This window comes from Niastella sp. (genome assembly GCF_045805085.1).
Taxonomy (GTDB): domain Bacteria; phylum Bacteroidota; class Bacteroidia; order Chitinophagales; family Chitinophagaceae; genus Niastella.
Genome location: NZ_JBJMLX010000327.1, coordinates 1 through 57671, shown reverse-complemented (window position 1 = coordinate 57671; position 57671 = coordinate 1). Strand labels below are relative to the sequence as shown.

Genomic DNA, 57671 nt, shown 5'->3' with positions numbered 1-57671 from the left:
GTACGGGCGGGTATCTTGCACACCTTATTACTGCCATCCCGGGCGCCAGTAACATATATAAAGGCAGCATAATAAGTTATGATAACGAAGTAAAGATCAACCAGCTGCAGGTATCGCCCATTATCCTGCAAAAAATGGGTGCCGTGAGTGAAGAAGTGGTGACCGAAATGGCCGCCGGTGTGCTGGCAAAACTGAACACTGATTATGCAGTAGCTGTTTCAGGTATTATGGGGCCCGATGGTGGTTCGCCTGAAAAACCGGTGGGCACCGTTTGGGTGGCAGCCGGCGATAAACATAAGCTGGTGACCCAAAAATTTCAGTTCCGGTTCGACAGGGACCGGAATATTGAAATGACGGCCACACAGGCTTTGAATCTTTTGCGGAAATTTATAGTGGAGAACGCGTAAGCAAACACTTGTTAGTATAAATCATTATCTTCGCGCCGACAGGATGTTGCGATTTGCATATTAATTAATAAGTTCGCAGCTTCAGTTGTTAATATTGTTCGTTACCCTAAAATAGAAAAACCGCCTACGCCAAAGCTTCGGCGGTCAAAGTTGTAAACCATTCCCGGTAAACGGGATATAAAACCTGCAATTGCATATGGCTCTAGTTGACCTGGTGATGCCTAAAATGGGTGAAAGTATTACAGAAGCCACTATTTTAAAGTGGTTTAAACATCCCGGAGAAACGGTGAAGATGGATGAGGCGATACTTGAAATTGCCACTGACAAGGTGGACAGTGAAGTTCCTTCCGTGGCTGAGGGCGTACTAGAAGAAACCTTTTTCAACGTAAACGATGTGGTGCCTGTAGGTACAGTGCTGGCGCGCATCAGGTCAAATGCTGCAGAACCTGCCACAACCCATACACCGGTAATTACCAGTCCGGCGATTGAAATAGCAGAGAACCGCACGGTACCGGCCGATGTGTATCATCAACCGGTAACCAGTGAATCGTTCTCTCACCAACCTGCTACGCAAAACGGCGCCCGTTTTTATTCACCCCTGGTGCTGAACATTGCCACCAGCGAAGGCGTTCCCTTCAGCGAACTGGAAAACATTCCCGGTTCAGGAACTGATGGCCGTGTTACCAAAAAGGACATCCTGCAATATGTAGCCAATAAAAAGGCCGGTAAACCAGGCGTTTCTTCCGCCACAGCAAATAGTACTGCTACCCCGGTGTACAGACAGGAAGAAACAACGCCTACCATTCTGCCCCAGGTTAGACAGCCTGAACCGCCGCCTCAACAACATATTCAATCTTACAGCGGTAATGTAGAGATCATTGAGCTGGACCGCATGCGTAAAATGATCTCGGAGCATATGATCCGTAGTCAGGATACCAGCGCGCATGTAACCAGCTTTACCGAATGTGATGTTACCAATATGGTGCACTGGCGCGATAAGGTTAAAAAACAGTTTGAAAAACAGGAAGGCGAGAAACTCACCTTTACGCCTTTGTTCATAGAAGCCGTCATTCGTTGCATTAAAAAATATCCCTGGCTCAACAGCAGTGTGGATGGTGATAAACTGATCGTAAAGAAAGATATCAATATTGGCATGGCCGCCGCCCTGCCTACCGGCAACCTGATCGTACCGGTTATTCGCAATGCCGATCAACTGAACCTGGTTGGGTTAACCCGCCAGGTAAATTCGCTGGCCAATGCAGCCCGCAACAACAAATTAAAACCCGATGATACCCAGGGTGGCACCTTTACGTTAACCAACGTAGGTACTTTTGGTAGCCTGATGGGTACTCCCATCATCAACCAACCGCAGGTAGCCATTCTGGCAACAGGCGCCATCAAAAAAAGACCGGTGGTAATAGAAACCGAACAAGGCGACTTCATTGCCATCCGCAACATGATGTATTTGTCGCTGTCATACGATCACCGGGTGATCGATGGTGCACTGGGTTCTACATTTCTGAATGCAGTAGCCAAGGAACTGGAGAACTTTTCTGCAGACAGAACGATCTAATAATTGATTATAAGCTTTTAACAGCTATGCCTCCCAATTTATCGGGAGGCATAGCTGTTTTTTATACATACTAAGTCTCAAAAACCTGCGTTTAGAATATATCATGATGCAAGCGCCTGCACTTATTTATATACTGTTTAACGGAAAATAATTAAACCATCTCTTCGGGACATCGTCTTTTTTTTGTAAATTGATAGTAGTGACAAACCCGTTTGTTTGCCTGTGGAACTATCGATTTAGAATGGCTTTTTTTCTAACACCTAAACGTAATCATATGAAGATGCTTTCAGAGACCTGGTTTGCCGAAGGCTATATTGATTTCGAGTTAAAGAAATATACACTCCTGGCCTATCTGCAACAGGTAAACCAATACTTCACTGAATCGAAATTGTATCCACAATTATCTGATGTGATCTTTCACTACAATAACCTGCAGGCATTAAAGGAAAACAAAAAATTCTTACAGGAACAATTCCCCAAAAAGTTAACCGGGGTGCAAATAGAGAAATTACAATTGCTGTATGAGCAGATCATCGGCGATGATGAAATGATGCAGGAGTTGGAAGACATCATTACTTTTTCGGCCGATAAATTAAAAACAGCCATCAGCAGTGGTACCGAGATCTATGAATTTGTTGAGGACAAGCTGAACATCTTCCCTGTAGGACTGGTGCCGCTCGATACGCATGAAGGGTATTTCTTTTTAAGTGAAGGCACGTACCGCCATACGCTCGTGTATCAATACCGGCTGAGTTTTTTTGAAAAGCACGATGAAAAGTACCGGGCCATCAGAACAGAGTATGTGAGCGAATGGGAACGAAACATCGTGAATAGCTACGAGAACATTAAAGCGGAGTTATTACGTAATAAAAAAGACTTACCCAATCCTGCGGTGTATTCGATTGAAACGGAGTTGACGTTTCCTATATCGGAGACGTTATTGCCAGTAGCTAAGCGTAGCCTGGTGCGTTATATTTCTAAAGCAGCTTAGTTGATCAGTTAACCAGTTGACCAGTTAACCAGTTAACCAGTTATTATACGGGCGCGGCTCGCCATTAATGGCGAGCCGCGCTTTTTTAGTAGTCAACTAATAAAATGATCAACTATATCAACCTTTTCAATTTTCTTTCCTCTTAACCTTTTTCTTCCTCGTCAACTGGTCAACTGATTAACTGGTCAACTCAGAACCCCTTCTTTTCCTCCAACTCCATCCCCCAATCAACTCCTTTAGAAGTAGCCGGCACGCCCTCCGCCAGCCAGTGCGGCGCAGGTGCTCCTTTCAAAAAGTAATCGAAGTATTGTGAGAGGCGTATGCTCAGGTCTTTTCGGTTCCTTCTTTCCACCAGGTTATGGTCTTCCCCATTGTATTGTAACATCCATACTTTTTTTCCCAGGCGGCGCAAGGCGGTAAAGTATTCAATACCCTGGTACCAGGGCACTGCGCCATCGGCATCATTATGGGTAATCAACAAAGGCGTTGTTACTTTATCGGCCCTGAACAATGGCGAGTTCTTGATATACAGATCAGGGCGCTGCCACAAGGTATAGCCAATACGACTTTGGGTACGCTCATACTGAAACTGCCGGTTCACCCCGGTTCCCCAACGAATACCGCCATAGGCGCTTGTCATGTTCGATACGGGTGCGCCGGCCTCCGCTGCGGCAAACATATTGGTGCGGGTAACTAAATAGGCTACCTGGTAGCCACCCCAGCTTTGTCCCTGTATGGCCATTTTGGTTGAATCGACCCAGGGCTTTTTAGTAAAATATTTTGCGGCCGATACCACCGAGTTATAAGCGCTTTCACCGGGCTCGCCTTTTTTATAATGGATATCGGGCACAAACACCAGGTACCCATTGCTTACAAAAAGCGGAATGTTTATCGTAGAAGCGCTGGGCGCCGGCGGGCGATAGGTATACAGGTCATCAGAATTTTTTTCGTAGAAGTACAGGATCATGGGATACTTCTTCTTTGCATCAAAATTTTCGGGTTTGAATAACAGCCCTTCCGATTGCTTGCCATCGAACATGGTCCATTTTACCAACTCGCAGGTTAACCAGTTATAGTCTTTTTGCTGGGGATTACTGGCATATAAGGGGCTTACCAAAAGAGAATCCCTGTATAGCTTCCTGTTATCGTCAAACTGTATGTCAGTCACTTCAAACATAGTATCCAGTAAAGTTTCCAAAACAGGCGAAACATTATAGCTTTCCGAAGTAAACAAGTATCTTTTTGCCGCTTTTGCCTTTACTACCAGGAAGCCAATCTGGAATTTACCACTGAGGCTGTAACCGGGGATCAAGGGCCCCTTCATATAATGAAATGCCAGGCCATTCTGTTTGGTCACTTCATTCAGTGTTTTAAATACTACGGTTTGCGTATCGGTAATAAACTTCTCTTCTTTATCAGTTTGGGTATAACGATATATGATCTTATGCATCCGGCCATTTCCTTCAGTCAAATTACGAGACGCTTCTTTGGCTTCCGGATCGCATTGCCATACATCGTACTTATCATATATATACACATATTTATCATTTTGATGCCATGCCACAATACCATGTGGCAGTGGATCATCGGGATGGTCATCTTCTTCATCATACAAAGGCACCCTGATGTTTTTTGTGATATTGGTAATTACCCCGGTACTTACAGTATAGGTGATATAATTTTTTTGCGATGGATCATACCAGATCACATATTTTCCGCCGGGTGAGATGGTGAAGAAATTGCGTTGTTTTTCTTTTACCAGTTTACGGCTGCCATCGATGGTAGAAATAATATAAGCGGTTGTTTTTGCAAATCCCTGCCACTGGCTTTCTACCCGGTTACCTTTTGTTGTAGTGGCCAATACATAATCGGCATTTTTATCATCGGCCAGGATAATATTTTCTGCATCTTCCGCACCTAATTGAATTACTTTATCATCATTGCCATTCAGTACTGCTTTATAGCTTCTTTGCAATTCAGTATTCAACTGCACCAGCTGTTGTGGTTGCAGGTAGTCATCGTTGTAATGCCAGATGTCTAACCGGGCTGTTTCAAAATCAACCAGCGTGGTGTCTTTTGGCTTGCGGATGGGCATTAACCCAAAAAACAATTTTTGTCCGTTCTGGCTGAATTCAGGGACCAATGTTTCGCTTAGTGTTAATCCATTTCTTACACCGGTTGTATTTCTGTCAACCCGCATGCGCGCGCTGTCCATACCGGTTCGGTAGTAATATAGTTTGTAGAATTTCTGCAAGGCTTTGGTGCTGCTGTCGCGTTCGGCAATAAAAGCCAGTTGAGCGCCGGCCTCATCGAAAGCGAAACTTTTGGCGCTGTTATATCCCCGGAAGATGGTGTCTGCTTTTCCATTTAATGTGTTGTACCACACTATAGCCGCTTTTTTCAGCGTATCGGTATTACTGCGGCTCGTTTCTATAATAAAGGTATAACCAGGCTTACTGAAGTAATAATCGCTTACCAGGGGGAATTTCTTTTCTTCCCCGGTATATAAATTCCGCAGCACCAGTTCAGTGCCTTCTTCAACCGGCTCACCCGGTTTTGGGTTGGCATCTTTCTTTGGCGTTTTTAATGCGGCCAGCCCTTTTGTTTTTGCTTCATTGGCTTTGTTGCGAAGGCTATCGGCTACCCGGGCCAAACTATCGGCCATATGCAGCAAACTATTTAGCTGTGTAGCAGAGTCGGGTTGTGCTACCACAGGCGGTACCGGCAGGGCTTTTTCCTGTAAATAAGCCAGCCATTGCCCGGTGCCTTTTTCCGGCATTTTAAATGATTTGATCCGGGGAATGCGCAGCACGCTGTCTTTACCCAACTTTACAATAGCCAGACTGTCCTTAGGCATCTCGTCGGGCTTTTTCTTTTTGATCTTAGCTTCGCGTGTTGCAGCAAAAAGCGGTTTTATTTTACAGATCACAAAGCGGTCATCGTCGGTGATCTCAGCGGCATAACCACGGGGAATTTCTTTGCGGTATGATCTATCTATGGCCTGAATAACCAGAGTGGCATCCCCTTCCTGCGGGGTTATAGTATATACCACCCATTTGCCATTATTGCTGATATAACGTTCATTGATGCTTTGCCAGCCATCGTACACAGCATGCGTCAGGGGTTTCTTTTGCGCGGAAGCGTGTAGGCCTGCCAGCAACAAAAGCGGAATGCAGAGTAAATTTCTCATTAGTTGTCATGGTTAAAAAATAAAATTAATATAAACCCTGCTTTTCCGGTAAATATCATCCTGTCATTCAACCGTTCGTATATAAAGAAAAGGCTGCCTCTTATGACAGCCTTTTAACTACAATATTGTATAGAGCATTAATCTATAGGGATCGGATTGGCACGGCGGTAAACTGCCTTAACCCGTCCATCATTAACATTACAACCTGAGATCAGGTAAAGCTTGTTATCAGCTATATAATAGAATGTTTTGAAATATACGCGGGTAGAGTCATCGTATGTAAAATCAATGCGCCTGGTATAAGTATCCTTAAGATTTGTCTCACAAACGCTCTCTTCTACTGTGTTGTCGGGTGCAGTAGTATATTTTCCCTGCTCCAACACCTTGTCCTTATCATATTTTATAAACGTGTCATCATTAAATCTCAACAGGTTTCCATTGCCGGGTTCATATGTTTGATTTGGCATCCAGGAGGTGCCATACTCTGCCAGTTCCCAGGTACTTTTTAAATCATTCTTAGGATCATTATTGTTCTTATCCTTTTTACAGGCAACAAATGCAGTTACCATTATAGTAATCATTAGAATGCTGTAGGTCTTTTTCATGTGCTAACGCTTTTACCATCTGACATGCAATTAGCCAATAGCGTTGCACCCGTATTTTCAACTTATGCTTTTTTCCTGCTTTTATATACCAGCCAGGTTTGTAAAACAACTGATAGTAGAATTAAAAATAATCCAACATAAAAGAAACTGGATAAGTATTTATCCTCGCGGTAAATAAGAAAGGCCAGCGCTATACCATACAGCGGTTCCAGGTTGTAAGTAAGATTCACCGTAAAAGCTGAGATCTTTTTCAATGCGTTCATTGCTAAGGTAAATGCCCACACCGTACAAAACAAGGCTAACACCAATAACCAACCGGTATCTGCCAAAGTGGGTATTATATGGCCTGCGGGAACAAACTTTAAATAAAATGGTAAGAGCAGTGTAAGGAAAAAGAAGCCACCGCTTAATTGATACAATGTTACAGTTTCAGGTTTGTAACGCTGCACCAGTAACCGGTTAAACACCGTGAACAAACTGGCCAGTAATGCAGAGATCAATCCTATGATGATGCCGGTTTTATATTGCGGGTCAAATTGAAAAATAAGATAGATGCCTGCAATCACCAGCAGGCTCAGCAGCAATTCATTTCTGTTAAATGGTTTGCGGTTAATGAGTGGTTCCAGGATAGCAGTAAAAAAACCGATGGCCGAAAAACAAACCAGCGCTACCGATACATTCGAATACTTGATGCTTGCATAAAAACTTACCCAGTGTAAGGCCACAATAACGCCTACGCCGGTTATGCGGGCCATGCCGGCCAGCGAAATGGTGCGCCTGCTACGCCTGAGTAAATACATCACCCATAGCACTAACACTGTTATCAGCAACCGATACCAAACCAGCAGGGCTGCATTGAGGGTAATAAGCCGGCCCAGCACACCGGTAAAACCGGCCAGGAAAACCGCCATGTGCAGTTGTAAAAAGGCTTTACGCATAGGATATGTGAAGATACCCTTCGACTCCGCTCAGGGCAAATTTAAATAGCAAGGTCCCGGCATAGCCGGGACCCCACATATAAATAATTAATTATGCTATTTTGTTTTTGCCAGCACCTGTTCCTGACCTACTGCTGTATAGGGGGCAACACCGGTGTTTTTAACCCGGCTGCGATAATCTTTGAAAAGGCTTTGCCAGCGCAATTTAAGCACGCCCCAGATCCCTTCTTTTACAATGCCTTTATGCATTTTTGAAACACCGAACTTGCGGTCTTCAAAAATAATAGGCACTTCTTTTATTTTAAAGCCCAGTTTCCAGGCGGCAAATTTCATTTCAATCTGGAATGCATAGCCCAGGAATTGGATCTGATCGAGGTTGAGCGATTCCAGCACTTCCCGCGTGTAACATACAAACCCGGCAGTGGTATCCTTCACCGGCATCCAGGTAATGAGGCGGGTATACAACGATCCGCCTTTCGACAGCATGATGCGGTTGCGGGGCCAGTTAATGGTGCCGCCGCCTTTCACATACCGCGATCCTACGGCCACATCTGCGCCGCCTTTTGCACAGGCTTCGTATAAGCGTTGCAGGTCTTTGGGATTATGCGAAAAATCGGCATCCATTTCAAAGATATATTGATATCCTCTTTTCAGGGCCCATTTAAAGCCATGAATATATGCGGTTCCCAAACCCAGCTTGCCTTTACGTTCTTCAAGAAATAATTTGCCGGCGTATTTCACCTGGCGCTCTTTCACCAGCGCGGCTGTTTGATCGGGTGAGCCATCATCAATAACAAGGATGTGAAAATTATTGTATTGGGCAAGAATGATATCGATCAAATGGCCGATATTTTCCTTTTCGTTGTACGTCGGTATGATAACGATATTTTCCAAACAATTCGGATTGATGATATTGGAATGCGAAAATACAATAATTCAAAATGTGAATTATAAAATACACATTTGCAAGTAAATAAATAGAAAGCAAATCAGAGCCCCTTCTTTAACAACGTTCTGTTAAAAATTTCCGTCAGTTTTGCCTTGGTATGCATGGGAAAATCACCTTTCATCATCCAATCATAATATTGAGGCTCAGCTTTTAACACTTCCACCACTGAACGGCCTTTGTGTTTGCCGAAATTAAACACCTCTACCCCATTGTCCATAATCATGCGCCGGGCAAAATCTACAATATTATCATCGCCTATACAGGTAATGATTGTTTCCACGCTGGTTCCCAATTGCGGATATTTCTCAATCTGGGCCTGTAATACCTCCCAGGTGGCTACGGCGTCAACTTCGGCGCCATGGGCTCCATCCAGGTTCTTGTTACAGTAAAATTTATATGCCGCGCTCAGTGTGCGTTGTTCCATCATATGGAATATTTTCTGCACGTCGAGCAAACGGCGTTGGTTAAAGTCGAATTCCAGCCCTACCCGTAAAAACTCCTCTGCCAGCAGGGGAATGTCAAAGCGGTTTGAGTTGTACCCTGCCAGGTCACAATTATCCAGGAACTGTTTGATCTCATTAGCTACCTGTTTAAAGGTGGGGGCATCCTTCACCATTTCATTGCTTATACCATGTAAATCACGCGATACAGCGGAAATAGGTATTTCAGGATTGAGTAGTTTACGCTTAATCAGACGGGCGCCATCGGTTTGAATTTTCACAATGGCTATTTCAACGATACGATCTGAGCTCAGGTTCACCCCGGTGGTTTCAAGATCAATAATTGCCAGCGGCTTCTTTAACTGCAACATTCAACAATGATAATTGATAATGGTTATAAAATTAGGCGTATAAGTAAAAAATTATAAATTGGTCATTCTTTCCCATTCTGGAATGCAGATTTTCTAAAAAAGAGGTAACAATATAGGGCTAATTTATTATTAGCCGGTTATTTGCTTTGCAAAAGTAAGCATATCTGCTCCATCATAATTACCTGAGCTCATTAATAACAGGCAGGCATTTTTATAGTTCTGCTCCTGAAGCCATTGCATCAGTTTTTCTTTATCGTTCACCACCTGTAACCCTTTTTTCCCAAAACCGGCAATCACTTTTTCGGCAGGCAGCTCGGGCATGCGCTTCAGTTCCAGGGCATGGCGGCTGTAAAAAACAGCGGCTTTGTCGGCCGGGTCCATGGCGCCTTTGTATTCGGTCATAAACTGTTCGTTCAGGCTGCTATAGGTATGCAGCTCCAGCACGGCTATGAGTGTACGATCGGGAAACTGCTGTTTCACCGCATCCATGGTAGCTTTTACTTTTGAGGGGGCATGCGCAAAATCGCGGTACACCGTGGTGTGCTCATTGCGGGCCAGCAGCTCCAACCGTTTGGCTGCGCCGGTAAAGGAGGAAATGGCCTTTACAAAGGTGACTGCATTCATTCCCAGGTCGCGACATACATACCAGGCAGCATGCAGGTTCAACAGGTTGTGGTTACCAAATACCTGCAGTTCACTGGTTTGATCTTCAATGGTAAGGATGGTCTTTCCCTTTGCAATGGTATGGAAGGGAACCGAGTAAGGCTGATAACGAATGTCCTTTCGCTTATTTTGGGTCACCAGCTTTTTTAGCACATCGTCAGTCTCGTTATATATCAGCAGTCCGCCCGGTTCAATCTTATTAATAAAGATGGTGAACTGCTCCAGGTAAAAGTCAAATGTGGGAAACACATTTATATGGTCCCAGGCAATGCCGGTAAGGATGGCAATATGCGGAAACAGAAAATGGAACTTGGGCCGCTTTTCTATCACACTGGCGGGGTATTCGTCGCCTTCACATACTATTATGGGGGCATGTGTAACCTGTACCGACTGATCGAACCCTTCGAGGCGGGCGCCTACCAGGTAGTCGAAATCTTTTCCGGCTTTTCGCAGGGTGTGCATGATCATAGCGGTGGTGGTGGTTTTGCCATGACTGCCACCTACTACCACGCGCGTTTTATCCTGGCTTTCCTGGTATATGTATTCGGGAAAGGAATAGATCTTTAAACCCAGTTCCCGGGCCCGTATTAATTCCGGATTGTCCTGTTTGGCATGCATTCCCAGGATCACAGCATCCAGGTCGGCGGTTATTTTTTCGGGATGCCAGCCGATAGCTTTGGGTAGCAGTCCTTCCTTTTGCAGGTTCGAATGGGCAGGCTCAAATATTTCATCGTCACTACCGGTTACCTGGTAACCTTTTTTGTGCAAGGCAAGCGCCAACTGGTGCATCACGCTTCCACCAATAGCTATAAAATGTACTTTCATCTGAATATTTTTTATTTTTCCGGGCCAGCTGGAACTTACCATCCCGATGAAATCGGGAGGACGTTTCATTTTCAACAACTGATTTACGGCTAAATGTATTTAAGCTGAAACGATTACCAAAAACTTTTTGTATACATACAAATAAATTTTGCTCACAGGCTTGCAGATGCCGGATATTCTTTGTTATTTTGACCATCTTACAGTTATAATTATCCAATCCTCTCGAAATTTTCCTCTCCTTTAAGTCCGTTAACCTTTGAATGACCTGATGATCGTGTTACGCCCTTATTTATTCATCAGGCAATTGTAAACTTTAAATATCACAAAAATGAAACGGACTATCATTATCGTAGCACTGGTTATTTTCGCCTGCGCAACTATTACCTCATGCGCGGCTTCAAAGGGCTCAGGATGCAAAGGAACTCAAGGCTATGTGGGATACGGCGGCGGCAGATAAATTTATTTAACCCTGATATTATGTAATAGGTTGCCATTGTGGTAGCCTATTTTTTTTGCTGCTGTCTGAACTGGGATAAGTGGGATGTTTGGGATGGGGATTCAGACAGCGGCACAAAAAAACCCTTCCGCATTTAGCGAAAGGGTCAATTTCTTACGGCTTGCTGAAAAAGGGCCATCCTGAGATCAGGACGGCCTCTAACGATTGCTTGCCATATGAAAAAAAACTTATTTCTTCTTTTTTGTAGTAGAATCAGCTTTCTTAGTAGTATCAGCAGCTGGAGCTGGAGCCATTGAATCAGCAGGAGCAGTAGCTGCAGAATCACTTACAGTTGCAGGAGCAGTAGCAGTAGTGTCTGTTTTGTTCTCAGTGTCTGCGCTTCCGCCATCATTACATGCTACAGCGAATAAAGAACCAATAGCTAATACTAACAACAGTTTTTTCATTGTACCGTTTTTTGTTTGTTTACAAATGATTTATGTAGTTTAATACAGGAAATGAAAGAAGGTAACCCCGTAACCCATCTTTTTTTTAATATTTCTGAAAAAAAGTTCAATCTTTCCGACTTAGGGGATTTTTCGACCCATTTTTGGCCTGAATTTTACCAACTGGTTGGGTTACTTCTCCTTAAATTGAGTATTAATTAATGGTTCAAAAGCGTGAAAACAGATTCAACCGACGAAAAAGCACTGTTAAAAGGATTGGCAATAAACGACCGGAAGTCCGTTGAGACCATATATAAACTATATTATAATATGGTTCAAACGTTGATAATCAACAATAACGGGTCTGCTGACGACGCACGGGACATATTCCAGGAAACTGTAATTGTGCTGTATGAAAAAGCCAAAAGCGGCTCTTTCGAATTAACCGCCCAGCTAAAAACTTATGTGTATTCGGTTAGCCGGCGGTTATGGCTAAAAAAACTGCAACAACAGCAGAAATATCTTCCCAATGTTGCGGGGCTCGATGAAACAGTTCCGGTTGATGAAGAAATTGAAAGCCACGGACAACGCAATTCAGAATTCCAGATGATGGAAAAAGCTTTGTTGCATTTGGGCGAACCCTGCAAAAGTTTGATAGAAGCCTTTTACCTGCAGAAAAAAAGCATGACCGACATAGCTGGTCATTTTGGATATACGAACGCTGATAACGCCAAAAATCAGAAATATAAATGTCTGATGAGGCTTCGGAAATTATTCTTTGCCGAATTTAAAAACAACGACGTGTGATGCAAGATTTACAATTATTAGATGCTATTGAACGATTTCTCCGGGGTGAAATGTCGCCTGAAGAAATGGCTTCCTTTGAGCAGCTGCGAAAAAGTAATCCCGAAGTGGATGAAAAAGTAGTGGAGCACACTATGTTTTTACACCAGATCGATCAGTTTAGCGAGTGGAAGTCTTTTAAAGGAACCCTGCAGGACGTTCATAATCAACTGCTCGAATCGGGCGACATTACCGAAGAAGCACCAAGAGCCTCTGTAATACAACTGTGGCGCAAATACAAACGGGTGATGGCTGTGGCCGCCTCCATTGCCGGTATTACTACCCTTCTCATCGCCAGCATGGCCACTTATTACACCCAAAAGAAAACGGCCAGCGATCTGCAACGCTTAAGAGGCGAATACAAATCGGAAATAACAAAGAAAACCAACGAAGTAATTAATAAGGTACAGGAACGCATTACCAAAGCACCTGAAAACACACCTGTGCGTTTTGGTGGTACCGGTTTCCTGATCGATGGTAAAGGATACATTGCTACCGATGAGCACGTTGTGAACGGCGCTTCCAGTGTAGTAGTGCAAAACAGCAAAGGACAGGAATTCAGAACCCGTATTATCTATACCAATAAAGAAACCGACCTGGCCATCCTGAAAATTGAGGATGACGATTTCAGAAGCGTCGGTCCCCTGCCCTATGGCATCCGCAAAAGCGGAACCGACCTGGGCGAACCTTTATTCATCCTGGGTTTCCCCCGCGAAGAAATTGTGTACAACGAAGGATATATGAGTGCCAAAACCGGTTATAATGGCGATACCTTATCATTTCAGTTAGGCGTGTCGGCTAACCCGGGTAATTCTGGCGGCCCTGTATTCAACAAGAATGGTGAAGTGGTGGGTGTTATCACGGCCCGTCAAACCCAGGCGGTAGGCGTTGTATTTGCCGTTTCCTCAAAAAATATCTTCCGCAGCCTGGAAGATGTTAAAAAAGATACTTCCTTCCAAAACATCCGTTTAACGCTGTATTCTTCTATCAAGAACCTCGATCGTGTACAACAGATCAAGAAGATTGAAGAAGGGGTGTTTATGGTGAAATGTTATTAGAAGATACAAGGTTCAAGATATAAAGAAGAAGCCCTGGCGATATCGTCGGGGCTTTTTCTTTTTTGGTGGGACTTCTATTTAAGAAAGTTGACCAGTTAACCAGTTGATCAGTTGACGGGTTAACTGGTTAACATTCGTTATTTCCACAATTTTGTAGGATATTCCCCTGCTGCAACTAATTGTTCCAGATTTGCTTTCACTTCAGGCGCATCTTCTTTGTAAGTAACGCCGAACCATTGGGCCGACGTAGGGATCACTTTAATTGTACCCTTACGCTCATTGATGAATTTATCGCCCACGATGGGAATAAAGAACTCTGATTTTATGTTGGTGAGGTTTCCTTTGTCGCTCAGGAACTCATTGAACAGTTTTTCAGAATAGGAGAAAATAGAAGGTGAAAAACACCAGAAGTTCATTGACACCTGCGAATCCATAGGCAGCTCTTTTGGCTCCTGGTTATCGTCGACGAGAATTTTACCATCTTTCTTCGCAATGTTTATGCGCTCTGCAATGGCCACCAGGTCGCCATTGGCGTTGGCCCGGCATACCCCGCGGTTAACTGTACCATTGTCACTTAATGTTTTCAGCAATTCATAGCCGATAATAGAATAAGTATTGTCATTTACATCTTTGGTAAGAAAAGTATAGGCTTTTTCAAATGCATCGCGACCATAAAAATCATCGGCATTGATTACCGCAAATGGTTCATTGATGGCATTTTTAGCGCACAGTACCGCATGTGCAGTTCCCCAGGGTTTAGTGCGGTCGGCAGGTACCTCGAAACCATCAGTAAATGACTTCAGGTCCTGATATACGTAATCGATAGCTATTTTTCCTTTTAACGGGGGTTCTACTATGGCTTTAAAATCGTCAGCAAATTCCTTGCGGATAATAAACACCACTTTTTTAAATCCAGCGCGTATAGCATCATAAATAGAGTAATCCATGATCGTTTCTCCACCTGGTCCGAATGACTGGATCTGTTTCATACTACCATAGCGGGAAGCCATGCCTGCAGCTAAAATCAAAAGAGTTGGTTCCATTATTGTATTTTTAAAAATTGAGTCACGAAAATATAAAAATATGTGATGAAAACTATGTCGCTAAGCAAAGTAATAACACAACCGGTTGACATAACAAAAGCAGTAGTACAGCCTATTAGCGACGACATGCTATATAGAAAAAACGTTGCCATCGATGTATTGCGGCTCGATCTGATCCATCCGGTCATTTCGGGGAACAAATGGTTCAAACTGAAATACCATATTCAGGAAGCCCTTCAGCAAAACAAAAAAGGCATTCTCACCTTTGGCGGCGCGTGGTCGAACCATCTGGTAGCAACAGCGTTGGCCAGTGCACAGTCCAACCTGGCCAGCATAGGCATTATCCGGGGCGAACAGCCTGCCCTGCTTTCTGCTACTTTACAGGAAGTGCAGGATTATGCCATGCAATTACAGTTCATTTCCCGCTCCGTATATGCTAATGAAGCAGCCATTATTCCGATGCTGCAGGAAAATTATCCCGACTATTATATTGTTCCGCAGGGCGGGCAAAGCCACCTGGGGGTGCTGGGCGCTGCCGAAATAGGACGGCTCGCACAAATAGAAAGTTATTCACATATATGCTGCGCCACCGGCACCGGCACTATGCTTGCAGGTTTAGTGCATGCCGCTTTGCCGCACCAACAGGTAATTGGCATTTGCAGTCTTAAAATACCCGATGACGAAGACAACAGTTTGAACAGTTTTGTAAAACCCTATGCATCAAACCCCAAGCAATACAAAATATTTTATGATTTCCATTTTGGCGGTTATGCCCGCAAAACGGATGAGCTGACCCGTTTTATGAATAGCGTTTATCGGCAACATGAGTTGCCTACCGATTTTGTATATACTGGTAAATTGTTTTTCGGCGTTATGCAGCTGGTTCAAACCAATTATTTTCTACCGGGCAGTCGGTTGCTATTGGTGCACAGTGGCGGGTTACAGGGCAACCGGTCGTTACCGGCCGGAACATTAACATATCTGTAAGTTGTAATATAAAACCGCTGTCGCAAAACCAGTATATTTGCGACGCCAAATCCATTACCACCGATTAATTCAACATTGGCGCATGCGCAAACTGGCAGCACTACTACTCATACTAACTTGTACCTTATGTACCAATAGCTGGGCGCAGGATACATTACCTAAATTTTCTGTTGTAACCAAGGGAAATAAAAAAGCTATCATCAGCTGGGTGAACAACTATCCTGTTGTTACGCAAATAAGTATTCAACGTTCAAGAGACAGTTTAAAGGGTTTTGTTACCATCATGTCAATGGCCGATCCTACTGCGCCGCAGAACGGGTTTGTAGATGCCAAGGCGCCGGATATGACCCAGTTCTACCGCATATTCGTGGTGAAGAACAATGGCCAGTTCCTGTTCACCCAATCAAAACGCCCATTCTGGGATACCGTTAAGGTGGCGGTTGCCAAACAACAACCTGAAAATGGCCGGCGGGTAGTTATACAGGAGGGCGTGTCGGATAAACAGGCCGAAGAAATAAAAGAGAAACTACAGCCCAATACCACACCTGCTACTCCTGTGGTGAAAGCGCCTGAGCCGGAGCCGGAGAAATTCTACTTTGTAAAAAAACGGGATACGCTGGTCGCCACCATTAACGAAAAAGAATTGAAGAAGTTCCGCGACTCGGTGGTTACCAAAACAAAGGATACCATAGCTTTTGTAGGCCTCGACACCATTGTGTTAAAACCTTTTGTTCCTAAAGAAGTATACAAACCTTCCAAATTCGTATATACTGAAAGGGATGGGAATGTCGCTATTAACCTGCCTACGGCTGGTTTGCATAAATATTCCATCAAATTCTTTGACATGCAGGGCATTCCCCAGTTTGATATTGCGGATGTAAAAGAATCGCCCTTGCTGATAGATAAAGTGAACTTTCTTAAATCGGGATGGTATAAGTTTGAGTTGTATGAAGATGGGAAACTGAAGGAGAAGCATCGGTTTTTTATTCCGAAGGAGTAAAGGCAGTAATTTTATGTTTAAAGTTCAAAGTTTTAGTTTGTTAGTTTGTTAGTTCTTTAGTTTTGAGTTCTTAGGAGGTTATTGGGTTAACTAACAAACTAAATAACTAACGAACTTAATAACGAACTAAGAGCCTGTCAACTCCACATTAAACACTTTCTCAAAATTCTGCTTCACTTTTTCCTTCACCTCCTTCATATCCAACTTCCTACCCAATTCTTTTTCCAGTGAAGTAACCTGCTTGTTCTGAATACCGCAAGGAATGATATAATCGAAATAAGTAAGATCTGTATTTATATTGAAGGCAAAGCCATGCATGGTGATCCAGCGGCTGCAACGAATGCCCATGGCGCAGATCTTCCGTTCTTTGCCCGGAATGGACGCATCCAGCCAAACACCCGTTTCACCGGGCGAGCGCTCCCCTTTCAGGCCATAATCGGCCATGGTTAAAATAATCACTTCTTCCAGGCTGCGCAGGTACCTGCCAAGATCGGTATAGAATTTATCGAGATCGAGAATGGGATAGCCTACCAGCTGTTCCTTACCATGAAAGGTAATATCGCCTCCCCGGTTGGTATAATAGAAACTGATGCCTTTGGCCGCTCTTTCTTCTTCACTAATGAGCACATTAGCTATATCGCCGCTTTTTCCAAGGGTATACACCGGCGGATGCTCCACAAATAAGAGGTAATGATTGGTAGAAGGCATAATACCCTCATTTTCAACCCCTCCCTCACTTGTAACGGCTGCCATTGCCGCTTGCCGGTTGCGGATTGCCGTCTTAACGGCTACATTTTCTTTTAATAAGGTCTCCTGCAGGTCCCAGGCGTGCTGGTACTCCATATTTCCCAGATCCCGGAAAAGAACGGCCTGTTTATTACTGGTTTCCATATAGAAACAAATGTACTACTTTATACAACTCCCCCCAGTTTGTTACCTTTGCCGAAACAGTGATACCCCATGACTATAAAGGATGCCAATGTTTTCAATGACCAGGAAGAGAATGTTGATGGTGTTGAAGGCGCGGAAGAGCTATATGAGCGATTCAGTTTGACGGTAGATAAAGGCCAGGAACCCATGCGGCTCGACAAATTCCTTGTGGCCCGTATCGAGAACGCGTCCCGGAACAAAGTGCAGCAAAGCATTGAGAACGGCCGGGTTACGGTAAACGGTAAAACCGTTCAGGCCAATCATAAAATAAAACCAGGCGAAGAAATTATTGTATACTCCGATAAAGAGATGCACGGGGAAGAGATCATCCCTGAGCAAATGGCTTTGAATATTGTATTTGAAGATGATGATATCCTAATCATTAATAAACCTGTTGGACTGGTAGTTCATCCTGCCAGTGGTAACCCCCGCGGTACGCTCATCAATGGCGTCGCCTGGTACTTACAACAACAGAACAGTAATATTTCGGCGGATAACCTGCCCCGTTTTGGACTGGTTCACCGCATTGATAAAAACACCAGTGGCTTAATGGTGCTGGCCAAAACCGACAAAGCGGTTACCTGCCTGGCGAAAGAATTTTTCGATCATACCATTCACCGCCAGTATATAGCCATGGTGTGGGGCGATGTGGCCCAGGACGAAGGCACCATTCGTGCGCATATTGGCCGTCACCAGCGTTTCCGAAAAATATTCGATGCTTACCCCGATGGCGAAGTAGGTAAAGATGCGGTTACTCACTACAAAGTGCTGGAGCGACTGGGTTATGTGACCATTGTTCAATGTGAACTGGAAACCGGCCGCACCCACCAGATCAGGGTGCATATGAAAAGTATTGGCCATCCCCTGTTCAATGATGAATTATATGGCGGTGACAGAATTGTAAAAGGAACCGTTTTCACCAAGTATAAACAGTTTGTAGATAATTGTTTTGCCATCTGCCCACGGCACGCCTTACACGCTAAAACAATTGGTTTTATTCATCCGCGTACCCGCAAGGAAGTGGTGTTTAATAGTGAGATGCCGGAGGATATGACGAAGTTGTTTGAGAAGTGGAGGGGGTATGCAAAGACGAAGAATATTAGTTGATCAGTTGACGAGTTGACCAGTTGACGAGTTAACACGTTGACGAGTTGACAAGGGATTGAAGTGAGGCGTTTTTGGTTAAAAGGGTAAGGTTGATAGAGTTGACGAAGTTGATAGAGTTGATAAAGGAAGGGCAAGTGAGTGGTCAGTGGCGAGGGGGTGCCCGATTTTTCAGACATCTAAAAATTTCGCGAACCCATTGCCGATGCACGATTGCCGATTGCCGGCTTACTCCCTTTAGGGGGCGGGGGTAAAGTCAAATAAGGTAGCTGTAAACACAGACCTCTCTCTTTTTTTCATAATCACTTTCCAGTCTCCATTATAACGAAGGACTTTGGGAACGAGGTAGTTGCCGAATTTTGCCATTTCAACTTCCATGCGAACGTTGAAATCGTATACGCCGGCATCGTAGCTGAGGTCGTAGTTGCGGGCAACAATTTCCCAGGTATTTATATTGAACCAGGTGGTCATGTTGTTCACTACAATTTTCTCTTTTTCACCTGCTGATAAGTCGGCCCGCGGCGTACAGGTGAACACATAACACATTTCCCCTTTAAATTCATTCATATCGATGGTGAAATCATAACGCATGGCCACGTCATCATCGAATAATGCCACTTTACTACCAATAAAAGGAATACCGGGGATCTTTTTACCGGGATTAAAGAACAGCATCTTCAGTTGTTCTTTGTGTTTAGCCAGTCCGCTTTTGCCTTCGGTGCTGAAGGAGGCGCTTCCTACAATATTGGTTTCGCCGCAAATGGTATCTACGGCAAAAAACAAACCGGCATACATGCCGGCTGTATAATAGTTGAATTGATGGTGTTTATCGTAAATATCGCCCGTGGTTTGCTCTTCGAGCACCTGGGTATAGCGGCAGCCATGGTTCACCACCTGTTTGGTTCGGCTGCGCAGGGAGGCTGTTACCTGTTCCTTTTTATCGAACATCGAAATATCGTTCAAGGAGGTATAGCCCAGCACTTTTAGGTTACGGAATGCTTTGTAAAAAGTAGTATCGTTCTTTATGCGTTCAATAAAAGCAGCCACATTCAGGTTGTTGCGTACAACCACTTCTTTTAAAATAACCGGTTTGTTTTGAACTTTTACCAGGGTATCCTGGGCATAGAGCTCACCCGAAATAAACAAACAAATTATAACGCGCCAGCAAGCTGGTAGCATATGGGTACACTATTTAGGAAAGATCATTTTATAGTCGGCCCGTACTTTGCCTTTTGAAATATCATCCAGTTTTCCACGCAACAGTTTGCGTTTAAAAGGCTTCAGGTAATCGATAAATAATTTTCCTTCTATATGGTCGTATTCGTGCAGAATGATACGGGCGGTAATGCCGTTGAATGTTTTTTCGTGCGGCGTAAAATTCTCATCAACGTACGTGAGGGTTACGGTCTCATTGCGCATTACATCTTCCCTGATCTTGGGAATGCTTAAGCAGCCTTCATTATAGGCCCATTCTTCACCATCGAGCGATTTTATGCGGGCGTTGATGAATACCTGTTTGGTACCTGGTTCATCAGGATATTTCCCTTTTTCATCTTCCTCCTGGTTCTCAAAGATCTGCGCACTGTCCATTACAAATAAACGGATATCCTTATTGATCTGCGGCGCAGCCAACCCTACTCCATTGCTGGCATACATGGTTTCCCACATATCTTCAATCAGTTTTGCCAGGTTTGGGTAGTCGGGCGTAATTTCCTTGCCCTCTTTCCTTAAAATATCTGCGCCATATGCTACGATCGGTAATATCATTCTTTAACAGTTGTTTTTAAAAATCGGCATGCAAAGGTACTTGAAAAAGCGTCAATGGTGAATGGTGAATATGGCCGTTTCATGGCAAGTCCCCCATTTTTTGGCAACAGGCTGAGAATTTGACCATTGGCCTGCCTTTATTCATTGATAATCAACTAATACTACGTAGATACTCCTGCAATATAATGGTGGCGGCAATTTCATCCACCAACGCCTTATTTTGACGTTGTTTTTTCTTCAACCCCATTTCAATCATCGCCTGGGAAGCCATTTTGGAAGTATAGCGTTCATCCCACATTTTAACGGGGATGGCGGGAAATTCTCTTTTCAGCCGTTCCACCGCTTTTTTCACCAGGGGCGTGGCATGCGTATCGGTATCGTCCCAATTCTTGGGTTCACCCATGATGATCAGTTCCACCGGTTCTTTGGCAAAATATTCTCTCAGGAACCTGAAAAGCTTTGGTGTCTCCACCGTTGTTAATCCCGTGGCAATGATCTGCAGGGGATCGGTAACAGCCAGGCCGGTTCGTTTTGCGCCGTAGTCTATAGATAGTATGCGGGCCATTAATTAGTCATTGTTTTATAGGCAATCACCAGGTCAGTAATCACAAATACAGCAAACACCACACTGGCAATACCATTGGCGGTCATAAAGGCCAGGTTTACCCGCCGCAGATCGGTTGGTTTTACTATGGAATGCTGGTACAACAGCATTCCCACAAACACCACCACACCTACCCAGTACAACCAATGAAAGTGCCCATATACACCGGCAGTTATAACACAGGCGGCGCTTAATACGTGCAACAGCTCCGATACGCGCAAGCCTTTCTTTTTACCCAGCCAGGCAGGGATGGAATGTAATTGTTTCGATTTATCAAACTCCTCATCTTGTAATGCATAAATAATATCGAACCCGCTTACCCAAAAGATCACCGTAAAGGAGAACAGGATGGGCAGCAATGAAAATACACCGGTCACGGCGAGGTAAGCGCCAATAGGCGCCAGCGATAAACCCAGTCCCAACACGAGGTGACAAAGCGGGGTGAACCGTTTGGTATAGCTATAGAACAGCACCACAAACAAAGCCACCGGCGACAACAGGAAACAAATGCGGTTGATGAACCAGGTAGTGATCATAAATGCCACGGCACTAAAAAAAGTAAACCACAATACATTGTTTGCTTTTAAAATACCGGCAGGAATTTCGCGGATGGCGGTGCGGGGGTTCTGTGCATCAAATTCCCGGTCGAGATATCGGTTGAAAGCCATGGCGGCGCTGCGGGCAAAGATCATACACAATATAACCAGTCCTAATAATTTGGCTAGGCTGGAATAGTTGGGGGTGAACCTGACAATGGTGTTTATTGACTCGCCATGCGGCCCCATCATTTTATGGGCTTCACCCAGGCCATTGCTTACCATGGCATATACGCCCAGCATAAAACCGATCAGCGCAAAAGGCATGGCGAAAATGGTGTGTGCGAATTTTATCAGGCTGAGGTATTTCTTAACGGTGCTCATTATAATGTCGAATATTGAATGTTGAATATTGAATACGTGAATCGTGAATCGTGAATCGTGAATGGCTCGCGACTTTTGAGATTAATGAACAACCTTGCGGCGCCCGAAATTATTGCCGATTGCCGATTGCGATTGCTAATTGCTAATTGATATCCTGGTTCTTACCAATTCCCACAACACGATACCCGCCGCTACTGATATATTCAGGGAATGTTTCATACCTAATTGCGGAATTTCGATACAGCCATCGCACAATTTTATCACTTCCTGGTCAACCCCGCTCACTTCATTGCCAAATACAACAGCCACCTGCGGGTGTTGGTTCATATCGAATTGATGAAGGGGAATACTGTCCTGCACCTGTTCAATGGCATACACCTGGTAACCATCGGCTTTTAATCGTTGTACCGCCTCTACGGTTGTTCCGGCATATTTCCATTCCACGGTTTCCGTAGCGCCCAGGGCAGTTTTATGAATATCGCGGTGCGGCGGTTGGGGCGTGTAGCCGCACAAATAAATGCCGCGTAATAAAAAAGCGTCGGCCGTACGGAACACGCTGCCTACATTGTGCATGCTGCGGATATTATCCAGCACCATCACAACAGGCATTTTCTCGGCCTCTTTAAATTCATGAACCGATTTGCGGTTCAATTCGTCCATACTTAGCTTACGCATGGCGGCAAAGGTAAGTTGAAAAAGGCAAAGGGCAGAGGGCAAAAGGCAAAGGGAGAAAAGGCAGTCGGCAGTGGTGAAAACGGCAGAAGGCAGAGGGCAGAAGGCAGAAATGCCGCGACGCGGCCAAGAAGCATGCGCTATCGCGAGGCAGCGGACATTTTTAGATGTCTGAAAAATAGGAGCCCCACTCACTACTGACAACTCACAACTCGCCAGCCCTTTCTTTATCAACTATATCAACCCAGTCAACGCTATCAACTGTCTGCTTTATTACCTACAGCTCTTTCTTCCTGGTCAACTGGTTAACTGGTCAACTTGTTAACTTATCACCCCTCAACTTGCCCCCAATTTACCCACATCCCCTAAACGGCTTTTCAAAACGGTAACCAAACAATTTATATTTGCCCCCATGTCAAAAGCTGCTACTACAGAAACTCCTTTAATGCAACAACACCGGGCTATCAAACAACGCTACCCCGATGCTGTACTGCTGTTTAGAGTTGGTGATTTTTACGAAACTTTTGGCGAGGACGCTGTAGTGGCTTCGCAGGTGCTGGGTATTACCCTTACCAAACGGAACAATGGCGCCGCCTTCAGCAGTGAACTGGCGGGGTTCCCCCATCATGCCCTCGATACCTACCTGCACAAACTGGTGCGGGCCGGTTACCGCGTGGCCATCTGCGATCAACTGGAAGACCCCAAAGCTGCTAAAGGCATTGTGAAACGGGGTGTTACCGAACTGGTGACGCCCGGGGTTGCCACCAACGATAAAATGCTGGAGCATAACAGCAACAACTTCCTGGCCGGTATTCATTTTACCGAAGACCAGGCAGGTATTGCGTTCCTTGATATTTCAACCGGTGAATTCTTTGTTGCCGAAGGCAATTCTGAATACATCGATAAACTATTGCAAACGCTGAAGCCGGCTGAAGTAATTTTTCAGCGCAGCTTTCAAAAGCATTTCAAAGAGGTGTTTGGTTCCCGCTTCTATACCTACACCATGGAAAGCTGGATCTTCGACGGGCCTTATGCGAACGAAAGCCTGCTGAAACATTTCAATACACATTCACTGAAAGGGTTTGGGGTTGAAGAAATGCACCTGGGCATTGTGGCCGCCGGTGCGGTACTACATTACCTGAAAGATACCGAGCACCCCAACCTGCAACACATCACCAGCATTCAGCGCATCGACCGCGACGATTACCTGTGGATGGACCGCTTCACCATCCGCAACCTGGAGTTGATCAGCACTGGTCATGGTGATGGTAACAACCTGCACAAGGTGCTCGACAATACGGTATCGCCTATGGGCGCCCGTTTGCTGAAACGCTGGATCCTGTTACCCTTAAAAGACATCAACCGAATAAATGAACGCCTGGAGCTGGTTGAGTTCTTTATCAAAGAAGTTGACCTGCGCAATAAACTGATCCAACATATAAAACAATGCGGCGATATCGAGCGGCTGGTGAGCAAGATCCCACTGAAAAAGATAAACCCGCGCGAAGTGCTGCAAATAGCCCGGGGCTTACGGCATATTGAAGAAATTAAACAGATCTGCAGCAATACTGAAAGCGAATACCTGAAACGGCTGGCCGATTCGTTGAACGGCTGCCGCTATATTGAAGAAAAGATCACCAAAGAGATCATTGACAATCCGCCCGCTATGGTGTCCAAGGGCGGCGCCATTCAACCCGGCATTCACGCCGAACTGGATGAGCTGCGTAATATTGCTACCAATGGCAAGGAATACCTGGTGCAGTTGCAACAAAAGGAATCGGAGAAAACAGGGATCTCTTCTTTAAAGATCGGTTTCAACAACGTATTTGGTTATTACCTGGAAGTAACCAATTCGCACAAAAGCAAGGTTCCAACCGAATGGATGCGCAAGCAAACCCTGGCCAATGCGGAAAGGTACATTACCACCGAGCTGAAGGAATACGAGGAAAAGATAACCGGGGCTGAAGAAAAGATCCTGGCCATTGAGCTGGATATTTATGAAAAGCTGTTGCTGGAATTACAGGACTACATTGCCCCCATGCAGGTGAATGGGAATGTACTGGCCATACTCGATTGCCTGTTGTGTTTTGCGCACAATGCCCTGCATTTTAATTACAAAAAACCTGAGCTGCACGAGGATGGTGTGCTGGAGCTGAAAGAAAGCCGCCATCCGGTGATAGAACGCAATTTGCCCGCAGGCGAACCGTATATTTCCAATGATGTATTCCTGGAACCGGCTTCGCAACAGGTTATCATTCTTACCGGACCCAACATGAGCGGTAAAAGCGCCATCTTACGTCAAACCGCGCTGATTACGCTGATGGCGCATATGGGCAGCTTTGTACCGGCTACCGCTGCACGCATTCCACTTACTGATAAAATATTTACCCGGGTAGGCGCTTCCGATAATTTAAGCGGCGGCGAAAGTACCTTCATGGTGGAAATGAATGAAACGGCCAGCATCATCAATAACATTTCTTCCCGCAGTTTGATCCTGCTCGATGAAATTGGCCGTGGCACCAGTACCTACGATGGTATTTCCATTGCCTGGAGCATTGCTGAATACCTGCACCAAAGCCCGCATGCACCCAAAACTTTGTTTGCCACCCATTACCACGAACTGAATGAGCTGGAAAACAAACTGCCCCGTATAAAGAACTTTCACATCACCAATAAAGAGATTGGTAACAAGATCATCTTCCTGCGCAAGCTGGCTCCCGGTGGCAGCACCCACAGCTTTGGTATTCATGTGGCCAAAATGGCCGGCATGCCTCCTGTCCTCATCGACCGGGCCAACGAGATCTTAAAAGTGCTGGAGAAAAAGCACGAAGACCAACCTACTGCCAACGTTCAAAACAAACTGCAAGACCAGGTAAAGGAGATCGCCAGCCAGAAAGTACAGCTTTCGATCTTTGACGCCCACAGCGAAACCTTTGGGGACATTAGGAAAATGCTCCATGACATCGACATTAACCGCTTAACGCCCGTAGAAGCGCTTTTAAAGCTGAACGAAATAAAAAACCTGGTAAAATAGGTTCTTATAAATAACTCAGCCACCACTGACTATGCGTGCTTTTATATTTATTATACCAACGGCACAAGGGGTACAATGCCAATATAACAAAAGCCCAGATCAAATATACTACGCCCAAGCTATAGCCAAATTGTATGGGTCTGAACAGGAAGGGTGATGGGCTAACAATGTCTTTGGCGCCATATCCTGAAACATAAAAGGCAATTACCGTTAGTATATGGATCAGGTAAAGATGGAGCACGTAGTAAAAGAATGGCACCCGCCCAAACACCTTCACAAAGTCGGTAAAGCGGTTCTGCACATTCTCCAGCAAAGCCAGCATAATAAGAGAAGGCCCCAGTGTAATGCAGGCATACATTAAAGAAGGTGGATACTTGTGCACATTCATGAACGACAGAAAGGTGGCCATGCCGGTTTGTTGCGGTGTCCAGGGTAATGGATTGCCATACCCATTTAACAACCTCAATGCTACAAACATAACGATCAGCCCCAGCCCTATCGATACCAGTGCTTTTTGTCTTTTTATGGTATCAACAGTTGGCGCAAATAATTTACCGGCACAATACCCCATGAACATTATGCCCGTCCAGGGCGCAAAGGCATAAGCAATGACCAGGGAATGCCTGGGTGCAAAAGTATAGTTATCAAACCGCGCATCGTGCAACAGGTCCCAGATAAAAGGTACAGTATGGTTATGGGCTGCCTCGGGATAGTCGAGTGAATTATGACCCAGTACAATTAAAGCGCCAATGGCAAAAATAACTCCATAGGGCAACCGTACTGCCAGCCCCAGCAACACCATACTGATGCCAATGGCCCAAATAACCTGGAAGATGATCGTATTATAGAGTGGGTTAAAGGTCCAGGCCAATGATATTACAACCATCTCGATCAGGATCAGCCACAATCCCCGCTTTAATAAAAAACTGCTGAGCGCCGCCTTTGTTTTTTGTAATCCTATCAGGTAGGCCGAGGTGCCGGCCAGGAACACAAAAGTTGGCGCACAAAAATGCGTGATAAAACGGGTAAAAAATAACAACGGTGTGGTGGTGGCAGGATCGAGTGGATCATGTTGAAAAGCATCATTATGAAAATAGTCCCGCACGTGGTCAAGCGCCATAATGATCATCACAATGCCGCGTAATACGTCAATTGACTGTATCCGCTTTTTTACTGCAGGTAGTTGGTCCATACTGGCTTTATTAAGGGATTCGCTTCAATTTACACATAATCCTTATAAAAGCGGGGAATTTGGGTTTAACGGCAGCGAGCTTATATAAAAAGCGGCCTCCGACTTATCGGGGGCCGCTGACTCATCCGCCAGCGGCGAATGATTTGTTTTAACTTAACCACAGCGATTGAAGGCAGAGTTGTGCAACCTTCAGGCATAGTAGTTCAAAAAATAGTGCCAGTTGTGCCTGATAACTTAAATAAAATGTTAAAGGCCAGACAGGCGTATGCTATTCAGCGTTTGAAAATCATCTTTTAACTTATTATAAAGACCTGCATATACTTTATAATACAGTTGATAGCGTGCATGCAACGCCTCATTGGGGTTATATTGTTGCTGAATGTGGAAAATCCGGGTCGTTTCACTGGCATTCATAATACCCAATGCCTGAAAACCCAGGATAGCAGCGCCTACGGAGGAAGCATCATCACTATTAATGAGGTTGATCTCTCTTCCAAACAAATCGGTTAACCATTGTAACCATAAAGGCGAGTTGATAAAACCACCGCTGGCATAAATATGTTGTATGGCCCCTACTGTCTCCTGCACCGATGCAGCTACCTGGCATAATGCGTAATTAATTCCTTCTATAATGGCACGCATAAAATGCGCTTGCGTATGGCCGCTATGCACCCCTACAAAAACACCTTTGGCACTGGCATCCCAAACCGGCGCGCGTTCACCCAAAATATAAGGCAGAAAAAGCAATCCATCAGCACCGGCCGGCGCCTGCGCTGCCTGTTGTACAAACCAGCTCAGATCGCCCCCGCTTGAAAACGGCTTTTTCAAAAAATGTTCTGTATACCATTTTAACACCACCACGCCATTGTTGATGGCGCCGCCTGATACATACAACTCATCGGTAAGTATATAGTTGAAGATGCGTTCCTGTTTATCATAGGCCGGTTCGCTGGCAATCATGCGCACAGCCCCACTGGTGCCAATGGTTACCGACAGATCGCCGGGGTGGGTGGCATTACTGCCCAGGTTAGCCAGACAACCATCGCTGGCGCCAATGATAAAAGGGGTGTTGGCATCTATGCCCAACTGTTTGGCATATTTTGCCGCCAGTCCTTTTACGATATAAGTAGCAGAGACAGGTTGTGATAATTTATCACTGGTAATACCGGCGGCCTGCAGCGCCGGTGCATACCAGGTCTTTTTATAAATATCAAACAACCCGGTAGCAGATGCAACGGAATGATCAACCAGGTATTGATTGAAGAACCGGTAAAAAACAAACTCCTTGATGGAAATAAATTTATGCGTAACTGCAAAAATGTGCGACTGGTTATCACGCAACCACATGATCTTGCATAAAGGCGACATGGGATGAACCGGGGTGCCGGTTTGGCGATAGATATCCTTATCGGCAGGTGATTGTTTTAATGCTTCCGCATATCCGGCGCTGCGGGCATCAGCCCAGGTAATAACGTTGGTAAGCGGTTCGCCATTAACGTCTACTGCAATCAGGCTGTGCATAGCGGCGCTGAAGCTAACGCCCGCTATGGGTGCCGATACACCTTTTACTACCTGTTCAATACAGGTCATTACGGCATTGAACAGCACTTCGGGGTCCAGCTCATGATAGCCGGGCGCCCCTACCAGCGGGTTATACGACACATACGCATTACCGGTAACATTTCCCTCGCTGGTAAATGCAATCGCCTTGGTGCCTGATGTTCCTATATCAACGCCTATGATAACATCCATATGACAAACTGGATTTTACCGGTAAGTTAAAAGATTTTTCGCACGGAGGGTATATAAAACGGCTTGTATTAAAAAAAGCGGGCCGGTTGTAAGCGATCTAAAAGCCTAGATCATTTCTTTCAGTTTCGCTACAACAAAATCAATCTCTTCTTTGGTATTGTGTTTACTGAAGGAGAAACGTACAGTTACCCGGTTGGGATCGTTATTGACTGCGGCAATAACATGCGAGCCCTGTATGGCCCCGCTGGTGCAGGCGCTGCCGCCGCTTACGCAAATGTTATTTATATCCAGGTTAAATAAGATCATTTCCGATTTCTCTGTCATGGGAAATGAAACGCTCAGCACCGTATACAGGCTTCGGCCCAACGGATCGCCATTGAAAGCAGCTTCAGGCACCGCCGTTTTCACCTGTTCCATCATATATATCTTCAATCCCTGTATATAGTTGCTGTCGGCCTCATAGCGTTCGGTAGCCAGTTCCAGCGCCTTGGCAAACCCAACAATGCCGTACAGGTTTTCGGTTCCTGCCCGCATATTGCGCTCCTGCGCACCGCCATGGATGTATGGTTTTATTCTTACATTTTCATTTACATATAATATTCCCACGCCTTTAGGCCCATGGAACTTATGGCCTGCGCCGGTAATAAAATGCACCGGAGTATTACGCAGGTCGAAGGGAAAATGCCCTACCGTTTGCACTGTATCGGAATGAAAGATGGCGTCATACTTTTTGCACAGGTTGCCTACGGCATGCAGGTCGAGCATATTGCCAATTTCATTATTGGCGTGCATAAGCGTAACCAGGCATTTCTTCGTACTGTTGGCCAGCAGGCGCTCCAGGTCTTCCAGATCAACATGACCATCGGGCAACAGTTTTACTTCGCTCAAAGTAACCTCACCCTTGTGAACCAAATGTTCAACCGTGTGCAAAGTTGCGTGGTGCTCTATAGGCGAAGAAATAATATGCCGGCAACCCAGGTCGTTAATAGCTGCGTTGATGGCTGTGTTGGAACTTTCGGTTCCGCCCGAGGTAAAGAATATTTCTGCCGGATGAGCATGGAGGATCTTGGCCACCGATTTACGGGCATTTTCAATAGCCAGGCGGGTTTCCCGTCCGTAAGAATAAATAGAAGAAGGGTTGCCAAACTTTTCGGTAAAATAGGGCATCATGGCTTCCAGCACCACCGGATCGAGCGATGTGGTGGCAGCATTATCAAAATATATTCGTGCAGGCTGATTCGCCATGTAGTTGTATTTAAAAAAAATGCCCCGCCGGAGCGGAGCAAAATTGAATAAAATATTTGAATAGAGATCCTAAAAAGCTTGAATTACACGCACCCTATCAAAAACAGCTGCTGACCATCAATTGTTCAATAATTCACCTTGTTTGGCTGAAATTATTTAATAACTACATAAATTCCTTGATGTCGTGCATTAACCGGAGCGCTATATTATTAGCCGTAGTTTCAAAACTGCTTTCGGCATAAATACGAATAATAGGTTCTGTGTTCGACGTACGTAAGTGAACCCAGTCGCTATCGAATTCTATCTTTAAACCGTCTTCAGTATTTATTGGCTGGTTCTTATATTTTGTTTTGATCTTCTCGAAAACCTCTTTTACATCGATGCTGGTCTGTAGTTCAATTTTATTCTTCGAGATAAAATAATCGGGGTAACGCGTCCTGAATGAGCGGATACCATTTTTATGGGTAGCCAGTGAACTCAGGAACAAACCAATGCCAATGAGCGCATCGCGGCCATAATGCAGGTCAGGTACAATAATACCACCGTTGCCTTCACCGCCTATTACGGCTTCCGTCTCCTTCATTCTATTTACTACGTTCACTTCGCCAACAGCAGAAGGATAGTATTGTCCGCCATGTTTGATGGTGATCTCTTTCAATGCTTTGGTGCTGCTCATATTGCTCACCGTATTGCCCACTTTTTTGCTGAGCACATAGTCAGCAACAGCCACCAGCGTATATTCCTCGCCAAACATGCTGCCATCTTCACAAACAAAACACAGCCTGTCTACATCAGGGTCAACCGCAATACCAATGTCGGCTTTATTGTTACGCACCGCAGCGCTTAATGCCGTTAGGTTTTCCGGCAATGGTTCGGGATTGTGTGCAAATTTGCCGGTGATCTCTTCATTAAGCACAATTACATTTTCAACACCCAATGCTTTTAATAATGGCGGAATAGCCAATGCACCGGTTGAGTTCACCACATCTACCACCACTTTATAATTTTTCAGGCGAATGCCTTCCACATCAACCAGGGGATAGTTTACAATAGTATCTATGTGTTTTTGAATGTATGTGTTGTTTTCAGTATAAGAACCCAGCTTGTCAACAGATACGAAATTGAAATCTTCTTTTTCTGCTTTTTCCAGCACCAGCGCACCGTCGGCAGCACTGATGAATTCGCCGTTTTTATTCAACAGCTTTAATGCATTCCATTCTTTAGCATTATGACTGGCAGTAATAATAATACCACCGGCAGCTTTTTCCCATACCACTGCCAATTCAACCGTAGGCGTGGTAGAAAGTCCGATATCAACTACATCTATGCCCAGCCCCGTTAGTGTATTCACTACTAGTTGCTGCACCATAGCGCCGCTGATCCGGCCATCGCGGCCGATAACAATTTTATTGCCTGAACCTTTTTCAAGCAACCAACTACCAAAGGCGGCGGAAAATTTTACCACATCAAGGGGAGTGAGATTTTCTCCGGTTTTACCTCCGATCGTTCCACGAATGCCAGATATACTTTTAATCAATGCCACAATAAACAGGGTTTATCAGTAATAATTACAAAAATAAGTGTTTGGCTGTTAGCAGGGACTACCGGATTAGGGTATTTATAGGATGGGGATCAGAAAAGTGAAGATAAGCGAAAATTAAAGACATTTTAAATATGAGGGACAACATGTGGAAAAGAATGAATAAAAACCACCTTTTCAATTAATTATGGGTTAATTTTTACATTTAATAATAGTAGGATGTATGTATAATCCCTTGTACCTGCCTGATAATATCTTGATTTACTCCCCTACTTTTGCTTAAATTTTTGGCCTTCATGTTCAACAGCAGCACCTGGTTTAAGGAGTGGTTCAATTCTCCTTACTATCATAAATTATATTTTGAACACGACGAAAAAGAAGCATCTGCATTTATTACCAGGCTGCTGAATAAATTGAGCGTACCCGAACATGCCCGGTTACTCGACGTTGCCTGTGGTCGTGGCCGTCATTCGAAATTACTGGCTGCACACGGTTTTGATGTTACGGGTATTGACCTGGCCCCCTCCAGCATTGCCATTGCCAAAGCGCAGGAAAACAGTCACCTGCATTTTTATGAACATGACATGCGGCTGCCCTTCTGGATAAATTATTTCGACTACGCCTTTAACTTCTTTACCAGCTTCGGTTATTTCAGAACCGAACGCGAACACTACAATGCCATCAGAACCATTGCCAATGCTTTAAAACCCAAAGGCACTATTGTGATCGATTACCTGAATGTTCACTATGCCGAAGACCACCTGGTGCACAAACAGGAGAAAGTGATTGACGACGTCACTTATTACCTTACCAAATGGTACGATGAAACGCATTTTTATAAGAAGATAGAAATTGAAGATGAGTCCCTGGAAGCGCCGCTGGAGTTTACTGAAAAGGTTTCTAAATTCTCCCTGGGCGATTTCAACGACATGCTCGCCTATTACCATCTTCAATTAAAAGAGGTGTATGGCGATTATAACCTGAATGCGTATGATGTTAAGTATTCTCCCCAGATGATTATGATCGCTGAAAAGAAAAGCTGATAATTACTTACCAGCTTTTTTATTATTTAATAGCATATACTTCGCGGTTTCATAAAGCGCATCTGTCAAAACACCCATGTCGTGCATAATGGCGGCATGTGCGGCATCGTTAGGAACAGGATCGTTATTGATGATGGAAACCAGTTCTTCTTTTTTAGTCACCAATTGTTTGCGGTATAAATACTCACCTTTTACTACACCCGTCATACTGTTATCGGGGTCAAAAACAAATGCAAAACCAGTAGTGGCGGAGTCAAGCAGATCTTTGCCGAGGGTGCCGTTTTTGTAAGGGATATTACTCAGCCCGGCAATGGTAGGCATAACATCAACCTGTGAGCTGATGTTATGGATCCGTTGCGGCGCCAGTAAACCAGGGGCATAAAACAACAGGGGCACATGCATGGTATTTAACCGTTGGGCTGTCCAGGCATGAGGGAACAACCCATCTGCATTACCAACAATACCATGGTCACCCACAAAAACAAATACTGTGTTATTATAATACTTTTCTTTACGGGCGGCCTCTATGAATTTGCGGTAACCAAAATCAGTATAGCGGAAGGCGTTCATTTCATCGTTCGACTCAAATCCGAATTTGGTCAATGAATCGTACGGATACTGCGCCTTTTTAAATTCAGCCTGGTCTTCTTCCGGGATCGTATAAGGCCGGTGGTTATCGGCCGTTTGAATAATGGCGAAGAATGGCTTTTCCTGTTTGGCCAGTATCTTATTGGCCTCCAGGAACAGGTTCTTATCACTAATGCCCCACACATCGATCTTCTTTGCGGTATAATCATCCTGCTCGTACAAATGCAGGCTATCGATATTATTGGTCAGCACCCCCCGGATATTGGCCCAGCTGGTGCTACCGCCCAGAAAATAGAATTTATCGTAACCATTAAAATTATTGATGATGGTATGCTGATCTACCATGCTCGGGTTGCGGCTGGCTGTTTTTGGCATTTCCACATCGGGCGTACCGGTAATGGTTGCCCATACACCACGGGCGGTGCCATAGGTAGGCGTAAAACAGCGGTCAAAGAAAACACCCTGGCGGCATAAACTGTCAAAGAAAGGCGTGGTGTTCAGCGGATTGCCAAACATGGAACTTTTGTAGGCGCTGAAAGATTCGCAGATCACCAGCACAATATTGGGCCGTGAGGTAAGCGCACCTGGCCGCGGCGCCACCATGCGGGCAAAACTCAACGGATCGGTTGACGGCGTAAAATGTAAATTGTTGCCGATCACCGGGGCCAGTTCCTTTACTTTCTTTTCATCATAACTGCTATGTCTGAATTTCAGCGTGCTGAAAAAACTTTCAAAGGGGTTCAACGCCAGACCGGCTTTATAATCGCCTCCCAGTGCAAAAGCATCGCTCCAGCGTAACGGGTATTGAGCCAACCGGCCAAAAATGAAAAACCCGCACACTAAAAAGCTTCCGATAAAGAAAATGATGCGGCTGCGTTTTGTTCCGGTATAAGTTTGTTTACTCACCGATCTGTGCATGCGGTTGAATATCCATATCAACAGGGCTGCCATCAGTAATATGCCCAGCACCAGGCGTACAATGGGATACGATTGCCATACCATGCCCATGGAGATCTTTGCATCTTCCAGGTAATTCAGGGCGCTGGCATTCAGGCGTTGCTCCAGGTAGGCATAATGGGCAAAGTCTACCGCAAAGAAAAAAAGCGCGAATACGACGGCAATGCCGAGGATCGTCATCCAGAACTTTTTACCCCGTTTACTGGTAAAAGGGTGCAAGGCCGGAATGCTGCCCAAAATGAGCATAGGCACCAACAATATGGAGATCATTCTTAAATCGTACCTGAGACCCAGGAAAAAAGCGCCGCCCAATTGGCCAAGGCCATAACTTTGCTGGTTACTAAAAAAATATAACCCAAGCCTCATGAACGTGAATAAAGCAAGGAAAATCAATCCAGTCCAAAAGATCCAACGGGTCAGTTTAGGAATATTCGACATATGTAGTGAAATAAGAAAATAAGGCGTAAAATTATAGTTTTTTATTTTTGTAATTATGATTGTTGATCCACCCGCCTGCCTCTTAACATTCTGGCAACTAATTCAGCCCGTTGATACCTGGCTTATTACCCATATCAACCAGGACTGGGGCAACTCGTTTTTCGACACGGTTTTACCTTTTGTGAGGGAAACATTAACATGGGTTCCCCTGTATTTGTTCCTTTTATTGTTTGTAACAACCAATTTCGGCATAAAAGGTTGGTGGTGGGTTATGGGCGTTGTGCTATGCGCGGCCCTGAGCGACCTCATCAGCAGCCAGGTAATAAAACAAGTTATCTGGCGCACAAGACCATGCCGCGACGAAGCGCTTGGACCTCAATTGCGGTTTTTTATAAATTATTGTCCGGGCAGCTCCAGCTTTACCTCATCCCATGCTACCAATCATTTTGCCCAGGCCATGTTCTTTTTTGCCACCTTACGGCCTGTAATGGGCAAATGGGCCAATCTTTTCTTCGTTTGGGCGTTTATTATCGCTTATACCCAGGTTTATGTGGGGGTGCATTACCCTTTTGATGTATTTTGCGGAGCGCTCCTGGGTTGCGGAATAGGTCTTGTGTTAAGCAAACTATTTCATAAGCGAATAGGAATGCTTACAGTATCTTAGTTAAACCAAACCACCCGGCTAATGGAAATTTTTATATTATTGGCGTTGATCTTTTTGAATGGTTTATTTGTAATGTCGGAAATAGCCCTGGTATCGGTTCGAAAATCCCGGTTGGAAAACATGGCCAACAAAGGCGACGAAACCGCCCGCAAGGCCCTGGACCTGGCTAATAACCCGGAATTGTTTTTATCGGCGGCACAGATCGGGATTACCCTGATTGCCATCCTTACGGGTGTGTACTCAGGCGAACGTTTCGGCAAGTACCTGGAACCTTCTCTTCAAAAAATTGAGATCATCCAACCCTACGCCCAGCCTATTTCCACTACTATCATTGTCATTATCGTTACTTTTCTTTCAATAGTATTTGGTGAATTGATTCCTAAACGGATTGGCCTGATAAAAGCCGAAAAAATTGCCCGCATTGTGGCCCTGCCGGTGTTGTATTTTTCCAAAGCTACCCATCCCTTTGTGTGGCTGCTGAATAAAACCAGCAACCTGTTCCTGAAGATCCTGAACGTTAAATCAACGGCAGACAACAACGTTACGGAAGAGGAAATTAAAGCCATCATCAGCGAAGGCACCGAACAGGGCGCTATTGAGGAAGTAGAACAGGAGATCATTGAGCGGGTATTCCACCTCAGCGATCGCAACATCACTTCGTTAATGACCCACCGAAGTGATATCATCTGGTTCGACCTGAACGATACAGAAGATTCCATTCGCGGCAAGATCATCGATGAGCCGCACTCAGTTTATCCCATTTGTGATAAAGACCTCGATAATATCAAAGGCATTGTGAGCTTAAAAGACCTGTACGTTACCAACGATTTCCTGGCTTTTAAGTCAATTATGAAACCGGCCCTGTTTGTACCGGAGAACATTACGGCGTACCGCCTGCTGGAACGGTTTAAACAACAGCGGGTACCCTCCTGCTTTATTGTTGATGAATATGGCAGCCTGCAGGGAATGATCACCTTAAACGACATCTTAACGGCCCTGGTTGGTGAAATGCCGCAGCCAGACGATGATGATTACGAAATTGTAAAACGCAAAGACGGGTCGTACCTGGTTGATGCGCAAATACCTTTCTATAATTTTCTGAGCCACTTTTACAAAGCGGAATGGATGAGTGAGGTGGAACAGGAGTTTGATACCCTGGCGGGGTTCATCCTGCACCAGCTCGAACGCATTCCGCACATCGGCGATACCATGGAGTGGAAGGGTTTTCAGTTCGAGATCATTGATATGGATGCGCAGCGGATAGACAAGGTGTTGGTTACTGCTTCGGAAGATATATTGGAGGATATGGAGGATGGGCCGGAGGAAGATGAGGTTGGTTGATCAGTTGACGAGTTGACCAGTTAACCAGTTAACAAGTTGACGGGTTAACAAGGGATTGAAGTGAGGCGTTTTCGGTGAGAAGGGAAAGGTTGATAGAGTTGACGAGGTTGATAGTGTTGATAAAGGAGCCGGGAGACAAGAAAGAAGCTTTCAGCATAGAAGTTGCTTTGCCGCGTCGCGGCATTTCTGCCTTCTGCCCTCTGCCTTTTACTTAAAATTGAAAAGAAGCTTCCTTTTCGGGATAATTCAATCTTGTACTTTTGCGGCTTCCACCTACCGTCACATGCATCAGATTCATTTGTTTATCGTATGATTCATACAGGATGGAATTTACCACGTCGATCTTTTTAGGGGCCGTGGTGGCATTATCCACTTCAAAATAACCCCATACAGCATCGTTCTCTTTTTCAAACCCAACAAAACTCAGCGTTACTGCCTTATTATCCAGCTTTAACAGCAAATGGGTTTTAATGTATTCATTCACCAGTTTGTCGTTCTCCTTCTTATTGGCAGGAGCAGAAAGATCAACTTTGGCGTGGTATACATTTGCCAGCGTTTTCTCAAAATCGTCAGTAAAGATCTTACAGCTTATTTCAAGGTCTTTGTCAGCGGCATTGTAATTCATTTCAGTAACACTTACAAACAACGGATGGCGTGCCAGGGAATTGGCCGGCGCGCCGGAATGACTGCTAAAAGTTGCTAAAGCCGGGAACAACCATTTAAATAGTAGTATTACCATTAAACATGAAAATTTTAAGGTTACAAATCTCTTAATTATTTTAACACCTTCACGGCAATATGCAGGATTTCACAATTTATTTTAGACTGGGAACAGACCACATTCTTACCCCCGATGCGCTGGATCACATCCTGTTCGTAACTGCTTTGTGTCTGCGTTATTTGTGGCAGGACTGGAAAAAAGTAGTGGTGCTGGTGACGGCCTTTACCATCGGTCATTCATTAACGCTGGCGCTGAGCGCGCTGGATTATATTCATGTAAACACCAGTTGGATCGAGTTCCTGATACCGCTTACGATTGTGGCCACCTGTGTTAACAACCTGGTTCAACACAAGGCCGAACAACAAAAGCGGTTACCGGTGATCTACTTCTTTGCCCTGTTCTTCGGCTTAATACACGGGCTGGCCTTTGCAGGAACGCTCCTGAGCCTGGAAGGCAAAGAGGGCATCATTGGGCGCTTACTGGCCTTTAACATTGGCATAGAAGCCGCACAGTTACTTATTGTGCTTCTCGTGCTGCTGTTATCATTTTTACTAGTGCGATTACTTAAATTATCAAGAATGGTATGGTTGCGAGGTGCATCTGCCTTAATTTTGGTGATTTCACTCTTTTGGGCGTATCAAAGATTCCCATTTCATAAAAACTACCATGATGAATCAGAAAAAACAGTTCTTGTTTCTGGCGTTTGCTGTAGCGACACTGTATAATGGCGCACAAGGCCAGAACATACAGAACAACCCGGGTTCCAACCACGGAAATAAATTCGAACAGTTGGGCACCATACTGCCAACACCCAACGAATACCGCACTGCCAGTGGTGCGCCCGGTCCTAAGTACTGGCAGCAAAAATGCGATTACGATATCAAGTGCGAACTTGATGAAACCAACCTGAAACTGACCGGCAGCGAGACCGTTTCTTATTTTAACAACTCACCCAATACGCTTACGTATTTGTGGTTACAGCTGGATGAGAACGAGCACAGTTCAACCAAAAACGCCAATTACCAAACCGGCAGCGCCATGCCCCCAAAACTGGATGCAGCCATGGTAGACCGCTATGAAGAAGGTAATTCAGACAATGGTTATGGCTGTAACATTGTAAAGATCACCGATGCATTGGGCGCCCCGCTCAAATACACCATCAACAAAACCATGATGCGTGTTGAATTACCAACGGCTTTAAAACCCGGACAAAAATTCGCCTTCAACATTAACTGGAATTACAAGATCGCCGACCGCTTTACCTATGGTGGCCGCGGTGGTTATGAATTTTTTGCTGAAGATGGCAATTACCTGTTCACTATTACCCAGTGGTATCCCCGCTTGTGCGTATACAGCGATTTCCAGGGCTGGCAGAACCACCAGTTCACCGGTCGTGGTGAGTTTGCGTTAACCTTTGGCAACTTTAAAGTGCAAATGACCGTGCCGGCCGACCATATGGTAGGCGCAACCGGCGAATGCCAGAACTATGCACAAGTGTTAACGCCCACGCAAATGGCCCGTTATACAAAGGCACAAACAGCTAAAGAACCCGTTCAAATAGTAACCCTGGAGGAAGCTAAAAAAGCGGAGGCCACCAAAAGCAAAACAAAGAAGACCTGGATCTTCAAAGCTGATAATGTGCGCGACTTTGCCTGGACCTCTTCCCGCAGATTTGTATGGGATGCCATGCCAGCGGTTGTAGAAAGCAAAAAGGTGATGTGTATGAGCTTTTATGGCAAGGAAGCCTATGGCCTGTACAGCAAGTTCTCAACCAAAGCTGTTGCCCATACGATCAAAACCTATAGCAAATTCACCATCCCCTACCCTTACCCGGTAGCGCAAAGTATTGAAGCAGCCAATGGGATGGAATACCCCATGATCTGCTTCAACTATGGCCGTACCGATAAGGATGGCACGTACAGCGAAGCCACCAAATACGGTATGCTGGGTGTTATCATTCATGAAGTGGGTCACAACTTCTTCCCCATGATCATTAACAGCGATGAGCGTCAATGGAGCTGGATGGATGAAGGCCTGAACTCATTTGTAGAATACCTGACTGAAGAATTATACGATAATAAATTCCCTATTCGCGGAAAAGGACCAGCCTGGGCCATTGTTGATTACATGAAACTGCCAAAAGACAAGCTGGAACCTATTATGTCGAACTCAGAGAACATCATTGGCTTTGGTCCCAATGCGTATACCAAACCAGCTACCGGGTTGAATATGCTGCGCGAAACCATTATGGGCCGCGAACTGTTTGACTATGCCTTTAAAGAATATGCACGCCGCTGGGCATTTAAACATCCCGAACCAGCCGACTTCTTCCGTACTATGGAAGATGCATCCGGCGAAGACCTGGACTGGTTCTGGCGCGGCTGGTTCTTTGGAACCGATGCCTGCGATATTGCCATCGACTCCGTGAAATCCTTCAAGGTTGATCCCAATGGTACCATAGCAGGCGATGCCGTTGCTGATAAAGTTGTAGATAAACCCATGGTTACTGCCTTTGATGATATCTCAAAACAACGTAACCGGGAAGACAAGAGCATTCACTTCCTGACCGATCAGGATACTACTTTGCACGATTTCTACTGGCGATATGACCGTGGACTGGAACAAGTTGATACCACCGCCTTCCAGGTTACTGTACCTGCCACTGCCGAAGCGGTGGATGATGCTACCAAACAAAAAGTAGCCGGTAAATATTTCTATCAGGTAGGCTTAAGCAACAAAGGTGGTTTGGTAATGCCTGTAATTTTAGAATGGACGTTTAAAGATGGCAGCAAACAGGTAGACCGCATTCCTGCGCAGGTTTGGCGTCATAATGAGAACAGTGTAAACAAGCTGTTCATTAAAGACAAAGAAGTGGCTTCCATTAAACTGGATCCCATGCGTGAAACGGCTGATATCGATGAATCGAACAACAGCTGGGGCACCATGCCAACGCCTTCAAAGTTTTCTATATTTAAAGCAAAACAACAACCGCGCGGACAATCAACAGGGGTAACACCTATGCAAAAAGCGCAGGAGAAGAAAAAAGGATTTTAAATAACAGGTTCATATACAGATCGTCCCGACCTTGTCGGGACGATTTTTTTTGCGCTCTATTTAGCACAGCTTATCAAGAATATACCTACCTGATGGTAAACCCTTATGGGGATAAATTGATGATTGCACATTAGTACTTAATACATTATTTTTGCCACACCTGAAATTAAAATCCGGAGGTGCTTCTTAATCTGGGTTTTTCTTTCTAATATAGCACTCCATTCCTTTGAATTTCCACCGTTTTAAGGCTCCAATCTCCCAATAGCAATCTGTTATTTGTACCATTATCCCTTATTGATGCTGTAGGTCATGATGTTCCTTCCTTTTTTTGTTATTACATCAGCCAATCCCTTTGAAATGACTCCACTCCAATTTCTATGTTCCTGATATAGCTTATATCTAAAGACAATATATACTTATGAAGCAGTTTACCTCTACACTCTTAATGCTATTCACATGCGTGTACCTGTACGCACAACCGGGTACACTTTATACCGGTTTCAATCCAACGGGTACCCCTGGCTATACGATCAATGATATTGATGGTCAAGGTGATTTTACAAAAGGAATGGCAATAAAGTCCAGCGATGGCAGTATTTATGTAACAGGTTGGATCCAAGGCGCCTCTGACGACTCCCTTTTCATCTCTCACTATTTGAATAATGGCACGTTAGACCTGGCATTTGGCGGTAATGGTACCGTAAGATACCGGTTTAGTACATTGACCACACATAGTAATGCCATTGGGTTGCAAAGCGACGGTACTGTAGTAGTGGCCGGTTGGACCTACGCAAGCGACCATAACTTTTTTGTTGCCCGTTTTGATGGAACTTCCGGTGCACTAAAGAGTACGGTAAATACGGATTTTGGTGGTATTGATGAAGTGAATGCACTGATCATTCAAAGTGATGATAAAATAGTAGTGGCCGGGTTTGGCACCGCCAGCAGTTCAGTAGATCAGGACATGATAATAGCCCGTTATACAGCTGACGGCAGCATGCTTGATAATACATTTAATCCCTCGCCCGCACTCACACCTGGATACATTGTACAGAACATCACGGGGGCAGATGTCGCTAAAGCCATAGCCATCGACAAAACTTCCAGCGATATTATAGTAGCCGGTACAAGTAATTCGGGAAATGCCAATTCGGATTTTGCCATTCTTCGGCTTACCTCCACAGGTGGGTTTGTAAACAGCTTTGATTTTGATGGAATAAAAACCCAGAATATTATTAATAGCAATCATGATGAAGGAAATGCAGTGGCCATTGACGCCAATGGTAACATAGTAGTGGCGGGCACTACTTCCACCGGAGGAAATCCGGATATTGCGCTTATCCGTCTCTCTGCCGCAGGCGTGCTGGATCCCGGATTTAACACCACAGGCACCCCAGGTATTGTGGTCACCGATGTTGCTACCTTTCATAGCAACGAAGGTGTTAGCAGCGTAGCTATTCAAAACGACAATAAAATAGTTGTAGGCGGCGGAACAGACGGCAGTGGCGGCCCCACTTTCGATTTTATGCTGGTACGCTATATTGGCACAGGCGTTAATGCAGGCACGCTTGATGGTAATTTTGGGGCTGGCCTTAATGGTATAGCTACCGGCTCAATAGGCGCCAACGTAACCCCGACAGCCATGCTATTATCAGGAAACAAAATATATGCAGTCGCTAACACTCAAAGCACCCCCAATGTAGTGCTGGCTGTATTTAATAACGATGCGGTTGCGTTGCCATTGGTATTGTCATCTTTCTATGCGCAAAAGCAAACCAACAAAGTAGTATTGCAATGGCAAACCAGCAGCGAAGAAGGCGTTAAACAATTTGTGATCGAGCGCAGCACCGATGGTAAAACTTACAAGTCCATTGGCCAGGTAGCAGCTTCCGGAAACGGCAGCCTTACCAAAAATTACTCATTTGCCGATCAGAGCCCTTATATGTCCACCAGCAACTATTACCGGTTGAACATGCAGGATATAGATGGCGCCATTAAATACAGCAAAATACTCATCATTAAATTCGATGGTCAGTTAACCACCAGCATGGCGGTATTCCCTAACCCCACCAGAGATTTACTGCAGGTTCAACTGCCCGATGGTATGAACGGCTCAGTGGGTTTACAGGTGTTTGACCTGAACGGCCGCCTGGTGAAATTCACCCACCTGGCTTCTGATGGCAGTGCGCTTAACACCACTGTAGATGTGAGCACACTTGTAAGTGGTATTTACATCCTGAAAGCACAAGCCGGCAATGTTACATTGACCAGCCGCTTCATCAAGAAATAGGCAATTGACAACAGGCAATTAGCAAGCTAACAACAGCTCCTTATAATGAAAAAGCCCCGGGTAAATCCGGGGCTTTTCTTATATCTGTATTTTTGAATTTCATTTTCACATTTGTTTATTACCCACCCACGCTTCCATCTTTATACCTCACCTTCTTCTTACCCGAATTCTTCTTTTCAAACTCTACCACTTCCTTTGGTTTGGCTACCGCTTTCTTTTCTGTGGCTACCGGGGCTTTGGCTGCTTCTTCCAGTTTTCCCAGTGTATATACTTCAGAGCGTACTACCTGGCCGGTGACGGGATCATAATATTTCCATACCCCGTGTTTAATAGCCGCGCCTTCATTTTTTACGATCACGGTGCGGTAGGTATCAAATTTATCGGGGTCTTCAATTTCCAGTGTATCATATTCTTTATCGGGGTTCAGCGCCTTCCAGCTTTGTTCAAGCTTCAACTGGCCATCTTTGGTAAAATAGCGGCAAACGCTGTCCTTCAGCCCCCATTTATAGTATTCTATGCCTACCAGGTCGCCCATGAGGGAATATAAACGCCACTCTCCTTCCTTCCGGTCCTTTTCGAACCAGCCTTCCTCTTCATACCCGGCTTCGCCGCGTACATTATCGTAATGTATTTTCCAGGGCCCCCATTTACGGTTAACTTTATCAATCCGGTTCAGGGTATCGCCTGATGAAGTAAGTTTATAGCTTTTCCATTGGGCAAAGCTGCTCATAGAACTCAACACGAACACAAATAAGATCAAACGCATGATAACAGATTTCATAATGGTAATAACCCGCAATAATAACGCCAACCCTGGCTTTTTCATTGTCATGGTTCAACACCCGGTGCCGGCAGCTGTTACCTGCCGAGCGCTTTTTTATGAACGGGGTCATAAGCTATAACAATGACGTCTGCCTGCCTGCCCGTATAAGGTTCATTATCTTTGCCATAGGCCATAATTATTGAAGCCATTACTTTTGTAAAAACAGGCTTTCCTTTGATGGTAGTGGGTTTCATGGTGGCCAGTTTACCTGCAACACGTAAAACTTCCTTTTCAACCGCAGTATTGGTTACCGAGTCGCACCAGGTCTTCGTTACCTTGCCGGCTGTATCGACTATTAAAAAGAGGTTGCAGGTCCCTAATTCCATTCCCGATCCATCCGCTGCCATTGGAACACGAAGGTTCCTGTTAAAAAACCGCGTCAGGGCACCGAACTGGCCAATGCTTTGGCCATCATATTTAAAGAATGTGGTATCCCCCGAAATGGTGCCGTTCTTCGAAAATGAGGTGGTTATAGTACGCGTTTTACGGGCAGATTGCGCCCCGGCGTGCATCGTTAACAGCAGTATTGTGCTGAATAGTATAAGGTGTCTCATTCTTAAATTTAACCATTTTTTCAATGGGGTTCTTATGAAAAAGACAACAAATGTAACAGCGTAATTGTCTGTTTGTATCAGTGTTATTTCGTGGTCAGGAATTGCAGTGCCAGCTCATAGCCTTTCAACCCGAGCCCGATGATGCTGCCAGCCGATTTACCTGAAACGTGTGACAGTTTACGAAATTCCTCACGTGCATGTACATTGGAGATATGTACTTCCACTACCGGAGTTTTTATGCTCGCTATGGCGTCGCCGATAGCTACGGAAGTGTGGGTATAACCACCGGGGTTCATGATAATGCCATCGTAATCAAAACCAACCCGCTGTAATTCATTGATCAGCTCGCCTTCCACATTACTCTGGTAGTAATGGATCTCTACCTGGGGGTACTTGCTTTTCAATGTAGCCAGGTAATCGTCGAAGGAAGTGCTGCCGTAAATGCCGGGTTCGCGTTTTCCTAACAGGTTCAGGTTTGGACCGTTAATGATAGCTATTTTCATGCTTAATAATAATAAAAAAAGGTGAGCCACTCTCAAAGAGTGACCCACCTTTTGCCTTTTATATTAGTTCATATGCTCTTTGATCAAATTGATGAAGTCATCGAACAGGTAACGGCTGTCGTGCGGACCAGGCGTGCTTTCGGGGTGGTATTGAACCGAGAAAGCCGGTTGATCTTTCATTCTAATGCCTTCAATAGAATCATCGTTCAGGTTCACGTGGGTGATCTCGATGTTTTTAGCCTTCTTAACAGACTCAGGATCAACACCAAATCCATGATTTTGCGTAGTTACCTCGCATTTGCCGGTAAGCAGGTTCTTAACCGGGTGGTTGAGGCCACGGTGACCATGGTGCATTTTATACGTATTGATGTCATTAGCCAGGGCTATTAACTGGTGGCCCAGGCAAATACCAAAGGTGGGTACTTTTTCTTTCAGCACATCCTTTACGGTGATGATGGCGTAATCCATCGCTGCAGGGTCGCCAGGACCGTTGGAGATGAAATAACCATTGGGTGCAAAGGCTTTCAGCTCGCTGATAGGCGTTTTGGCAGGAAATACCTTTACATAAGCGCCCCGCTCCACCATGCAGGTAAGAATGTGTTGTTTGGTGCCGAAATCGAGCACCGCAATCTTAACCGGTGAGTTGGGATCGCCGAGGGTATATGGCTTGGTGGTGCTTACCACGCTGGCGAGTTCCAGGCCGTCCATGTTGGGCGTTTTTGCGAGTTCTTTCTTCAACTGCTCAACATCGGTTATTTCAGATGAGATGATGCAGTTCATGGCGCCTTTTGTGCGCACGTGCGTTACCAGCGCGCGGGTATCAACCCCTTCAATGCACACAATATTGTTTTTGATCAGGTATTGATCAAGTGATTCAGTAGCCTGTTTACGACTGTACTGTTCTTCCAGGTTGCGACCGATCATTCCACGAATCTTCACACTATCAGATTCAACATCAGTGTCTTTTGTTCCATAGTTACCTACGTGCACATTGTTCATAATAACAACCTGCCCATAATAACTGGGATCAGTAAATACTTCCTGGTAACCGGTCATCCCGGTATTAAAACAAATTTCACCAGTTGTAGTGCCTATTTTTCCAAAGGCTTTACCATAATGAATGGTGCCATCTTCCAATAACAAAACAGCGGGTTTTTGTAGCGTATTCGACATCTTACTATAAAAAAATTTTGCAAAAATAACACAATAATTAACGTACCAGTTCAATTTCTTGTTCACAGGATATTAAATATTCGAAACCAAATCCCGGCAAGGCAAAAAAAAAGCAAGACTAATAAAAGTCTTGCTCCTTTATAAAAACCAATTCGGTCATTTTTACTTTGCTGCTTTTTTTGCTGGTTTTTCTTCAGTTGCTTCAGCGGCAGGAGCGGCAGCTGTGTCATCAGCCTTTTTACGGGCACTTCCACCACGACGGGTTCTCTTCGCAGCTTCTTTAACTTCGCCTTTTCCTTTTCCGTAGATCTCGTTGAAGTCAACCAGTTCAATCATAGCTGTTTCAGCATTATCACCCAAGCGGATACCCAGCTTAATGATGCGGGTATAACCACCAGGACGGCCACCAACTTTCTCGGCGATAGCGCCAAACAGTTCGGTAACTGCCTCTTTATTTTGCAGGTAGCTGAACACTACACGACGATTGTGCGTCGTATTATCTTTAGCCTTTGTTACCAGCGGCTCGATAAATGTGCGCAGTGCTTTTGCTTTTGCCAATGTGGTATTGATACGCTTGTGCTTAATCAGTTCACTAGCCAGGTTCTTCAGTAACGCCTTCCGGTGGGAGGCCGTTCTGCCCAGGTTGTTAATTTTGTCGCCGTGACGCATGACGTTGTTGTTTTATCGACTGTACCGTGTCAGGAATTACAGTCTACATTATAAATATACTAGAGTTCTTCTTTGTCTAAGCCCAACTTGCTTAAGTCCATACCAAAGTGCAAACCTCTTTCAGCCAGTACCTGCTCAATTTCAGCAAGTGACTTCTGACCGAAGTTTCTGAACTTCATCAGATCTTCCTGTTCGTATTGAACCAGCTCGCTCAAACTGTTGATCTTTGCAGCTTTCAAACAGTTGAAAGCGCGTACAGACAGATCGAGGTCTTCGAGTGGGGTTTTGAGTATTTTGCGCAGTTGCAGCATTTGCTCATCCACCACATCCTCTTTCTTATCTTCTTTGTTATCAAAAGTGATGTTCTCGTCAGTGATGATCATCAGGTGCTGGATCAGGATCCGGCTGGCTTGTTTCACCGCTTCTTCAGGGTGAATGGTGCCATCGGTAGAAACATCCATGATCAGCTTTTCGTAGTCAGTACGCTGTTCAACACGGGTGTTTTCAATAGCATACTTTACGTTTTTGATCGGGGTGAAGATAGCATCAGTGGGGATGTAGCCAAATGGCGCATCTTTCACTTTGTTATCTTCAGCAGGAACATATCCGCGACCTTTTGAAACGGTCAGTTCAATGTCCAGCTTCGCTGATGAATCCAGGATGCAGATCAACAGATCGGGGTTCATGATCTCGAAGTTTTGTGTAGCTTCTCCGATCATGCCGGCTGTGAATTCTGCTTTATTTTTAATGCTCAGGGTAATCTTCTCCTGACTCACTTCATGATCTACTTTCTTCTTGAACCGAACCTGTTTCAGGTTCAAAATGATCTCCAGCACATCTTCGGTAATACCCTTGATGGTAGCAAACTCGTGGTCGATACCTTCAATACGAATACCTACGATAGCAAACCCTTCCAATGAACTCAACAATACTCTGCGCAAAGCATTACCAATGGTTACGCCGTAACCAGGTTCTAACGGGCGAAACTCAAACTGAGCTTCAAATTCCGTTGCTTTTTGTAAAACTATTTTGTCAGGTTTCTGGAAATTTAAAATCGCCATATTATAAATTTCTATTTTTTACGTTAGTAGAACTGTGAATGTGAGTGATTAAGGTAAGCGTTTCACCCGATACGGATCGAGCTCACGATTACTTGCTATATAACTCAACAATCAACTGCTCCTTAATGTTCTCAGGAACACTTTCACGCTCTGGATAAGCTACGAAAGTACCGCTCATCTCAGATTCGTTCCAGTCGAGCCAGCTGAACTTCTGATTTTTACCGCGGAAAACGCCGGTAATAGAAGCATTTGCTTTGTCTTTTTCTTTAACGCCGATGATATCGCCAGGTTGTAACTGGTAAGAAGGGATGTTTACCACCGCTCCGTTTACAGTAATGTGTTTGTGCGATACCAACTGGCGTGCGCCGGGACGTGAAGGAGAAAGACCCAGGCGGTAAACGGCGTTATCCAAACGGGCTTCCAGCAATTTGATCAGGTTTTCACCAGTAACACCTTTAATACGAGCTGCCTCTTCAAAGGTTTTGCGGAATTGTTTTTCCAGAACGCCGTAAGTATATTTAGCTTTTTGCTTTTCTTTCAACTGTAATGCATACTCACCGGGTGCTTTACGCTTTTTAGTACCACCATGCATACCGGGAGGATTGCTGTTCTTTGACAGATATTTACCATTGCCTAAGATAGGCTCGCCGAAAATACGGCAGATTCTTGTTTTTGGACCAGTGTAACGTGCCATGTTGTTATTAAATTAGATTTTTTGGTGACGATACACGATCCTAAAAATCTTAAAAATCAATCGTGTATCCTTTTTGATATATAAATAAATTTAGTGACTTGGGAGTTCCAAATCACTAAATCATAAAATATTACTATACTCTTCTTTTCTTGGGAGGACGGCAACCATTGTGAGGCAGCGGAGTAACGTCTTTGATCATTGCTACTTCAATACCGTTCTGAGACAAAGAGCGGATAGAGCTCTCGCGACCGGCGCCGGGTCCTTTTACATAAACATCAACTTTTTTCACACCTGCATCGAATGCAGTTTTTGCAGCGTCTGCAGCAGCCATCTGGGCGGCATATGGAGTGTTCTTTTTAGAACCTTTGAAACCCATTTTACCGGCACTGCTCCAGGAAATAACCTGGCCGTTCTTGTTGGTAATGCTGATGATAAGGTTGTTGAAGCTTGCAGAAATGTGAACATCACCATAGGTGTCCACCTTCACAATTCTTTTCTTCGCAGCGGCTTTTGCGCTGGGCTGTTGTGCTTTTGCCATAATTGTTAGGTAATCTTAAAAGTTTTAAAATAATTCCGCCTGAGCGGAAGCCAGATCAATACTCCGCCTGCACCTGCATCTGTAATTGACCTGTTTTATTGGTGCAATAATATATAAAGGCTCAAGCCACAAGCGGCAAGGCACAAGAATCAATAACTTGAGTCTTGTACCTTGTGCCTTGTAGCTTAAAGCAATTATTTCTTAGGTGCTTTCTTTTTACCGGCAACAGTTTTCCGTTTTCCTTTACGGGTACGGCTGTTGGTACGTGTACGTTGGCCACGAACAGGCAAACCTTTACGATGGCGCAAACCACGGTAGCAAGCGATATCAAGCAAACGCTTAATACTCATTTGCACTTCAGAACGTAACTGACCTTCTACTTTCAGTTCGTTGGTAATAATGTTACGGATTGCATTCAGTTCGTCATCATTCCATTGATGAACTTTCTTATCCAGTGAAATTCCTGCTTTGGTCAGGATATACTGGGAAGTAGCACGACCGATTCCAAAAATATAAGTAAGACCTATTTCGCCTCTCTTATTCTTGGGTAAATCTACACCGGCAATACGAGCCATATCTTTTCTTTATTGTTTATTTTTATTAGTTGCGGTTCTCTATTTGCTCCCGGATCAGCCGGGACCAATTGATTACCCTTGTCTTTGCTTGAAGCGCGGGTTCTTTTTGTTTATCACATATAACCGGCCTTTTCTACGCACAATTTTACAATCGGCGCTACGCTTTTTAATTGATGCACGAACTTTCATAACGTTTATTTATTTACAGTGCTTTACAACTATTTATAACGGAAGATTATTCTTCCTCTCGTTAAATCATAAGGGCTCATCTCCACTCCTACCTTATCACCAGGTAAAATCCTGATGTAGTTCATCCGCATTTTACCCGAGATAGTCGCTAGTATCTCATGCCCATTCTCAAGTTTTACCTTAAACATAGCGTTCGATAAAGCTTCTATAATTACTCCATCCTGTTTAATCAGCGGTTGTTTACCCATATAATTTTAAGGAGCGCAAAGATATGAATATCATCCTAAAAAAGAAAAAAATAAGAAATAATTAAAAATAATTGCCTGTTTTCCCTTTAATTCCCGGCAAATGTAGCCAAAAAAATACAAGGAGCACTGAAGATCCCAGGCTGTACAATAAACCTGTTTCAATACTCCTTGTACGTATTTAAATAGTTGACTATAAGCAACTTAATAAACTGCAACTGGCATTAATTCTACCTTGGTCATCTGGTAATAATGGTTTTGCAGCTCATGCATACTGATCGGCTGGTTCAGGTACCGGTGATCTTCCCGCCACCATATTTCCAGGTTCGAAAAGTTGTCTTTTTGGGGTAACAGCACCCTGAACGAGTCTTTCATGTACTTGGTACTACCATCCCCGTTCTCGTGTTTGGTAAAACCAAGCTTCCGCATTTGCTCATCAGTCAGGGCTATCGGGTACAGCTCGTGCGGTTCATACCAGAACTCGTTTCCCGCGGCTTCCACCAAGGCTTTCCCTTCCGGCCGGTCAACATCCTTCACCATTCCCTCTCTTTTCTGGCCTTCATATTCGGCCACAACAATATCTCCGAATTTAAGATCTGAAATTTTGATCATATGACAGCATTTTTAGTTGATTTCTAATTTACAAAAGGCTGGCCACATAACCATATTAAGTTTCAAGTGCAACTATTCTATAACAAAGGCTTCAGCCATCTCTTTAGCCGGTTCTGCGGCGGGCGCTGCCTTTGCAAACTTGTGGCTCACCTGCCGGTTAATGAAGAACATCAATATCATACACCCTGCCATGCTTGCCATCACAATGATACCCAGGGTGCTGTAATGCAGCAGCTTTTTATCGGGCCCTTCAGCGATCACCATGCCGGCCAATGCTGCGGCCAAACCGCCCGACAATTGCTGAACCGATGAATTAATGCTCATAAAAGCGCCCCGGTCCTTAGGTTCCGGTATGGCGCTTATCATGGCCGTGGAAGAGACCATCCGGGCCATAATACCAGCAAACATGATCACATTGATCGTAATGACCATGGCCAGCGGCGTTACGCCCAGGTTGGTATAAATAGCCACTATGATCATAGTCATCAGGGTACCTCCAACAAAAACTTTATACTTGCCCAGTTTATCGCTCAGGAAACCTGCGAGCGGACCAAAAATGAATGAGAATAATCCCGAAATGCCATACAGAACAGGAAGATCTTCCTGCGTCAATCCCAGGTTGTGAATACTGAAGGCGCTGCCAAAGGGCATCAGCATAAAGCCGCCGGTAGCCAGCAAGGTGGTGGCCAAAAACGCTAAGATGTAGTTTGAATTGGCGATCGTCTTTCCCAAATGTTCAAACGGATTACGGTCATGCTGCAACTTGAGGTGGGCCGTAACCGGTTTCATATACAGGGCAATGATGATACCCGGTATCAGGCCAACGCCCGCAATCATCCAGAAAGGCGCATGCCAGCCGAAACGGTTGGCCAGAACAAGTCCGATAGGAAGGCCTAGCACCTGGCTCACGCCAAAAGCCATTTGCACAAAACCCATGACCCGCCCTCTTCGCTCAATACTGAACAGATCGGTAATAATGGCCATACCCACGGAACCGATCACCCCGCCAAACAAGCCGGTCACAATACGGGCAGCCAGCAAAAGATGATACGTAGTGGCTATGGCGCATAAGGCGGTTCCAATTAAAAACCCGACATAAAAGAAAATAAGCAATTTCTTCCGGTCGAATTTATCAGCAAAACCTGCGGCCAGCAAACCGGAGATGCAGGCGCTGAAGGCGTACACAGATACCGCCCAGCCGAACTGCGAAGGGGTTATTTTCAATTTTGGCATTAGTATGGCGCCCAAGGGCGACATTACCATAAAGTCAAGGATAACAGTAAATTGTAAAAAAGCCAGGATGGCTATCACAAACACCTCGTATCCTGTAAAGGATGGTTTGGGTGCTTTGGTTGGTTTGGTTGAATTCATTTGATTAGGTTTAATAAATTTTAATTAATCAGGCAGTTCTTCACATACATACCCCGCATTGGTCAATACGCGAATAATGTCGCCCGGTAATAACCATGACGTTTCAATGCGCAAAACATTGTCAATATCATGCTCGTCAACATTCCATCGCAGAATGCCAGGTGTATCACCCATTACTGGGGAAATGCGATGAATGTCTTTTGCCGACACCAGGTTGGTTTTAAAAACCAATACCCGAAGGGCTTTTTTCGTGTAAGAAGGAGGTTTAATGTTATTCATAAAAATGAACATTCATTTACTTAATTGGACAAAAAATACTAAGGTTTGAGCGCCTTCAATACCAATTTCAGGGTCATGTTTACCATTTCGTCGTTTATGGTAAACTCGTCATTGGCGTGACTCCTGCCCTGGCTATGGAATTTTATCAACTGGTACAATGGAGCAAAAGCAATGGCCCAATACACCTCAAAAGGCAGCGGCATCATTTCGCCCCGGTTGATGGCATTCATCACAAACGATCCCAATACATCCCCGAATTTTTGCCGTATAACCTGCCTGATGGTCTCATATAATGGACTGTACCGGATCTGCTCAATAAATTCCATCTCGTCCATATTTTCCAGGTAGAACTTCAGCCGGTTTTTCCATTGTATTTCCATGCCATCGGCAAATGACATTTTCGGATGTATGCCCTGCAAACTACTTTCCATTAACCGGAGGCTGATCTCAGTCGCGATCTGGTTTATCAGGTCTTCGCGGTCTTTATAATAAATGTACAGGGTAGCTGGCGACACGCCGGCGGCCTTGGCCAGCTTTTGCATGCTGAAACCGTCAAGACCCTCCTTTACAACCATTTCAATGGCCTGTTTACGGATACTATTTTCTTTATTGGTATCTCTTGTGCGCATCGGGAGCAAAGATAAATGAATATTCATTCACTTTTAAATGTTTTCACCGAAATTTCACCGAGGTTGGGAAATGAAGGCTGAAATGGGAAGTATGAGATAAGAAAGATGGGTAAGAAAATCCTGATTAGTAGGCCAGCCTGTTCCGGACATGATTTCCGGGGTTTGCTGGTTAGAACAGTAAATCTCCAGCTAATTTTTTTGATTTATAACTGGAAACGAAATTCTCCAACTATTTTTTGCGATTTGTAACTGGAAACAATACGCTTCAAATTATTATTTGCGATTTATAGTTTTAAACAATGCCACTCCAACTATTTTTTACCATTTGTAGCTGAAAATGATCTTTATAAACGGAAAAGTACACACGCAAACTGACAACCTGAACTTAAAACTGAAAACATGGAACTTGAAACTGTTCCCGGTATTAATTTTTTAGCTGTGACTTTTAATGTCTTAACATATTTTTTGGAGCGCGTAAGTTGCTGTACCTTTGCACTCTGATACATCATGCAACGAAAACAACTTACCCGTTGTCGTAGTGCAGTTAGCCATGAACACAAATATTATGAAAAAAACAATTTTGTTTACCTCGCTGGTACTGCTGCTGTTTGCCGCATGCCGCAAAGCCAACAACCCAACGGTGTACGACCTGGGGGTAGATGTGCAAGTTACTTTTGACAAGGATAATGTGCAGGTTGCGATCGATAACCAACCTTTACTGAACACACAGGTAACTACCAACGAGCTGTTAGGATTAGCCACAAGTATTTCTACTGTCAATACCGAAGGGAAACATACCATTAAAGTGGTTGTAAATGGTACTGTAGTAAAAACTGAAAACTTTACCCAAAGCGGCGAACTGTACGTAGGAATTAATTATAACAAAACAGCCGGCGATATTTCCTTTAAATTTTCACCACACCGGTTCATCTATGATTAATTGAAAGGGCCATCACTAAAATATTTCCTCCTGATAAAATCGGGAGGATTTTTTTTGCCCCTAGGAACGCTTTTTATAATTGATCACCGCCCAGGTATTCAGCACCGCCGCAAAACCCAGCACGGTAAAAATGTGCGTGCTGATGTCTTTTAACCCACTACCCTTCAGTACTACCATTCGCATTACATCAATAAAATAAGTAACAGGGTTGAACTTTGTAATGACCTTCGCCCAGGCCGGCATACTATCTATAGAGGTATATAACCCGCTTAATAAAATAAATACCATCATCAAAAAGAACGACAGCAGCATGGCCTGTTGCTGGTTGCTGGTATACGTTGATAACAGCAATCCCAGTCCCAGCACGGCCAGCAGATACACCGCAGCAAATATATAGATCACCGCAAAACTGCCCAGCGGCATAATGCCATAGGCTACCCGCGCAATGGTTAACCCAATGGTAAGGATCAGCAAACCCAGGATCCAGAACGGGATCAGTTTACCTAAGATGAAATGATATTTTTTTACCGGGGTTACATTGATCTGTTCAATGGTGCCTATCTCCTTTTCCCGCACAATGTTCAAGGATGCCAGAAAAGAACCCACCATGGTCACCAGCACTACCAGGATGCCCGGCACCATAAAATACTTGTAATTCATGGAAGGGTTGAACCAGTTGCTCGATGTTACTTCAACCTGTAACTCCGGACTGAACCGCGGTATCTGGATCCATTTCAACCGTACCTCGCGGTTATAATCCTGGATTATACTTCGCAGGTAAGCGCCACCCAGGTTGGCTTTTACGCCATTAATGGCATTGATGGCCATAAACAGGGTGGACTCATTTTCTTTTATCAGCTTCTTTTCAAAATCGGCCGGGATCTCCAGCACCAGGTCCGATTTGTCGTGCTCAACCTGTTGCAAGGCGTTGTGGTAAGAACCGGAATAATCCTGCAACCGGAAATAACCGGAAGCCGTTACTTTATTAACCAGTTGCATGGAGTATTGCGAATGGTCATGGTCTACTACGCTCAGCTGAATATTCTTTACTTCATAATCGGCCGCCCAGGGCAAGATCAGCAATTGTATAGAAGGCATCATAAAAATGATGCGAATGATCGATGGATCGCGGAAGATCTGCCGGAACTCTTTTTGCAACAAAAAACGTAAGGTTCTCATATAAATAATTTAGGCGAGTCTTATTTTGAAATTCCTGATACTTAGAACCAGTAAAAACAACAGCATGCCGAACAGTATTAAAGTCTCCTTCCATACAGCTGTAATTCCCAGCCCCTTTATCATCACTTCTTTTACGATATAATAAAACCATTTGGCCGGTACTATATTCGAGATCACCCGTAATGGCAAAGGCATATTTTCAATGGGGAACATAAACCCACTCAACATGATCGTTGGCAGGAACATGCCCGTTAATGCAATGAACATGGCGGTTTGCTGTGAATCGGTGCCAGTAGAGATCAGCAACCCAAACGCCAGACAGGTAAGCGTGAACAAAATGCTTTCAAAGATCAATAACAGCAAACTGCCATTGATGGGCACATCGAGCACAAATACACTCAGCAACAGAATGCTGGTAATATTTACGATTGACAACAATAAATAGGGAACGGCTTTGGCCACTACTATCTTAAATGGCTGCATGGGCGATACCAGCATAACTTCCATAGTGCCTAATTCTTTCTCGCGTACAATAGTAATGGCGGTCATTAACGTACACACCAGCATCAGCACCATGGCCATAACGCCCGGCACAAAACTATACGCCCCTTTTAACTGCGGGTTGTACAACATGCGCATCTCCGTTTTAATGGTGTACGGCAGGCGGCGGTTGTTGGTGATGCGGTCCTGGTAATCGAGAATGATAGCTGTTGCATAGTTTGTGAGGGTATTGGCCACATTGGGGTCCGATGCATCGGCGATCAGTTGCACCTGCGCGGTATTGAAATGATCCAGGTCGCTGGCAAAGTTCTCGGGAAAAACAACGGCCAGTTTAATGGCCCCTTTTCTGAATGCCGCTTCAATTTCCTGGTAAGAATGAATATCCTGCACAATATCAAAATAGCGACTGGCATTCAACTCGGTGCGAAGCGCCTGTGTGGAGGCATCGTTCGACTGATCAAAAATGGCGATCTGCGAATTCTTTACTTCATTGGTCAATGCAAATCCAAAAATGAGGATCTGCATGATGGGCATGCCCAATAAAATAAACAGGGTTCGTTTGTCCCTTAATATATGATGAAATTCCTTCTTTACAAATGAAGTGAACTGTTTCATAAGAATGATTTATGAATAATTAAATCTTATTCTTATCCAAGTGCCGGTTACCGGTTACCGGTTTCCGGTCGCCGGTTACCAGGATACTGGTTAACTGGTCAACTCAATCACCGCTTCTTTTAGCCTGTCTGGCCAGTTTTAAAAACACCTCATCCATCGAAGACACGTTAAATGTTTTCTTAAGCTGCGTGGGAGTATCCAGTGCATCTATCCGGCCATCGACCATAATGGAAACCCGGTTACAATACTCGGCTTCGTCCATGTAGTGAGTGGTTACAAAAACGGTGATCCCCGATTCCGCTGCTTTGTAGATCATGTTCCAGAATTCCCGACGGGTAACAGGATCAACACCGCCTGTAGGTTCATCAAGGAAAACAATCTCCGGTTCATGAAAAATGGCTACGGAAAAAGCCAGCTTTTGTTTCCAGCCAAGCGGCAATGATCTTACCAGTTTATTGGCTTCTGCTTCCAGGTGTAGTTCCCGCAGCAGAAAAGCAGTTTTCTCTTTTATAAAGGCATCACTCTTACCATATATGCCCGCATAAAAGCGGATGTTCTCCCGAACGGTAAGGTCTTCATACAGGGAGAACTTCTGACTCATATATCCGATGCTCCGTTTTATTTGCTCGGTTTGTTTATATACATCAAACCCCGCTACGGATGCTTTGCCCGAAGTAGGGATCGACAATCCGCATAACATGCGCATGGCCGTTGTTTTGCCGGCGCCATTCGCGCCTAGGAAGCCGAAGATCTCCCCTTTCTTTACTTCAAACGTAATGGCATCTACGGCAGTAAAATCGCCAAAGCGTTTAGTAAGTGACTCAGCGCGTATAGCAATATTGTTTGTATTCATTGTTTTTTCAAATTCTATGGTGAATCAAGCTGTAAGCTGTCGCGGCAACCATAAACTCGTTAACTTGTCAACTCTATCAACTCCGTCAACCTTATCAACTTTCTCCCCCCTTCATCAACGCAATAAAACAATCCTCAATATCGGCGCGAATAGAACGTACCTCCACATGCCCCAGTTGGTGTTGTTGTAAATAAGTGGTTATAGAGGAAGCGGTATACCCATCCTTTAACACCACATGATGAAACTCCCCAAACGGATAAGCATCCAGTACACCTTCATACTGTTGCAGCAGATTTAATAACTGCAGCATGTTAGTATCCTTAACTGCCAACAGTGGGTGTTTGTAAGAAGCGATCACTCCTTCCGGACTATCTACTGATAAGATCCCGCCATTCTGTATCAGGGCTACGCGGTCGCACAGACTGGCTTCATCCATATAGGGCGTTGATACAAGAATGGTGATGCCCTGGTTTTTAAGACTGCGCAACATTTCCCAGAACTCTTTTCTAGAAACGGCATCTACACCCGTGGTGGGTTCATCCAGAAACAACACCGATGGTTTATGGATCAATGCACAACTCAACGCCAGCTTTTGCTTCATACCACCTGATAACTTTCCTGCCCTTCTGTCCTTGAAAGGTTCTATTTGCGAATAAATGTCTTTAATGAGATCATAATTCTCCTGTATGGTGGTATTGAAGATGGTAGCAAAGAATTCAAGGTTTTCTTCAATGGTCAGGTCCTGGTACAACGAAAATCTGCCCGGCATATACCCAACCCTCTGACGAATGGCTTTAAAATCTTTTACCACATCCAGGCCATCAACTGAAGCGGCACCACCATCGGGTAACAATAAAGTAGTAAGTATGCGGAATAAAGATGTTTTACCTGCGCCATCAGGACCAATGATGCCGAATAGCTCACCCTTCTCTACCTCAAAGGAAATGCCTTTAAGGGCTTGAACGATTTCCTTTTTCTTACCATATTGCTTTGTCAGGTTATTTGCAACTACTGATGGCATGTGTCAATGTTTAAAAGTCGACGAGT

Annotated in this window: 55 protein-coding genes (1 of these 55 running past the window's edge); 16 read left to right on the top strand and 39 right to left on the bottom strand. The window is 44.6% G+C overall.

From position 1 onward, the window contains the following. The 3 genes from ACJ751_RS17335 to ACJ751_RS17325 all read left to right on the top strand — a co-directional run. On the top strand, window positions 1–407 hold the 3' end of the coding sequence (locus ACJ751_RS17335; protein WP_407746780.1) for a competence/damage-inducible protein A. Its footprint begins 850 nt before the window's first position; only the last 407 of its 1257 coding nucleotides appear in the window; its start codon lies off the left edge, out of view; its stop codon occupies window positions 405–407. Between the two features lie 196 nt (window positions 408–603). Beyond that, window positions 604–1980 (top strand): dihydrolipoamide acetyltransferase family protein, encoded by a 1377-nt coding sequence (locus ACJ751_RS17330; RefSeq protein WP_407746779.1) that lies wholly within the window; start codon window positions 604–606, stop codon window positions 1978–1980. A gap of 274 nt (window positions 1981–2254) precedes the next feature. Then, window positions 2255–2971 carry a hypothetical protein gene (locus ACJ751_RS17325; protein ID WP_407746778.1) on the top strand — a complete coding sequence of 239 codons (717 nt, stop codon included), beginning with the start codon at window positions 2255–2257 and terminating at the stop codon, window positions 2969–2971. A gap of 190 nt (window positions 2972–3161) precedes the next feature. Here the strand turns inward: ACJ751_RS17325 and ACJ751_RS17320 are convergent, their stop codons facing one another. The 7 genes from ACJ751_RS17320 to ACJ751_RS17290 form a co-directional block, all read right to left on the bottom strand. After that, window positions 3162–6161: an alpha/beta hydrolase family protein gene (locus ACJ751_RS17320; RefSeq protein ID WP_407746777.1), complete on the bottom strand. Its 3000-nt coding sequence runs from the start codon at window positions 6159–6161 to the stop codon at window positions 3162–3164. Window positions 6162–6298: 137 nt separating this feature from the next. After that, entirely contained in the window at window positions 6299–6766 is a 468-nt protein-coding gene (locus ACJ751_RS17315; protein ID WP_407746776.1) for a hypothetical protein, read from the bottom strand. A 62-nt stretch (window positions 6767–6828) separates the two neighbouring features. Beyond that, a complete protein-coding gene (locus tag ACJ751_RS17310) occupies window positions 6829–7704 on the bottom strand; it encodes a DMT family transporter (protein WP_407746775.1) in 876 nt (291 codons plus the stop codon). Window positions 7705–7800: 96 nt separating this feature from the next. Then, window positions 7801–8598, bottom strand: a complete 798-nt coding sequence (locus ACJ751_RS17305; RefSeq protein WP_407746774.1) for a polyprenol monophosphomannose synthase — start codon at window positions 8596–8598, stop codon at window positions 7801–7803. A 95-nt stretch (window positions 8599–8693) separates the two neighbouring features. Further along, the gene (locus tag ACJ751_RS17300) at window positions 8694–9464 is read right to left on the bottom strand and encodes an exonuclease domain-containing protein (RefSeq protein WP_407746773.1); all 771 of its coding nucleotides are present in this window, start codon (window positions 9462–9464) and stop codon (window positions 8694–8696) included. Between the two features lie 129 nt (window positions 9465–9593). Further along, window positions 9594–11021, bottom strand: coding sequence for a UDP-N-acetylmuramate--L-alanine ligase (gene murC / locus ACJ751_RS17295; protein WP_407746772.1), 1428 nt, complete (start codon window positions 11019–11021; stop codon window positions 9594–9596). A 615-nt stretch (window positions 11022–11636) separates the two neighbouring features. After that, window positions 11637–11855, bottom strand: a complete 219-nt coding sequence (locus tag ACJ751_RS17290; protein WP_407746771.1) for a hypothetical protein — start codon at window positions 11853–11855, stop codon at window positions 11637–11639. A gap of 213 nt (window positions 11856–12068) precedes the next feature. On the opposite strand from ACJ751_RS17290, the gene ACJ751_RS17285 reads away from it, so the two are divergent. Together ACJ751_RS17285 and ACJ751_RS17280 are read left to right on the top strand one after the other, a co-directional pair. Then, a complete protein-coding gene (locus tag ACJ751_RS17285) occupies window positions 12069–12641 on the top strand; it encodes an RNA polymerase sigma factor (protein ID WP_407746770.1) in 573 nt (190 codons plus the stop codon). Then, window positions 12641–13735, top strand: a complete 1095-nt coding sequence (locus ACJ751_RS17280) for a S1C family serine protease (RefSeq protein WP_407746790.1) — start codon at window positions 12641–12643, stop codon at window positions 13733–13735. Before ACJ751_RS17285 ends, ACJ751_RS17280 begins: the two co-directional genes overlap by 1 nt. A 137-nt stretch (window positions 13736–13872) precedes the next feature. Here the strand turns inward: ACJ751_RS17280 and ACJ751_RS17275 are convergent, their stop codons facing one another. After that, a complete protein-coding gene (locus ACJ751_RS17275; protein WP_407746769.1) occupies window positions 13873–14778 on the bottom strand; it encodes an NDP-sugar synthase in 906 nt (301 codons plus the stop codon). Window positions 14779–14832: 54 nt separating this feature from the next. Here ACJ751_RS17275 and ACJ751_RS17270 point away from each other — a divergent pair, with 54 nt between their 5' ends. Together ACJ751_RS17270 and ACJ751_RS17265 are read left to right on the top strand one after the other, a co-directional pair. Beyond that, on the top strand, window positions 14833–15765 hold the full coding sequence (locus ACJ751_RS17270) for a 1-aminocyclopropane-1-carboxylate deaminase/D-cysteine desulfhydrase (RefSeq protein WP_407746768.1): 933 nt from the start codon (window positions 14833–14835) through the stop codon (window positions 15763–15765). An 82-nt stretch (window positions 15766–15847) separates the two neighbouring features. Beyond that, window positions 15848–16765 carry a hypothetical protein gene (locus tag ACJ751_RS17265; protein WP_407746767.1) on the top strand — a complete coding sequence of 306 codons (918 nt, stop codon included), beginning with the start codon at window positions 15848–15850 and terminating at the stop codon, window positions 16763–16765. Between the two features lie 126 nt (window positions 16766–16891). Here ACJ751_RS17265 and lipB read toward each other — a convergent pair whose 3' ends face one another. Then, window positions 16892–17656, bottom strand: coding sequence for a lipoyl(octanoyl) transferase LipB (lipB, locus tag ACJ751_RS17260; RefSeq protein ID WP_407746766.1), 765 nt, complete (start codon window positions 17654–17656; stop codon window positions 16892–16894). 69 nt (window positions 17657–17725) lie between these two features. On the opposite strand from lipB, the gene ACJ751_RS17255 reads away from it, so the two are divergent. Next, window positions 17726–18802, top strand: a complete 1077-nt coding sequence (locus ACJ751_RS17255) for an RluA family pseudouridine synthase (RefSeq protein ID WP_407746765.1) — start codon at window positions 17726–17728, stop codon at window positions 18800–18802. A 234-nt stretch (window positions 18803–19036) separates the two neighbouring features. Here ACJ751_RS17255 and ACJ751_RS17250 read toward each other — a convergent pair whose 3' ends face one another. The 5 genes from ACJ751_RS17250 to ACJ751_RS17230 form a co-directional block, all read right to left on the bottom strand. Further along, complete coding sequence (locus tag ACJ751_RS17250; protein ID WP_407746764.1) at window positions 19037–19978, bottom strand: hypothetical protein; 942 nt, start codon at window positions 19976–19978, stop codon at window positions 19037–19039. A 9-nt stretch (window positions 19979–19987) separates the two neighbouring features. Beyond that, a complete protein-coding gene (gene def / locus ACJ751_RS17245; RefSeq protein WP_407746763.1) occupies window positions 19988–20566 on the bottom strand; it encodes a peptide deformylase in 579 nt (192 codons plus the stop codon). Between the two features lie 151 nt (window positions 20567–20717). Further along, entirely contained in the window at window positions 20718–21131 is a 414-nt protein-coding gene (ruvX, locus tag ACJ751_RS17240; protein ID WP_407746762.1) for a Holliday junction resolvase RuvX, read from the bottom strand. Continuing rightward, a complete protein-coding gene (locus tag ACJ751_RS17235) occupies window positions 21131–22090 on the bottom strand; it encodes a UbiA-like polyprenyltransferase (RefSeq protein WP_407746761.1) in 960 nt (319 codons plus the stop codon). Before ACJ751_RS17235 ends, ruvX begins: the two co-directional genes overlap by 1 nt. A gap of 135 nt (window positions 22091–22225) precedes the next feature. Then, window positions 22226–22765: an RNA methyltransferase gene (locus ACJ751_RS17230; protein ID WP_407746760.1), complete on the bottom strand. Its 540-nt coding sequence runs from the start codon at window positions 22763–22765 to the stop codon at window positions 22226–22228. 409 nt (window positions 22766–23174) lie between these two features. Here ACJ751_RS17230 and mutS point away from each other — a divergent pair, with 409 nt between their 5' ends. Further along, window positions 23175–25796: a DNA mismatch repair protein MutS gene (mutS, locus tag ACJ751_RS17225; RefSeq protein ID WP_407746759.1), complete on the top strand. Its 2622-nt coding sequence runs from the start codon at window positions 23175–23177 to the stop codon at window positions 25794–25796. Window positions 25797–25800: 4 nt separating this feature from the next. On the opposite strand, the gene ACJ751_RS17220 is transcribed toward mutS, so the two are convergent. From ACJ751_RS17220 to glmM, 4 genes are all read right to left on the bottom strand, one after another. Continuing rightward, window positions 25801–26988 carry a DUF1624 domain-containing protein gene (locus ACJ751_RS17220; RefSeq protein WP_407746758.1) on the bottom strand — a complete coding sequence of 396 codons (1188 nt, stop codon included), beginning with the start codon at window positions 26986–26988 and terminating at the stop codon, window positions 25801–25803. Window positions 26989–27234: 246 nt separating this feature from the next. Continuing rightward, the gene (locus tag ACJ751_RS17215) at window positions 27235–28740 is read right to left on the bottom strand and encodes a gluconokinase (RefSeq protein ID WP_407746757.1); all 1506 of its coding nucleotides are present in this window, start codon (window positions 28738–28740) and stop codon (window positions 27235–27237) included. A gap of 105 nt (window positions 28741–28845) precedes the next feature. Further along, the gene (locus ACJ751_RS17210) at window positions 28846–29985 is read right to left on the bottom strand and encodes a cysteine desulfurase family protein (protein ID WP_407746756.1); all 1140 of its coding nucleotides are present in this window, start codon (window positions 29983–29985) and stop codon (window positions 28846–28848) included. 163 nt (window positions 29986–30148) lie between these two features. Further along, window positions 30149–31528 (bottom strand): phosphoglucosamine mutase, encoded by a 1380-nt coding sequence (gene glmM / locus ACJ751_RS17205; protein ID WP_407746755.1) that lies wholly within the window; start codon window positions 31526–31528, stop codon window positions 30149–30151. Window positions 31529–31821: 293 nt separating this feature from the next. Here glmM and ACJ751_RS17200 point away from each other — a divergent pair, with 293 nt between their 5' ends. Then, a complete protein-coding gene (locus ACJ751_RS17200; RefSeq protein WP_407746754.1) occupies window positions 31822–32568 on the top strand; it encodes a class I SAM-dependent methyltransferase in 747 nt (248 codons plus the stop codon). A 3-nt stretch (window positions 32569–32571) separates the two neighbouring features. Here ACJ751_RS17200 and ACJ751_RS17195 read toward each other — a convergent pair whose 3' ends face one another. Next, the gene (locus ACJ751_RS17195) at window positions 32572–34479 is read right to left on the bottom strand and encodes an LTA synthase family protein (RefSeq protein ID WP_407746753.1); all 1908 of its coding nucleotides are present in this window, start codon (window positions 34477–34479) and stop codon (window positions 32572–32574) included. 127 nt (window positions 34480–34606) lie between these two features. Between ACJ751_RS17195 and ACJ751_RS17190 the strand changes: the two genes are divergently transcribed. Beyond that, complete coding sequence (locus ACJ751_RS17190; protein ID WP_407746752.1) at window positions 34607–35215, top strand: phosphatase PAP2 family protein; 609 nt, start codon at window positions 34607–34609, stop codon at window positions 35213–35215. 21 nt (window positions 35216–35236) lie between these two features. Beyond that, window positions 35237–36556, top strand: coding sequence for a hemolysin family protein (locus ACJ751_RS17185; protein ID WP_407746751.1), 1320 nt, complete (start codon window positions 35237–35239; stop codon window positions 36554–36556). A 211-nt stretch (window positions 36557–36767) separates the two neighbouring features. On the opposite strand, the gene ACJ751_RS17180 is transcribed toward ACJ751_RS17185, so the two are convergent. Beyond that, a complete protein-coding gene (locus tag ACJ751_RS17180) occupies window positions 36768–37295 on the bottom strand; it encodes a DUF6702 family protein (protein ID WP_407746750.1) in 528 nt (175 codons plus the stop codon). A gap of 59 nt (window positions 37296–37354) precedes the next feature. Between ACJ751_RS17180 and ACJ751_RS17175 the strand changes: the two genes are divergently transcribed. The 3 genes from ACJ751_RS17175 (at window position 37355) to ACJ751_RS17165 (ending at window position 42621) form a co-directional block, all read left to right on the top strand. Further along, window positions 37355–38002, top strand: coding sequence for a HupE/UreJ family protein (locus ACJ751_RS17175; protein WP_407746749.1), 648 nt, complete (start codon window positions 37355–37357; stop codon window positions 38000–38002). Next, a complete protein-coding gene (locus tag ACJ751_RS17170) occupies window positions 37947–40331 on the top strand; it encodes a M1 family metallopeptidase (RefSeq protein WP_407746748.1) in 2385 nt (794 codons plus the stop codon). The genes ACJ751_RS17175 and ACJ751_RS17170 overlap by 56 nt, the downstream gene beginning before the upstream one ends. Window positions 40332–40749: 418 nt before the next feature. Then, complete coding sequence (locus tag ACJ751_RS17165) at window positions 40750–42621, top strand: T9SS type A sorting domain-containing protein (RefSeq protein WP_407746747.1); 1872 nt, start codon at window positions 40750–40752, stop codon at window positions 42619–42621. Window positions 42622–42739: 118 nt separating this feature from the next. Here the strand turns inward: ACJ751_RS17165 and ACJ751_RS17160 are convergent, their stop codons facing one another. The 15 genes from ACJ751_RS17160 to ACJ751_RS17090 form a co-directional block, all read right to left on the bottom strand. Continuing rightward, window positions 42740–43387 carry a hypothetical protein gene (locus ACJ751_RS17160; RefSeq protein ID WP_407746746.1) on the bottom strand — a complete coding sequence of 216 codons (648 nt, stop codon included), beginning with the start codon at window positions 43385–43387 and terminating at the stop codon, window positions 42740–42742. A gap of 92 nt (window positions 43388–43479) precedes the next feature. Next, entirely contained in the window at window positions 43480–43998 is a 519-nt protein-coding gene (locus ACJ751_RS17155; protein ID WP_407746745.1) for a hypothetical protein, read from the bottom strand. A gap of 83 nt (window positions 43999–44081) precedes the next feature. Next, window positions 44082–44501 (bottom strand): type II 3-dehydroquinate dehydratase, encoded by a 420-nt coding sequence (gene aroQ, locus ACJ751_RS17150; protein WP_407746744.1) that lies wholly within the window; start codon window positions 44499–44501, stop codon window positions 44082–44084. Between the two features lie 63 nt (window positions 44502–44564). Continuing rightward, window positions 44565–45674: a glutamine-hydrolyzing carbamoyl-phosphate synthase small subunit gene (carA, locus tag ACJ751_RS17145; protein WP_407746743.1), complete on the bottom strand. Its 1110-nt coding sequence runs from the start codon at window positions 45672–45674 to the stop codon at window positions 44565–44567. A gap of 162 nt (window positions 45675–45836) precedes the next feature. Then, window positions 45837–46343: a 50S ribosomal protein L17 gene (rplQ, locus tag ACJ751_RS17140; RefSeq protein ID WP_407746742.1), complete on the bottom strand. Its 507-nt coding sequence runs from the start codon at window positions 46341–46343 to the stop codon at window positions 45837–45839. A gap of 59 nt (window positions 46344–46402) precedes the next feature. Further along, window positions 46403–47404, bottom strand: coding sequence for a DNA-directed RNA polymerase subunit alpha (locus ACJ751_RS17135; RefSeq protein WP_407746741.1), 1002 nt, complete (start codon window positions 47402–47404; stop codon window positions 46403–46405). Between the two features lie 88 nt (window positions 47405–47492). Continuing rightward, window positions 47493–48098, bottom strand: coding sequence for a 30S ribosomal protein S4 (gene rpsD / locus ACJ751_RS17130; protein ID WP_407746740.1), 606 nt, complete (start codon window positions 48096–48098; stop codon window positions 47493–47495). A gap of 133 nt (window positions 48099–48231) precedes the next feature. Beyond that, window positions 48232–48636 (bottom strand): 30S ribosomal protein S11, encoded by a 405-nt coding sequence (gene rpsK / locus ACJ751_RS17125; protein WP_407746739.1) that lies wholly within the window; start codon window positions 48634–48636, stop codon window positions 48232–48234. A 194-nt stretch (window positions 48637–48830) separates the two neighbouring features. Next, on the bottom strand, window positions 48831–49211 hold the full coding sequence (gene rpsM / locus ACJ751_RS17120; protein WP_081203536.1) for a 30S ribosomal protein S13: 381 nt from the start codon (window positions 49209–49211) through the stop codon (window positions 48831–48833). Between the two features lie 72 nt (window positions 49212–49283). Further along, window positions 49284–49400: a type B 50S ribosomal protein L36 gene (ykgO, locus tag ACJ751_RS17115; RefSeq protein WP_010519235.1), complete on the bottom strand. Its 117-nt coding sequence runs from the start codon at window positions 49398–49400 to the stop codon at window positions 49284–49286. Window positions 49401–49429: 29 nt separating this feature from the next. Then, complete coding sequence (gene infA / locus ACJ751_RS17110; protein WP_014220632.1) at window positions 49430–49648, bottom strand: translation initiation factor IF-1; 219 nt, start codon at window positions 49646–49648, stop codon at window positions 49430–49432. A gap of 201 nt (window positions 49649–49849) precedes the next feature. Continuing rightward, a complete protein-coding gene (locus tag ACJ751_RS17105) occupies window positions 49850–50257 on the bottom strand; it encodes a hypothetical protein (RefSeq protein WP_407746738.1) in 408 nt (135 codons plus the stop codon). A 72-nt stretch (window positions 50258–50329) separates the two neighbouring features. Then, window positions 50330–51628 carry an MFS transporter gene (locus ACJ751_RS17100; protein WP_407746737.1) on the bottom strand — a complete coding sequence of 433 codons (1299 nt, stop codon included), beginning with the start codon at window positions 51626–51628 and terminating at the stop codon, window positions 50330–50332. Window positions 51629–51652: 24 nt separating this feature from the next. Beyond that, entirely contained in the window at window positions 51653–51907 is a 255-nt protein-coding gene (locus tag ACJ751_RS17095; RefSeq protein ID WP_407746736.1) for a hypothetical protein, read from the bottom strand. 38 nt (window positions 51908–51945) lie between these two features. Next, window positions 51946–52536, bottom strand: a complete 591-nt coding sequence (locus tag ACJ751_RS17090; protein ID WP_407746735.1) for a TetR/AcrR family transcriptional regulator — start codon at window positions 52534–52536, stop codon at window positions 51946–51948. 565 nt (window positions 52537–53101) lie between these two features. Here ACJ751_RS17090 and ACJ751_RS17085 point away from each other — a divergent pair. Next, a complete protein-coding gene (locus ACJ751_RS17085) occupies window positions 53102–53476 on the top strand; it encodes a hypothetical protein (protein WP_407746734.1) in 375 nt (124 codons plus the stop codon). A gap of 60 nt (window positions 53477–53536) precedes the next feature. On the opposite strand, the gene ACJ751_RS17080 is transcribed toward ACJ751_RS17085, so the two are convergent. The 4 genes from ACJ751_RS17080 to ACJ751_RS17065 form a co-directional block, all read right to left on the bottom strand. Continuing rightward, window positions 53537–54655 (bottom strand): ABC transporter permease, encoded by a 1119-nt coding sequence (locus tag ACJ751_RS17080; RefSeq protein ID WP_407746733.1) that lies wholly within the window; start codon window positions 54653–54655, stop codon window positions 53537–53539. 9 nt (window positions 54656–54664) lie between these two features. Continuing rightward, window positions 54665–55771, bottom strand: coding sequence for an ABC transporter permease (locus ACJ751_RS17075; RefSeq protein WP_407746732.1), 1107 nt, complete (start codon window positions 55769–55771; stop codon window positions 54665–54667). A 103-nt stretch (window positions 55772–55874) separates the two neighbouring features. After that, complete coding sequence (locus tag ACJ751_RS17070; RefSeq protein WP_407746731.1) at window positions 55875–56624, bottom strand: ABC transporter ATP-binding protein; 750 nt, start codon at window positions 56622–56624, stop codon at window positions 55875–55877. 94 nt (window positions 56625–56718) lie between these two features. Continuing rightward, on the bottom strand, window positions 56719–57645 hold the full coding sequence (locus ACJ751_RS17065) for an ABC transporter ATP-binding protein (protein ID WP_407746730.1): 927 nt from the start codon (window positions 57643–57645) through the stop codon (window positions 56719–56721). Between the last annotated feature and the right edge of the window lie 26 nt (window positions 57646–57671).

What these genes read in the sequence shown, in the direction of transcription:
- ACJ751_RS17330 (WP_407746779.1), top strand. Translation starts at nt 604, where the DNA reads ATGGCTCTAGTTGACCTGGTGATGCCTAAAATGGGTGAAAGTATTACA.
- ACJ751_RS17215 (WP_407746757.1), bottom strand. Translation starts at nt 28,740, where the DNA reads ATGGATGTTATCATAGGCGTTGATATAGGAACATCAGGCACCAAGGCG.
- rplQ (WP_407746742.1), bottom strand. Translation starts at nt 46,343, where the DNA reads ATGCGTCACGGCGACAAAATTAACAACCTGGGCAGAACGGCCTCCCAC.
- ACJ751_RS17070 (WP_407746731.1), bottom strand. Translation starts at nt 56,624, where the DNA reads ATGAATACAAACAATATTGCTATACGCGCTGAGTCACTTACTAAACGC.
- rpsM (WP_081203536.1), bottom strand. Translation starts at nt 49,211, where the DNA reads ATGGCTCGTATTGCCGGTGTAGATTTACCCAAGAATAAGAGAGGCGAA.
- lipB (WP_407746766.1), bottom strand. Translation starts at nt 17,656, where the DNA reads ATGGAAACCAGTAATAAACAGGCCGTTCTTTTCCGGGATCTGGGAAAT.
- ACJ751_RS17095 (WP_407746736.1), bottom strand. Translation starts at nt 51,907, where the DNA reads ATGAATAACATTAAACCTCCTTCTTACACGAAAAAAGCCCTTCGGGTA.
- ACJ751_RS17220 (WP_407746758.1), bottom strand. Translation starts at nt 26,988, where the DNA reads ATGGACCAACTACCTGCAGTAAAAAAGCGGATACAGTCAATTGACGTA.
- ACJ751_RS17230 (WP_407746760.1), bottom strand. Translation starts at nt 22,765, where the DNA reads ATGCGTAAGCTAAGTATGGACGAATTGAACCGCAAATCGGTTCATGAA.
- ruvX (WP_407746762.1), bottom strand. Translation starts at nt 21,131, where the DNA reads ATGGCCCGCATACTATCTATAGACTACGGCGCAAAACGAACCGGCCTG.
- ACJ751_RS17275 (WP_407746769.1), bottom strand. Translation starts at nt 14,778, where the DNA reads ATGGAACCAACTCTTTTGATTTTAGCTGCAGGCATGGCTTCCCGCTAT.
- rpsD (WP_407746740.1), bottom strand. Translation starts at nt 48,098, where the DNA reads ATGGCACGTTACACTGGTCCAAAAACAAGAATCTGCCGTATTTTCGGC.
- ACJ751_RS17310 (WP_407746775.1), bottom strand. Translation starts at nt 7,704, where the DNA reads ATGCGTAAAGCCTTTTTACAACTGCACATGGCGGTTTTCCTGGCCGGT.
- ACJ751_RS17090 (WP_407746735.1), bottom strand. Translation starts at nt 52,536, where the DNA reads ATGCGCACAAGAGATACCAATAAAGAAAATAGTATCCGTAAACAGGCC.
- ACJ751_RS17320 (WP_407746777.1), bottom strand. Translation starts at nt 6,161, where the DNA reads ATGAGAAATTTACTCTGCATTCCGCTTTTGTTGCTGGCAGGCCTACAC.
- ACJ751_RS17290 (WP_407746771.1), bottom strand. Translation starts at nt 11,855, where the DNA reads ATGAAAAAACTGTTGTTAGTATTAGCTATTGGTTCTTTATTCGCTGTA.
- ACJ751_RS17160 (WP_407746746.1), bottom strand. Translation starts at nt 43,387, where the DNA reads ATGCGTTTGATCTTATTTGTGTTCGTGTTGAGTTCTATGAGCAGCTTT.
- ACJ751_RS17075 (WP_407746732.1), bottom strand. Translation starts at nt 55,771, where the DNA reads ATGAAACAGTTCACTTCATTTGTAAAGAAGGAATTTCATCATATATTA.
- ACJ751_RS17235 (WP_407746761.1), bottom strand. Translation starts at nt 22,090, where the DNA reads ATGAGCACCGTTAAGAAATACCTCAGCCTGATAAAATTCGCACACACC.
- ACJ751_RS17065 (WP_407746730.1), bottom strand. Translation starts at nt 57,645, where the DNA reads ATGCCATCAGTAGTTGCAAATAACCTGACAAAGCAATATGGTAAGAAA.
- ACJ751_RS17165 (WP_407746747.1), top strand. Translation starts at nt 40,750, where the DNA reads ATGAAGCAGTTTACCTCTACACTCTTAATGCTATTCACATGCGTGTAC.
- ACJ751_RS17085 (WP_407746734.1), top strand. Translation starts at nt 53,102, where the DNA reads ATGAAAAAAACAATTTTGTTTACCTCGCTGGTACTGCTGCTGTTTGCC.
- ACJ751_RS17100 (WP_407746737.1), bottom strand. Translation starts at nt 51,628, where the DNA reads ATGAATTCAACCAAACCAACCAAAGCACCCAAACCATCCTTTACAGGA.
- ykgO (WP_010519235.1), bottom strand. Translation starts at nt 49,400, where the DNA reads ATGAAAGTTCGTGCATCAATTAAAAAGCGTAGCGCCGATTGTAAAATT.
- ACJ751_RS17155 (WP_407746745.1), bottom strand. Translation starts at nt 43,998, where the DNA reads ATGAGACACCTTATACTATTCAGCACAATACTGCTGTTAACGATGCAC.
- ACJ751_RS17195 (WP_407746753.1), bottom strand. Translation starts at nt 34,479, where the DNA reads ATGAGGCTTGGGTTATATTTTTTTAGTAACCAGCAAAGTTATGGCCTT.
- ACJ751_RS17180 (WP_407746750.1), bottom strand. Translation starts at nt 37,295, where the DNA reads ATGGTAATACTACTATTTAAATGGTTGTTCCCGGCTTTAGCAACTTTT.
- ACJ751_RS17210 (WP_407746756.1), bottom strand. Translation starts at nt 29,985, where the DNA reads ATGGCGAATCAGCCTGCACGAATATATTTTGATAATGCTGCCACCACA.
- ACJ751_RS17175 (WP_407746749.1), top strand. Translation starts at nt 37,355, where the DNA reads ATGCAGGATTTCACAATTTATTTTAGACTGGGAACAGACCACATTCTT.
- ACJ751_RS17250 (WP_407746764.1), bottom strand. Translation starts at nt 19,978, where the DNA reads ATGCTACCAGCTTGCTGGCGCGTTATAATTTGTTTGTTTATTTCGGGT.
- ACJ751_RS17080 (WP_407746733.1), bottom strand. Translation starts at nt 54,655, where the DNA reads ATGAGAACCTTACGTTTTTTGTTGCAAAAAGAGTTCCGGCAGATCTTC.
- ACJ751_RS17270 (WP_407746768.1), top strand. Translation starts at nt 14,833, where the DNA reads ATGTCGCTAAGCAAAGTAATAACACAACCGGTTGACATAACAAAAGCA.
- ACJ751_RS17255 (WP_407746765.1), top strand. Translation starts at nt 17,726, where the DNA reads ATGACTATAAAGGATGCCAATGTTTTCAATGACCAGGAAGAGAATGTT.
- ACJ751_RS17190 (WP_407746752.1), top strand. Translation starts at nt 34,607, where the DNA reads ATGATTGTTGATCCACCCGCCTGCCTCTTAACATTCTGGCAACTAATT.
- mutS (WP_407746759.1), top strand. Translation starts at nt 23,175, where the DNA reads ATGTCAAAAGCTGCTACTACAGAAACTCCTTTAATGCAACAACACCGG.
- infA (WP_014220632.1), bottom strand. Translation starts at nt 49,648, where the DNA reads ATGGGTAAACAACCGCTGATTAAACAGGATGGAGTAATTATAGAAGCT.
- aroQ (WP_407746744.1), bottom strand. Translation starts at nt 44,501, where the DNA reads ATGAAAATAGCTATCATTAACGGTCCAAACCTGAACCTGTTAGGAAAA.
- murC (WP_407746772.1), bottom strand. Translation starts at nt 11,021, where the DNA reads ATGAAACGTCCTCCCGATTTCATCGGGATGGTAAGTTCCAGCTGGCCC.
- carA (WP_407746743.1), bottom strand. Translation starts at nt 45,674, where the DNA reads ATGTCGAATACGCTACAAAAACCCGCTGTTTTGTTATTGGAAGATGGC.
- ACJ751_RS17105 (WP_407746738.1), bottom strand. Translation starts at nt 50,257, where the DNA reads ATGATCAAAATTTCAGATCTTAAATTCGGAGATATTGTTGTGGCCGAA.
- ACJ751_RS17170 (WP_407746748.1), top strand. Translation starts at nt 37,947, where the DNA reads ATGAATCAGAAAAAACAGTTCTTGTTTCTGGCGTTTGCTGTAGCGACA.
- ACJ751_RS17300 (WP_407746773.1), bottom strand. Translation starts at nt 9,464, where the DNA reads ATGTTGCAGTTAAAGAAGCCGCTGGCAATTATTGATCTTGAAACCACC.
- rpsK (WP_407746739.1), bottom strand. Translation starts at nt 48,636, where the DNA reads ATGGCAAAAGCACAACAGCCCAGCGCAAAAGCCGCTGCGAAGAAAAGA.
- ACJ751_RS17315 (WP_407746776.1), bottom strand. Translation starts at nt 6,766, where the DNA reads ATGAAAAAGACCTACAGCATTCTAATGATTACTATAATGGTAACTGCA.
- ACJ751_RS17325 (WP_407746778.1), top strand. Translation starts at nt 2,255, where the DNA reads ATGAAGATGCTTTCAGAGACCTGGTTTGCCGAAGGCTATATTGATTTC.
- ACJ751_RS17280 (WP_407746790.1), top strand. Translation starts at nt 12,641, where the DNA reads ATGCAAGATTTACAATTATTAGATGCTATTGAACGATTTCTCCGGGGT.
- def (WP_407746763.1), bottom strand. Translation starts at nt 20,566, where the DNA reads ATGATATTACCGATCGTAGCATATGGCGCAGATATTTTAAGGAAAGAG.
- ACJ751_RS17265 (WP_407746767.1), top strand. Translation starts at nt 15,848, where the DNA reads ATGCGCAAACTGGCAGCACTACTACTCATACTAACTTGTACCTTATGT.
- ACJ751_RS17185 (WP_407746751.1), top strand. Translation starts at nt 35,237, where the DNA reads ATGGAAATTTTTATATTATTGGCGTTGATCTTTTTGAATGGTTTATTT.
- ACJ751_RS17135 (WP_407746741.1), bottom strand. Translation starts at nt 47,404, where the DNA reads ATGGCGATTTTAAATTTCCAGAAACCTGACAAAATAGTTTTACAAAAA.
- ACJ751_RS17200 (WP_407746754.1), top strand. Translation starts at nt 31,822, where the DNA reads ATGTTCAACAGCAGCACCTGGTTTAAGGAGTGGTTCAATTCTCCTTAC.